The following is a 54,330-nucleotide window of genomic DNA, read 5'->3' as shown; positions in this document are numbered from 1 at the left end:
TGTTAGGCTCGTGGTTTCGCCCCGCTTTGAAGGTGCACCCTTCTGAGTAGGGCGTTCATTTGTTATCGCGATGTATCCCCCAAGCATTCCCCAGTACCGACGAGGAGCACCTGTGACCCAGACCAGCGACAACGTCACCTGGCTGACTCAGGAGGCGTACGACCAGCTCAAGGCCGAGCTGGAGTACCTGTCTGGTCCCGCTCGCACCGAGATCGCCGGCAAGATCGCGGCGGCCCGCGAGGAGGGTGACCTGCGAGAGAACGGCGGGTACCACGCGGCCAAGGAGGAGCAGGGCAAGCAGGAGCTCCGTGTGCGCCAGCTCACCCAGCTGCTGGAGAGCGCGAAGGTCGGCGAGGCCCCGGCGGCCACCGGCGTCGTCGCGCCCGGCATGGTCGTGACCATCGCCTTCGACGGCGACCCGGACGACACCCTGGAGTTCCTCCTCGCCTCCCGCGAGTACGCCAGCTCGGACATCGAGACGTACTCGCCGCAGTCCCCGCTGGGCTCCGGCGTCAACGGCAAGAAGATCGGCGAGGACGCCCAGTACGAGCTGCCGAACGGCAAGAAGGCCATGGTGCGCATCCTGGAGGCCAAGCCGTACACCGGCTGAGGCCGACCGTAGGCCCGTACGCGGCCTAGGCGTACGAAAGGGCCCTCTCTTCCCCGGCCGGGGAAGAGAGGGCCCTTTCGCTGTCCGCCTCGCCGCGTCCGGCCGGCCTCGCCGCGTCCCCTCGCCGCCCGCCCTCAGACCGTCGCCGACCGGAACTTCCGCACCGACAGCGTCCGGAACAGCGCGATGATGAGCACCGACCAGATCAGCGACGCCCACACCGGGTGCTGCATCGGCCAGGCGTCCGGCACCGGATAGCCCTCCGGCAGGTTGCCGAAGAGCTGCCGCGCCGCCTGCACCGTGGCGCTGAAGGGGTTCCACTCGGCGATGACGCGCAGCACGGTGGGCATATTGTCGGCGGGCACGAAGGCGTTGGAGATGAAGGTGAGCGGGAAGAGCCAGATCAGCCCGCCCGAGGTGGCCGCCTCCGGGGTGCGCACCGTCAGCCCGATCAGCGCGCCGATCCAGGAGAAGGCGTAGCCGAGCAGGAGCAGCAGCGCGAAGCCCGCCACGGCCTTGGGGATGCCCTCGTACGTCCGCCAGCCGACGATCACCGCGACGATCGCCAGCACCACCAGCGTGAGCGCGGTCTGGACGAGGTCGGCGAGGGTGCGGCCGGTGAGGACGGCCCCACGGGCCATGGGCAGGGACCGGAAGCGGTCGATGAGCCCCTTGTGCATGTCGTCGGCGATGCCCGCTCCGGCGCCCGCCGTGGCGAAGGTGACGGTCTGGGCGAAGATGCCCGCCATCAGGAACCGGCGGTAGGTGTCCGGGTCCGTGCTGCCGCCGACGGCGATGGAGCCGCCGAAGACGTAGCTGAACAGCACCACGAACATGATCGGCTGGATCAGCCCGAAGATGACCACTTCGGGGATGCGCGCCATGCGGATCAGATTGCGCTTGGCGACGACCAGGGAGTCGCGCACGGAGCGGCCGATGCCGCCGTGCACCCGCAGGGCCGCCTCCCTGGAGGCGGCGCTTCCGACGACGCTCATGGCCTGACCTCCTGCTGCGCTCCGGCGGAACCGGGGGGCCCGGCCGCTCCGGCGGCCCCGCCGTCGCCGTTGCCGGCCTCGCCGCTGCCCGCCTCGCCGGTCTCCGCGGTGTCCGTCTCCGCGGCGTGGCCGGTGAGCGAGATGAAGACGTCGTCCAGCGTCGGGCGGCGCAGGGCGATGTCGTCTATGTCGATCCCGCGGGCGTCGAGCTCTCTGATGACCTCGGCGAGCAGCTTCGCGCCGCCGGAGACCGGCACGGTGACCTTGCGGGTGTGCTTCTCGACCGAGGACGCGCCCTTGCCGAAGCCGCGCAGGACCTCGTCGGCGGTGGCGATGTGCCCGGGGCTGCGCACGACGACTTCGACGCGCTCGCCGCCGGTACGGGCCTTGAGCTGGTCGGAAGTGCCGCGTGCGATGACCTTGCCGTGGTCGACCACGCAGATGTCGTGCGCGAGGTGGTCGGCCTCCTCCAGGTACTGGGTGGTGAGCAGGAGGGTGGTGCCGCCGGCCACGAGTTCCTGGATGACCTCCCACAGGCCCTGCCGGTTGCGCGGGTCCAGGCCGGTGGTGGGCTCGTCCATGAACATCACGGGCGGGCTGACGACGAGGGCCGCGGCGAGGTCGAGGCGGCGGCGCATGCCTCCCGAGTAGGTCTTGGCGATGCGGTCCGCGGCCTCCGCGAGGTCGAAGCGCTCCAGCAGCTCCCCCGCGCGCACCTTCGCGTCGCGGGCGCTCATCTGGTAGAGCTGGCCGACCATGCGCAAGTTCTCACGGCCCGTCAGATATTCGTCGACGGCGGCGAACTGGCCGGACAGCCCGATGGCGCGGCGGACCGCGTCGGGCTTCTTCAGGACGTCGATGCCGGCCACGAAGGCCGAACCGCGGTCGGGCTTGAGCAGAGTGGTCAGGACGCGTACGGCGGTGGTCTTGCCGGCGCCGTTGGGGCCGAGCAGCCCCAGAACGGTTCCTTCCGGCACATCGAGATCGACCCCGTCCAGAGCCCTGACGTCGCCGAAGGTCTTCACCAGGCCTTCGGCATAGATGGCGCCTGGCATGGAAGTACTCCCCGCTTGGTGACGTACTGCCCGATTTTACGTTCGGTGCAGCCGTTGCGCCCTGTGAATGCCGTACCCCGCTTGTCGTAGGCGGCCTCCCGGAGCGACGTTCAGCATTTGCGGCCTTCGCGGCGGCCGGGCGGCGTTCGCGGCGGTGGGGCTGCCTTCGCGGCGATCAGGCCGTCACCCGGTACCCCGCCGCCCGCAGGGCTTCCCGCACCGCGGCGCAGTGCCCCGGCCCCTTGGTCTCCAGGTGCAGCTCCACCTCCGCCTCGGTCAGGCCGAGCCGCGGGTCGGTACGGACGTGGCCGACGTCCAGGATGTTCGCGTCGGCCGCGGAGAGCACCTCCAGGAGGGCCGCGAGCGCCCCGGGCCGGTCGGTCAGCCGCAGGCGCAGGCTCAGGTAGCGGCCGGCCGCCGCCATGCCGTGCCGCAGGACGCGCTGCAGCAGCAGCGGGTCGACGTTGCCGCCCGACAACACGGCGACGAGCGGTCCCTCGAACGAGTCGGGTTCCGCGAGCAGGGCCGCCACCGGCGCCGCCCCGGCCGGCTCCACGACCATCTTGGCCCGCTCCAGGCAGAGCAGCAGCGCTCCGGCGAGCGCGTCCTCGGAGACCGTCCGTACCTCGTCGACCAGCTCCCGGACCAGGGCGAAGGGCACCGCGCCGGGGCGGCCCACCAGGATGCCGTCGGCCATCGTCACGGGCTCCGTGACCGTCACGGGGCGCCCGGCGGCCAGCGACGGCGGGTACGCGGCGGCGCCGGCCGCCTGCACGCCCACGATCCGCGCGTCCGGCCGCAGCGCCTTGACCGCCACCGCGATGCCCGCCGCGAGCCCGCCGCCGCCCATGGCCACCACGATCGTGCGCACCTCCGGGCACTGCTCCAGGATCTCCAGGCCCACCGTGCCCTGACCTGCGACGACGTCCGGGTGGTCGAAGGGGTGGACGAGGACGGCACCGGTCCGGCGCGCGTACTGCCGGGCAGCGCTCAGCGCCTCGTCCAGGCCCTGCCCGTGCAGCCGCACACCGGCGCCGTACGAGCGGGTCGCGGCGATCTTCGGCAGGGGCGCGCTCACCGGCATGAACACCGTGGCGCGCACCCCCAGGAGCGCGGCCGCCAGGGCCACGCCCTGCGCATGGTTGCCCGCGCTGGCGGCCACGACCCCCGCCGCGCGCTCCTCCCGCGGCAGCCCCGCGATCCGGGTGTACGCGCCGCGGACCTTGAAGGAGCCGGTCCGCTGGAGGTTCTCGCACTTGAGGTGGACGGGCGCGCCGATCAGGCCGGAGAGGTGGCGGCTGCCCTCCAGGGGCGTGGTGCGGACGACCCCCGAGAGGATCCGCCGGGCGCCGAGGACGTCGTCGAGGGTGACCGCGCGAGGGGCCTCCGCCGGTGGACGGACTCCGTCCGGCACATCCGGTACGTCCCTGTCCGCCGCATCCGTTCCGTCCGCTGCGCGTGCGGCCATAAGGCCAGTCTTGCAGCTCGTTTGCGTAACGACCGTCGCAACGGACGCATATCGCCCGGACGATTCCGGATCGCATGGCAGTGCATATCGATGCATACCGAGCGGATTGATCGGTACCGGTGGAGCGGATTGCCCGGCACCGGCCCAGGCACCCTCCGGGCCGCGTACTCTGTCCCCCAATCTTCCCTGCCCGACGCACGAAGTGAGCCCCAGGCCATGCCCACCCCTTCGGACATGACGACCGACCTCGCCCCAGGTGTCCTCGACGCGCTCCAGCACCAGGTGGCCGTCTTCGCACGCCGCGCCGAACAGACGCGGCTCGGCGGCGTGGGCCAGGTCCGCAACTCAATGGACCGCGCCGCTTATCTGCTGCTCAACCGCCTCGACCAGGAAGGTCCGATGGGCGTGAAGGCGCTCGCCGCCGGCATGGGCATCGACTCCTCGACCGTCACCCGCCAGGTGGCGCCGCTGGTCGACACCGGCCTGGTCAAGCGCACCTCGCACCCCGAGGACGGCCGTGCCGTCGTCCTCCAGCTCTCCCCGCGCGGCAAGGCCCGCCTGGAGGAGGTCCGGGCCTCGCGGCGCGCCCTGATGGCGCTGGTGACGGACGGCTGGAGCGAGGACGAGCGGGACGCGTTCTGCACGCTGCTCACCCGCTTCAACTCAGCCCTCTCCGAGGTCCACAACGCACTGCCGCCGGTGACGCCGACGGCCTGACCGTCGGGGACGACCGGAGAAACAGCTGCGCCGGGCGGGCCGGAAGATCCGGCCCGCCCGGCGCAGAACAGCGGTTGCGGGGCCGGGGACTAGCCCAGCGCCTGCTTGATGTCGGCGAGCAGGTCGTCGACGGACTCGATGCCCACCGACAGGCGCACCAGGTCCGCGGGGACCTCCAGCTGCGAGCCGGCGGTCGACGCGTGCGTCATCAGGCCCGGGTGCTCGATCAGCGACTCCACGCCGCCGAGGGACTCGCCGAGGGTGAACACCTCGGTGCGGTTGCAGATCTCCACGGCCGCTTCCTGGCCGCCCTCGACACGGAAGGACACCATGCCGCCGAAGGCCTTCATCTGCTTGGCGGCGACCTCGTGCAGCGGGTGCTCGGGCAGGCCCGGGTAGTAGACCTGGGTGACCTTGGGGTGGGAGACGAGCAGCTCGGCCACGCGCTCGGCGTTGGCGCTGTGCCGGTCCATGCGCACGGCCAGGGTCTTGATGCCGCGCAGCGTCAGCCAGGAGTCGAAGGGGCCGGCGACGGCGCCCATCGCGTTCTGGTGGTAGGCGAGCTCCTCGGCCAGGGCCGCGTCGGCGGTGACCAGCGCACCGCCGACGACGTCGGAGTGACCGCCCATGTACTTGGTGGTGGAGTGCACGACGACGTCCGCGCCGAGCGCCAGCGGCTGCTGCAGGTAGGGGCTGGCGAAGGTGTTGTCGATGACCAGGCGGACGCCGGCCGAGTGCGCGACCTCGGCGAGGGCGGCGATGTCGCTGATGCCCAGCAGCGGGTTCGACGGGGTCTCGACCCAGATGACCTTGGTCGTGGGCCGCAGGGCGGCGCGCACGGCGGCCGGGTCGGAGGTGTCGGCTACCGACCACTCCACGCCCCAGCGGCTGATCACCTTGGCGAAGAGGCGGAACGTACCGCCGTAGGCGTCGTTCGGGATGACGACGTGGTCACCGGGCGCCAGGAGCGTACGCAGCAGGGTGTCCTCGGCGGCCAGGCCCGAGGCGAAAGCGAGGCCGCGGACACCGCCCTCCAGCGCCGCCAGGTTCTCCTCCAGAGCGGTACGGGTGGGATTGGCGCTGCGGCTGTACTCGTAACCGCCGCGCAGGCCGCCGACGCCGTCCTGCTTGTACGTGGACACCTGGTAGATCGGCGGCACGACAGCCCCGGTCAGCGGGTCCGGCTCCTGCCCGGCGTGAATGGCGAGGGTCTCGAATGCATGCTGATCGCTCATTTTCCCGAGCCTAGTACTCCGCACACCCGAACACCCGTGTTCACTTGTAACCGGAGCATGAACGATCCGCGGACCCCGCGCGTTGTTCCTCACACAGCCCTACTCGTAGCACTACGCTGCCCCACCCACGTTCAGGACCGATCATGGAGTTTCTGCTCATCCTGCTGGCCGTCCTCGCGATCTGCGCCGTCCTCGCCGGGCCGGCGCTGCGCCGCAGGCGGGCGCGCGCGGGCCTGACCACCGCCCCCGGCGCGACGGCCGCGGCGTACGGCTTCCTGCCGCCCGAGCAGCTGGACGTCCGCCTGCCCGGACCCGACCCCGAGCTGCTGTCCGCCGTCGAGGAGGCCCGCCGCACCCAGGACTGGAAGCCGGCCGCCGAGCTGCTCTCGCGCACCCACGACCCCGAGCAGCGCTGGCAGCGGGTGCAGACCCTGGCGGGCGCGGCGGTCCGCGAGCTCGCCGAGACGCCCGGCACGGGCGGGGTGTGGCTGCGGCACTGGCGGGTGGTGGCCCCCGAGGATGCGGGCGGCGCGGCCGTCCAGGCCGAATTCCTCGTCCAGCAGGCGCTGCGCGACCCCTCCTCCGAGGACTACCGCATGATCCTGGAGGAGGCCCGCACGGTCTGCGCGGAAGCCGCCCGGCTGGCGCCGGAGGATGTGGTGCCGCTGATCGTCGAGCTGGGCGTGGCGCGGGGCATGGGGGCCGGCGAGGCCGAGTTCCAGTCGGCGTGGGAGCGGGTCGTCTCCCGCGCCCCCCAGCACATGGGGGCGCACCTGGCCGCCCTGCGCTACTGGAGCGCGAAGTGGCACGGCTCCCGCGAGAAGGCCGACGCCTTCGCGCAGCGCGCCGCCGCGGGCGCGCCCCAGGGCAGCCTGCTGCCGGCCCTGCCGCTTTTCGCCGTCCACGACCACCTCCCGGACGTCAACCTGGTCCAGGGCCTCTACCGCAGCGAGGTGGTCACCCGCGCGATCCAGGCGGCGCAGTTCGCGGTGGTCCACGCCCCCTCCGACCACCCCGTGCTGCCGCACGTGCGGCACCTGCTGGTGTGGTTCCTGGTCAACGCCGAGCGGTATCCGGAGGCGCTGGAGCAGCTGCGCCGCGTCGACGGTCACATCGGCGCGGTCCCGTGGTCGTACGAGGCGGATCCGGTCGCGGCGTACGTGGCGTACCGGGCGCTGGCGGTGGCGGGCGGGGAATCGCCGGACGCGGCGAACCGTTGGCCCTGAGACCGGATCCTCCCACCGACGCCCGGAGGCGCGCGACCATGCTCTTCCCCACCCGAGAACCCCGCCTCCCCACCCCGGAGGAGGCCCTGAAGGGCCGCCCGGAGCCGGAATTCCCCCTCCAGGAACGCCACACGGTCCTGGGTACGCCCCTGGGCGGCCCCTACCCTGCGGGCCTGGAGGTGGCGGACTTCGCCCTGGGCTGCTTCTGGGGCGCGGAGCGCAAGTTCTGGCAGACGGAAGGCGTCTGGACCACCCTCGTCGGCTACCAGGGCGGCCACACTCCGCACCCCGCCTACGAAGAGGTCTGCAGCGGCCTGACCGGCCACACCGAGGTCGTGCGCGTGGTCTTCGACCCGTCGAAGGTCTCGTACGGCACGCTCCTGAAACTCTTCTGGGAATCCCACAACCCCACCCAGGGCTTCCGCCAGGGCAACGACCGCGGCACCCAGTACCGCTCGGCGATCTACACCCACTCCCCCGCCCAGCAAACAACGGCGGAACGCTCCCGCGACGCGTACCAACAGGTCCTGCACACCTCGGGCTACGGCAACATCACCACGGAAATCCTCCCGGCGGGCCCGTTCTGGTACGCGGAGCCGTACCACCAGCAGTACTTGGACAAGAACCCGTCGGGCTACTGCGGCATCGGCGGCACGGGCGTGAGCTGCCCGATCGGCGTGGCAGAAGCCGAGGGCCGGTGACTGAGCCGCTGCCGCCGGCTGCGTTGGCAACACTGGAGGCGCTGCTGGCGGGCCCGGACCCGGTCATCAGCGCCCTCCGGGCCCAGATCCCGTACACCCGGGTGGCGAGTGGGTGTGACTGCGGATGCGCGACGCTCGACCTGACGGTGGACCGGACGGCGGTCGCTCCGGTCCCCGCGGCGACCACCCCGGCGGCAGAGGCCTGGTACGAAGTGCCGGAGAACGCAGGTGTCATGGTCTTCGCACGGGACGGCTACCTCTCCCTCCTGGAGATCTACACGTCCGCCGACCCCATCGGCACATGGCCGGAGCCCCGCTTCCGGAAGCGCTGAACTCACGGCAGCACGCCCGCACGCCAACCCCCCGAACCTGTCAGGGTATTGCGGCATCGGCGGCACGGACGTCAAGCTGAGCGACCCGTTCGAAACGAACCGGGGCGGCTCGTGCCCGACGGGGCTGCCCTCAACTCCCTCTAAGGGCTCGCCCTCCGCCCATGCCCCGATGTTGCGGCCGGCTCAGCCAAGCAATGTTGTCTCAGTGTCAGTGACATGGCCTAGCGTAAGGACCCACCACAACAGCGGCCATGGGGGGGACAGCATGCGTGATGCCGCATATTTGGCAGCAGCTGAGGATCACGTGCGTGTCGTACGGGAAGCCCGGGACATAGTGAGAGAGATCCTCGCTGAGAACCCAGAAGCCAGCGGCGAGGACGTCCTGGGCCGGCTCGATCAACTCGTCATCGATGTGTCGGAGAGAGCTGAACGTGTCACGGCTCAACTGGTGACGGAGACCGAGTGTCGGCACTGTGGCCACTCGATCATGCGAGTAGGCGACTCCGCTTGGCGGCACAATGCTGCGCCACCCATGTCACGAGGCTGCCGAGCGGCGAGCTTCGACCGGGACGGCACTTGGGACGATGCCATCAACCGTGCCTGGAAGGCAACACCGCCGAAGGGATGGCACTGACACCCATGCTCTCGCTGGGGGCGCCCCGCCAGTGCCACTGAAGCCACGAAGGCTGCCCCGCCCGGGAGGGGCAGACAGCCTCCGACCCGCGTGCAACAACCGGCAGAAAACCGGACCACCTCTAAGCCTGGAAGCAAGAGAGGTGGTCCGGCAGGGGAACGATCACGAACTCCGGTGCCGATGATATCGGGGATATCGACGCATGCCTGTGCGATGACGTCGGCAACCAGTGGTCAAGTCAGTTCCTCTAAAGGGAGTTTGAGCCGGATGGGATCCGATGTTGAGGAGTTCGACCCGGACGACGTGCTCCGGGTGCGCGGCGTGGACTACATCGCCGGTTGGCGCGAGGCGACGGACGCAGCGGCGGCGCGCTAACAGCGGCCTTGACTGCGGCCGGGGTGAGCCTGGAGGGCGCGAAGGCCACGGCGCGGGCGGCGCCGGACGGGTCAGGGGGGGTCCGGCTGATGTGGTCGGTGGAGACCGTACGGGCGGTGGTGGAGCTCGTCCGCGGTGATGGGCCGGACCCGCTGGCAGCCTGAGCCTCAGCCACCGGCCGCGGGCAGCCGGACGCTCGGCCACGACGGCGCCGAGGTGAGCGGAGCGCCCACGACGGGCCCGGCCACATTGCGGCAGCTGCCCGCTCCCCCTTAGCCACCGCCGGGCGGCGCGGTCTCCTCACGCTCCCGCGTCCGCGACGGCGGGAGTACGGCGCCCGGCCTCCCACCGGCCGCACACCGCGACTACCGGAGCCGCGCCCCCCACCTGTCCCCCCGCTGCCAGCCTCCTTGACGCGCGCAACGACGAGACCGACGGACGGCAGAGCACCCGCCATGTGTACCACTGCGCGCGGCCGCCCGGCGCGCCTCGGCACGCCCTTGAGTAAGAGGGTGTCTCACGTGGCAAGTTTCGCGAGCTTCTTGTAGCAGGTCAGGGCGGCGGCCATGACCAGGCCTCGACTCTGCCTGTCGTTGCGGACCACGTACGGGATCTCGAGACCACGAGCAGCCCATGGCAGGCTCATGCCGCATGATCGATGAATTCGCGAAAGACAACCTGCACGGGAGACTGCGGCGGCACCGCAAGGCGCTGCTCTGGAAACTCGACGGCTTGTCCGAATACGACGCCCGCCGACTTGCCAGCACACCACGGCGTTCACAGCGCCGTCCTCAACGTCCCGCATAAGGTCCTGCCACGCAGGCCGGGCGCTCCGGAGCACGCGCTGACGTCGTTGTCCGGGTAGACGTCGATCGCGTCCCACCCCTTACGGGCGCACAAGGCCCGGCAGCCCTCCTCCTGGCGCGCAATGCCCAACCCGGCGCCGTCCCGGTCCTGACTGATCCGAACGTAGATCGCAGCTCGTGTCGTCATGGGTCACATAGCTACACCCCCGTAGGCACGGGCGTGAGCTGCCCGATCGGCGTGGCAGAGGCCGATGACCAGTAGGTGACCTGCAGGCCCGTGTAGGCCAGGGCCGGGGTGCAGAGGCTCGGTTTCTGCAATGGCGGGCCCGTGGGCCACGAAATACGGGTGCGTGACGGCCTGTGTTGGTGTCAGGCTGCGGCCGGTGAACCGTGAACAGATCTCCAGGCTCGCTCATGCCGGCCATCCGATAGCCGCCCCGCTCGACGACACCTCGGTGCAGCAGTTGCTGGCGCATGCCCTGCCCCGCGGCGACGAGCGCGTACTCGACCTCGGTTGCGGCGGTGGGGAATGGCTCCTGCGTGCCCTGGCCGCCCATCCCCGGCTGCACGCCGAAGGTGTGGACATTTCCGAGGACGCCCTGGCACACGCCCACAGGAGCGCGCAGGACCTCGGGGTCCGGGAACGCCTGGTCCTCCACCGCGGGAATGCCGCGGAGTTCGCCGCCCCGCACGCGTACGACCTGGTGCTCAGCGTCGGGGCCGCGCACGCTTTCGGTGGCCTGCTGCCCACGCTCGCGGCGGCGCGGAAGCACCTGGCTCCGGGCGGGTGCGTGGTGGTCGGTGACGGGTTCTGGGAGCACGAGCCGTCGCCCGAGGCCGTCGAGATGCTCGGGGACTTCGCCGGGCTGGCGGACACCGTGGACCGTGTCGTCGCCGACGGCTGGACGCCCGTTCACGGGCATGTCAGCACACGCCGGGAGCTGGACGACTACGAATGGGCCTGGACGGGGTCACTGGCCTCCTGGGCCCTGGACAACCCCGGCCATCCGGACAGCGCCCAGGCCCTCCGCACAGCCACCACCCACCGCTCCGAGTGGCTGCGCACCTACCGGGACGGCTGGGGATTCGTGTGCCTGGTTCTCCGCCGCAGCCAGGAGGAGGACTGAGGCAGATACACCAGCCACCGACCCCACCAGGCCGGATGACATCGTTACTCCGTGTTTCTCCTCGTTCTGCTGCTCCTTTTCGCCGTCCCAGTGGCCGGCCTCCTGCTCCTCGTGAAAGTCGTCCGTGTTGCGGTGACCCGGCAACTGTTCCGGACGCAGGGCGCAGCGGCTTGTTCCTGTCCCCCTGGCCCGACTGGTGTCCGGTGGTGAAGTTCACCGACGAACCCGATCCCTCAGCCGTGGCTCCGCATCCTCGATCCGATCGTCATGGCGAGTCTCGCCGGTGCGGCGGGATGCACGTCGATGGCTGTGCGGCGGAGGCGGAGGCGGGACAAGGGAAGCACCGAGCCCGAGAGGTCGGCGGCCGGGAGCTCGGCCGTGACAGTGGCGCGCACCCCCCGGTAGGCAGGGCGGGGCGTTCCGTACCCGGTTCGGTGTGGGTCAGTAGAAGAACAGGGAGAGGTCTTCCAGCGAGCCCGGGCCGGTGAAGAAGGACTCGGCGGCTGCCAGCTCCCGTTCGAGGTGCGGGTGACGTGCGCTGATCTCCTGTTCCAGGGTCCGGCCCCGGCTTACGGTGCGGGCCGTGGTCAGGAGGAGTTCTTGCCACCGTTCGCCCTGTTCGGCGAGTGCGTAGATGCCGGACAGGAGGGCGGCCATGCCGGCGGGGCGGGTGAGGGCGGACGGGTCCTGGCCCGTCACCGGGGAGAGTTCCCAGCCGCCGGCCCGCGCGGCGAGGCGGACGGCGCCGGCCCAGTTGCAGATACGGCCGATGCGGACGTACAGGGAGTCGCCGGTGTGGGGCGGGAGGGCGCCGCCGTGCAGGGGGTTGGTGGCTGCCACGAGGTCGGCGAGGATGCCGCGCTCCGTGTCGTCCGGCTTCCAGTCGCCCTCCTGCTGCGCCTCGATCGCGAAGTCCAGCCAGTCCTCGGCGGCGGCCAGGCGGGACGCGAAGTCAAGGTCACAGGACGTGTGCATGCCGGTCATTGTGGCCCGGCCGGGCGGGGCCTGCGCGCACCGTCCCCTGTGCGGTGCGCGCAGAGCTCATGATCCGGCCGTCCATATCCCTCAGCTTCGCCGCCAGGTGCGACGGGTCGTAGCCCGGAGCGACGCCGTCGACGAAGACGATCACGCCTTCCACGTGCTCGGTGCGCAGGGGGATCAGGGCCTGGTAGGCGGGTGACGCGTCATGGACCTCAGTCCGTCACTCCCAGGTCCCGCCTCATCAGCCGCCGCATCTCCGACAGCCGCGGTTCCGCCTCCTTGAGTTCGGCGAGGGCACGCTCCGGGGTCTCGCCCTCACGGGGGTGGCCGCGGTCGATCCGCTTGGCCATCGCGTCCGCTGCCGCGAGGACGCTGTTGACCTTGCGCGACGCGGTCAGGACCGCCTCCGGGACGATCATCTGGGCCTCGGCGTACCGGTCGCGGTGGTCGAGGCGGGCCTCTTCCAGTTGGGTGCGTTCCTGGTCGGTGTAGACGCTGTCGCGCAAGCGGTGCAGGGCGTCCTTGAGGAGGGTGTGGAACTGCCGTGAGGCGCGGTTCATGGCGGTGTACGCAGCCCGGCGTTCCTCGAAGCGACGTGCTTCCGCCTCGGCTGCGGCCTCGGCCTTCCGTTGCCGGGCCGTCAGCCGCTGGGACAGCAAGGGTGCGAAGAGGGTGCCGAGGACACCGACGACGGCGGTGACCATCGAGGCTACGACGGCGCTCACACACCGACCCTAGCCCCGCGGCTCCGTGGGTCAACGCCCCCGCCGAGCCACGAAGCGGAAGCTACCCTTCCCCACCGTCACCGTGCACTCCGCGAAGCCCGCCATCCGCAGCCGTGCCTCCAGGGTCTCCGGCGGGACCGGCACGCACGTGTCGCCGAGGTGGATCAGGCGGAAGCCCCGGTTGCTCAGGGCGTCGCAGCCGGTGAAGACGCCGCCCGGGCGGAGGACCCGGTGGGCTTCGGCGAAGAGGCGGTCCTGCTCGGTGATGGACGGTACGTGGTGGAGCATCGTGAAGCAGGCGACCGAGTCGAACCGGGCCTCCGGGAAGGGGATGTCGGCGCCGTCTCCGTACACGACGTCCACCCGCTCCCCGAAGAGCAGCCGCAGCCGCGCCGCGTACTCCGCATCCGCCTCGACCACGCTCAGCTTCTCGACCTCGCGCACCAGTACGCGCGTCGTGGCCCCGTATCCCGGCCCGATCTCCAGGCAGTCCGTGCCCAGCGGGACGTCTTCCAGTGCCCAGGGCAGGAGTTCGTCCCGGATCGCGCGGGCCCAGCGGTCGGAGGAGCAGAGGCGGCGGTGGATGAGGTTCATCGGCATGGTTCGAGGCTAGGAAGGAGGGGACTTGTCGTATACGGGCCAGGAGGTCATCTCATGTCGTCAGACGGACATCGGGCGGCGGAGCTCAACCGCCGACCCCGGCCCCGGCCCCACCTCGTCAATCCTCCCGGCGCCGCCGTCGCCGTCGGCAGCTTCCCCCTCGACGGCAGCCAGTGGTTCGGCCGCCACCAGCACCCCGCGCACCAGCTGGCGTGGGCGCCTCACGGCGTCCTGGCCGTGCGCGCCTGCGGCCGTACGTGGGTGCTGCCGTCGACCGTCGCCCTCTGGATACCCGCGGGCATCCCGCACTCCACCGGCGCGACGTCGTCCGCGCTCCTGCGCAGCCTCTACTTCTGGGCGGACCGCTGCCCGCTGATCTGGGACGAGCCCCAAGTCATCCCCGTCTCCGGCCTCTTGCGCGAACTGATCGGCTACCTGGCGCAGGACCCGGAGGTCCTCGGCCCGGAGGCCCGCCACCGCGCGGAGGACGTCGTCCTCGACCTCCTGCACCCGGTGTCCGTCACGACCGTGCGCGCCCCGATGCCCACCGATCCCCGCGCCCGCCGCATCGCGGAAGCCCTGCGGGCGGACCCTTCCGACGGCCGGTCGCTGGCGCAGTGGGGCGAGGTCGTGGGCGCGAGCGCGCGGACCCTGGCGCGGGCCTTCGTCTCCGGTACGGGCATGCCCTACGGGCAGTGGCGCACGCAGCTGCGCCTGCAGGCGGCGATGCCGATGCTGGCGGCGGGGTCGACGGTCTCGGCCGTGGCGCGGCGCGTCGGCTACGGGTCGCCGAGCGCCTTCGTGGCGGCGTTCCGGCGGGGGGTGGGGGTGCCTCCGGGTGCCTATTTCGCCCCTGCCGAGCACCGCGGATGACCGCCCGGAAGCAGCATCTTCACCCCAGCCCCCTCACCCCAGCCCCCTCACCCCAGCTCCGCCGCGTCCGCCGCCTCCGCCCCCCGCGCCCAGCCGTCCGCGTCGCGCCCCTTCAGCCGGTGCGAGGTGGTCTGGGGGAAGAGCCGTTCGGCGGTCTCGCCGACCGCCAGGTCACGCGCGGCGAGCACCGGCAGCACCTCGGGCCGCGCTTCCTGCGCCACGGCCTCGGCCGTCGCGTCGCGCACCGCCGCCGCGAGCCGCTCGCCGATGCGGGACGCGTAGGCGATCAGGAACGACTCGCGGAAGTCGCGGGTGCGGCGCGAGCGCCCGCCCGCGTGGTGGGCGTCGGCCGCGCGGTGCATCGCGGTGGTGGCCTGGACCAGCAGGGAGGTGTACATGAGCTCCACCAGCTCCAGGTCGGCATCGAAGCCGACGACGGTGGAGAAGCAGTGGTCGGCGGACCACACGGCCTGGCAGTGGTTGGCGCCGGCCACCGCGTCCAGCAGCAGCGCCTTCGCGGACTCGTACGGGCCCTCGACGCCGATCCGGCAGGCGCCGGGCCCGTCGGCGGCGGCCCCGTCGGCGTGGGCGGCCAGCAGCGCCTCGTCCATGGAGTGCCGCGCCATGAGCTCCTGGGCCTTGGCGGAGAGCGCCTCGGCCTCCTCGGGGAAGTCGGTGGACTCGGCCTTGGCCAGCAGCGCGCGGATGCGGCCCAGGACGCGCGGTTCGACGTGCACGCCGGGCCGGGTGTACGCGGCGCCGGGCATCGGCCCGACCGGCCCGGTACGCGGCAGGCCGGCGGCGAGCCGCAGCGCGCCGAGCGCGCACGCGACGGTCTCGAAGCGGCTGAGGCGCTCGCGCTGTGCGAAGCCCTCCAGGAAGGCCGCGTCGTCGTCCCACCACACCCGCGCCTGGAGCTCGCGCAGCTGCACAGTCCAGCGGGCGCCGAGGGTGTCGGGTGCGTAGCGGCGCGCCTCGGCGGCCAGCGCGGCCACGGCGAAGCGCACTTCGACGGGGGTGAGCTCGCGCCGGGCGAGCCGGATCACGTCGGCGGGCTGCCAGCCGCGCTCCCAGCAGCCGCGTATGGTCGCCGACGCCGTGCGCACGACGGCGCGGCTGAGGGCCTCCCAGCCGGCAGGGGCGGCGCTGAGGGCGGACGCGGCGGCGTAGACGGCGTCGTCGAGGGTGCCGGGGCCGTGTGTGCGCAGGGAGGCCAGGGCCGCCTCGACGGACTCCAAGAGGGCGGTGTCCTCCAGCCGCTCCTGCTGCCGCGCTTGCTGCTGCTTCCTGCGTTCGGCCACGGAACTCTCTTCCTTGCATGACGCACGACGTACGGCCCATTGTCCAGCCCATTGTCCGTGACATTGTCCGTGACAGCTGTGTCGCCCAGGGTTACCGCCCAGGTCAGCGCGCGGAGGCTACCATTCCGCAGGCTGTCCCGGGGAGTCCTCCGCGCCATCTTCCGCACCGGCCTCCGCACCATCCCGCAGCGTCTGCAGCACCGCGTCCGGCACCCGCGCCTGGAAGATCCCTACGGAACGCTCCGGCCGGTAGCCCAGCATCTTGTTGACGGCGCGCATCGGACCGTTGTCGTCGGCGACGTGCGTGGCGATCTCCCGTACGGGCGGCTCCTGCTCGCGCAGCAGCTGCAGCATGCGCAACTTGACGGCTCGGCCGAGGCCCAGGCCCCGGTGGGCGGGCGCCACGGCGGTCTCGTACTGCTGCGCGCGGACATCGCCGGGCGAGCGCAGGCCGACCTCCGTGAGGGCCGCGTGCGTACCGTCGGGCGCCGCCACGGCGACGGTGAACAGGGCGCCCCCGCGCTCCCCGTACGCGCTCTGGGCGGCGGTGATGCTCTCCGCGTCCCAGCGCATGGGCTCCTGGTCGAGCTCGCCCATCGGGGCGTCGGCCATGGCGTTCCTGACGCCGGCGAACGCCGCGGCGTATGCGGTGGGTACGGCGCCCGTCCACTCCACGAAGCGGTAACCGTCGGGCAGCTCCGGCCCGACGGCGTCACCGGCTACGTCACCAGCGACCGCGTCAGCGATCCTCTGCACGTACACAACGAGCTGCAACCCGCACGCGAACCCACGATTCCTCGCGAACTGCTCGCCCTCACCCCCGATTTCGACCTCCACGCTCACCGACTGCCGCTGCTCCCGCTCCAGGACGGCCTGTATCTCCTGCCACAGCAGCGTGCCGATGCCGCGCCGCCGCTGGTCGGGCCGGACGGCGAGCCGCCCGATCCAGGCGGTGGTGCGGTTCGGCGCGTCCTCGAAGAGCCGCAGGAGGGCGACGCCCGCGTAACCGGGACCGCCACCGCCGGGCAGCGGGACCACCAGCCGGACGATCCTGCTGCGCGACGCGGGGATCCGCAGCTGGCCGGCCGTCTCCACCCGCCCGGGCCCCGGCACCCCGGCAGGCATGTCGTGGGTGTGCGCGGCGGTGACGACGGCGTGCCAGGCGTCGATCTCTTCCTCGGAGGGGGCGGCACCCAGGCGCTCGACACCCACGCGCTCGACATTCGAGCGCTCGACGCCCGATCGCAGAAGTTCGCTCATCCAGCGCACGCTACGTTTCGCGCCCGGGGTTGTCGTGCGGTTTTTGCCGCGGCAACGCAAACGCCGGGCGGGCTGGTTTCCCAGCCCGCCCGGCGTCCGGCGGTCGAAGAGCCCTCAGGCGCGGAACCCGGGGTCAGGAACCGGTCGCGCTCCCCGCGACCCACGCGTTCCAGTCCATGTTCCAGCCGTTGAGGCCGTTTTCCGGAGCGATGGTCTTGTCGGGCGAGTTCTTCACCTCGACGATGTCACCGATCTGGGAGTTGCTGAAGAACCAGGAACCCGAGGTGTTGGGGTCGTCGGCACCCTGCTTGTCCTGCAGGCCGATGCAGCCGTGGCTGGTGTTGGCCGTGCCGAAGATGCCGCTGCCCCAGTAGTTGCCGTGGATGAAGGTGCCGGAGGTGGACAGGCGCATGGCGTGCGGCACGTCCTTGATGTCGTACTCGCCCTTGCCGTCGCCCTTGGTGAAGCCGACGGTGGAGCCGTCCATCCGGGTCTCCTTGAACTTCTCGGAGATCACCATCTTGCCGTTGTACGTGGGGTTCTCGGGGCTGCCGGCCGAGATCGGGATGGTCTTGATGGTCTTGCCGTCCCGGACGACCGTCATCTGGTGGGTCTTGGTGTCCACCGTGGCGACCTGTGCGTGACCGACCTTGAAGGAGATGGTCTTCTTCTGGACGCCCTTGACGCCCGGGGCGCCCTCGACGCCGTCCAGGTCGAGCTTCAGGGTGACCTGGGAGTTGGCCTTCCAGTAGTCCTGGGGGCGGAAGTCGATGCGCTGGTCGCCGAACCAGTGGCCGACGACCTTCTGGCCGCTGCTCGAGTTCACCTCGATGTGCGACTGGACGGCCTTGCGGTCCTTGATCGGCTTGTCGAAGTTGATCGAGACGGGCATGCCGACGCCGACGGTCGAGCCGTCCTCCGGCGTGAAGGAGCCGATGAAGCTGTTGGTCGGCGAGACCGTGGTGAACGAGGAGTTCTCCGTGGCCTTGCGCTTGTCGGAGTCGACCGCCTCGACCACGATCTTGTACTTGGTCGAGCGCTCGAGCTGCGCCTTGGGCTGCCAGGACGTCTTGTCCGGCGATATCGTGCCCTCGACCGGGGTGCCCTTGTCCGTCGTCATCTTGACGCTGGTGAGCGTACCGTCACTGACGGTGACCTTGGCGTTGTCCGCCGCGATGCCCGCGTTGGCGGAGCCGTCCTTCTGCGCGATCTTGATCTGCGCCTTGGAGGCTTCCTTCGCGGCCGCGGCGTCGACCTTGTTCTGCTCCTTGCCGCTGCTGCTGGAGCTGCTCTTGCCGCCGTCGTCGTCGCCACCGCCGCAGGCGGCGAGGGTCAGTACACCGCCGAGCACAGCGGCCGCGGCCGTGAGAGCCTTGCGGCGCTTGCCGTACGTCATCACACGCTTCTCCATTGCTCCTGCGGCCCCTATCCCCGAGCCGAACCGTGGGGCAGCACGATTCCCGGCTACTACTTCAAGGAACGCCTGCACCGGTTCGTCCGTTCCACACCCTTGGAGAATGTGGGGAAGGCCACGCCTGCAGAGCCCCTCGGAGGGGCGCCATGATAGCGGGGGTCCTGATAGGGACGGGGGCGGTTGCGGGGCGCGGGGCGGCAGTGACCGCCGGAAACCCATGACTTCCTCAGGGCCGTTCGTATCACTACCATCGGGTCACTGACATCGAGTCAGCCCGGGAGCGGCGGACGTGCCGTGCCTTTCAAATTCCGCCGCGCCGAGGGGGATTCCTCCGTGACCGCACGCCGACCGCTGCTGACCGCCGTCGCCGCAGGGTCGCTCCTGTGTGCGGTGTGGTTCATGCCGACCGCGAACGCGACGGCCGAGCGGACGGACCGGCCCGCCCCGGAAGCCCGCCTCGCGACACCCCCCGTGCAGGGCTCTGAGCAGCATCTTTCCCTTGCCGACTCGGGTAGCGTCGACACCACTCCCTACGTATTCGGGGGAGTTGCCCTCGTGGCGGCGGGCGGAGCGCTGGTGACGGTCGCCGTGCGCAGGACGCGCACGGCGGACCGCTGACCAACCTTTACCTTCTTTACCTTCTCGCTTTACCTTCTCAGCCTCAACGCGGCTACGCGAGCGGACCCGTTACGGGTTCAACCGCTTCCACGAGCTTCCCGGCCCGTACGAACTCCTCGGCCCGGGCCAGGTCCGGGGCGAGGAAGCGGTCCCCGCCGGGGCCCTCGACGCCCGCGGCGCGCACGGCCTTGAGCACCGCCTGCGTGGCGGGCGACGGCGTCAGGCCTTCGCGCAGCTCGACGGCCCGGGTCGCGGCGACCAGCTCGACGGCGATGACGCGCGCGAGGGCGTCCAGGGCCGTGCGCAGCTTGCGCGCCGCCGACCAGCCCATGGAGACGTGGTCCTCCTGCATCGCGGAGGACGGGATGGAGTCCACCGAAGCGGGGACGGCCAGCCGCTTCATCTCGCTGACGAGGGCGGCCTGCGTGTACTGCGCGATCATCAGGCCGGAGTCGACGCCCGCGTCGCCCGCCAGGAAGGGCGGCAGGCCGTGCGAGCGGTTCTTGTCGAGCAGCCGGTCGGTGCGGCGCTCGGCGATGGAGGCGAGGTCGGCGGCGGCGATGGCGAGGAAGTCCAGGACATACGCGACCGGGGCGCCGTGGAAGTTGCCGTTGGACTCCACGCGGCCGTCGGGCAGTACGACGGGGTTGTCGACGGCGGAGGCGAGCTCGCGGTCGGCGACCAGGCGGGCGTGCGCGAGGGTGTCGCGGCCGGCGCCGGCGACCTGCGGGGCGCAGCGGATGGAGTAGGCGTCCTGGACGCGCGGCGCGTCGTCCTGGTGGTGCCCGGTGAGCCCGGAGCCGGCGAGGACGCGCAGCATGTTGTCGGCGCTGGCCCCCTGGCCGGGGTGCGGGCGGATGGCGTGCAGCTCGGGCGCGAGGACCTTCTCGGTGCCGAGCAGGGCCTCGAGCGACAGGGCGGCGGTGACGTCGGCCGAGGTCAGCAGCCTGGCGAGGTCCGCGCAGGCCATGACCAGCATGCCGAGCATGCCGTCGGTGCCGTTGAGGAGGGCGAGGCCCTCCTTCTCGCGCAGCTCCACGGGCTCGATGCCGTGCTCGGCGAGCAGCTGCCCGGCCGGCTTGACGGTGCCGTCGGGGCCCTCGGCGTCGCCCTCCCCCATGAGCGTGAGCGCGCAGTGGGAGAGCGGCGCGAGGTCGCCGGAGCAGCCGAGGGAGCCGTACTCGTGCACGACGGGGGTGATGCCGGCGTTGAGGATCGCGGCCATGGTCTCGACCACGAGCGGGCGCACGCCGGTGCGGCCCGAGGCGAGGGTCTTCATGCGCAGGAACATCAGCGCGCGGACGACCTCGCGCTCGACGCGCGGCCCCATGCCGGCGGCGTGCGAGCGCACGATGTTGCGCTGCAGCTGGGCGCGCAGCTCGGGGCTGATGTGGCGGACGGCGAGGGCTCCGAAGCCGGTGGAGACGCCGTAGACGGGGTCGGGCTTGGCGGCGAGGTCGTCGATGACGCGGCGCGACTCGGCGACGGCGGCCAGTGCTTCTTCCGATACGACGACGCGCGCGGCGCCCCGTGCCACGGCGATCACGTCTTCCGCGGTCGTCCCGGCCGTCCCCACCACCACAGTGTGCATATCCATATTCAGGCACCCTAGAGACTGAATCGCCGCCTGTACATAGCCGATGAGTGGCCTGTCAGGTACAACGCGTAGGGACTCGTTCCGCATACCGGACCGGGGCCGCGAACCGCCTCCGTCACGGCCGCCGCCCCCGGAAGCGCCGCCGCTCGGCCACCGGCGCGGCCGGCGGGTGATCCGCGAGCCGGACCACGGGATCGGCCGGTCCCCCGGCCCGCCCGGCGACGACCGGCTCGGCCGCGCGCGCCGCCTTCGCCCGGTACTGCGCGGCGTCCGCGAGACGGAAGAGCCGGCGGGCCGTGCCCACCGCCCCGATCGCATCGCCGGTGGAGGCGACGCCGCACGCGACGCCCTCCCCCAGCTCCAACCCATCGGCTCTGCGGCACAGTTCGCCCGCGACGCGCACCACCTCGTCCGCCGTCGGCCCCACCGTCAGCAGACAGAACTCGTCGCCGCCCAGGCGCGCCGCCAGCGCCCCGGGCAGCATGGCCCCGCACAGCGAGAGCACCGAGCCGAACCGCTCCAGCAGACGGTCGCCGACCGCGTGCCCCAGGGTGTCGTTGACGCGCTTGAGGCCGTTGAGATCGCACACCACCAGGCTGACGACGACACCGTCCGCAAGGTGGCGCTCCACCGCCTCGTCCAGGCGCGCATCCACCGCGCGCCGGTTGGCGAGCCCGGTCAGCGGGTCGGTGAAGGCGAGGCGGCGGACCTCCTCCAGGCGCTCGGTCTGGGCGATCCCCGCCGCCGCGACGGAGGCCAGGACGGTCGCGAAGTCGGCGTCCGCGCGGCCGAAGGCGGGTGCGCCGGGCGGCCGGGCCACGTACAGCTCGCCCCACGCCCGCCCGTGCAGCACGACGGGAGCGACCACGCAGCAGCCCCGGCCCCGGCGGCGCAGCGCCGCCACCCGCTCGTGCCGGTAGGCGCCGGGGCCGCCCGCACCGCCCTGCTCCGCGGCACCGTCCATGTTCTCGACCCAGGCGCGGGGCTCGGCACCGCCGCCGACCCACTCCTCGTGGAGGAACTCCACGATCTCGGGGAAGTCGTGCACCGGGTACGACTCGTCCTCCGGGAAGCGCTCCTCGCCCGCGGTCAGCTCCCCCGCATTGACCAGGACGCGCAGCCGCCCGCGCTCGCGCTCCCACACGGAGACCGCGGCGAAGCTGCCCTCCAGGGCGGACATCACCCGCTCCGCGGCGGCGGACACGGTCTCCAGCGCAGTGCGCGCGGCCGCCATCGACTGCGCGAGCTCCACCACGGCGCGCAGCCGACCGTCGCACTCCCCGCCTGCTGCCACCCGAGCCTCACATTCCGTTGCTGAGCGCAGATTCTGCACTCCAGCCTAAGAATGTCGGCCGCATTCCGCCGCATGACGGCCGTAGCGCCCTCCTGTCACCTCTTCCCCGCAGGTGACGGCGGCGAACGACGTGCTCAGCGCCCCGGCCACTCGGGTTTGCGCTTCTCGTTGAAGGCCGCCACGCCCTCGGCCCGGTCACCGGAGAAGGCCACGGACCTCCACGCCGCGTCCTCGACCTCCAGCCCGGCCCGCAGATCCAGGCCGTGCCCCAGCCGCAGCGCCCGCTTGGCGGCCCGCAGTCCGACGGGGGAGTTGGCGGCGATACGAGCCGCCAGCGCAAGCGCCTCCACACGATCCTGCCCCTCGGGAACAAGCTGATCAACCAGCCCCAAGTCCCGCGCTTCCCCGGCCTCCACACGCCGCGCACTGAAAATAAGCTCGGCGGCACGGGCGGCCCCCACCCGCCGGGGCAGAAGCTGCGTCCCGCCACCCCCGGGGATGACACCCACCGAAACCTCCGGAAGCCCCACCACAGCCGTCGCGTCAGCCACGATCACATCGCACGACAAGGCCAGCTCGAACCCACCACCGAGCGCGAACCCGTGCACCGCGGCGATGGTGGGCATCGGCAGCTCCAGCACACCCGTGTAGGCGGCACGAGCGTACGGCCGCTGCCGGCTCAAATCGGCATCCGTAAAGGAGTTCCGCTCCTTGAGATCGGCCCCCACACAAAAAGCACGCTCATGCGTAGAAGTAAGAATGACAACCCGCACGGACTCATCCTCGCCAAGAGCCCGAGCCGCCTCAGCAAGCCGAGCGGCCAGCTCACTGGACACGGCGTTCATGGCCTTGGGCCGATCCAAAACGAGCTCGGCCACGTAGCCGTGCCGCCGGACCGCGATCCACTCTCCGAAACGCTGCTCGCTCATGGTTCACCCTCCGAGATGGGGTTAACGCAGGTAAACATGCCGAACCCGATCATGCCGTGTACCCGCCCAGCAGGGCCATACCCGAAGACGAGGGCCCGCACCCGAAGACGGCGGGAGGTGACGGGGCCGCAGGGGTGGGGGTTCGGGGCGCTGACGTGTATTTGCGGGCCCGCTTCCGGGTGCGCTCACGGCCAGGGGCGCCGGCCCGTAAATATACGGCCCCGAACCCCCACCCCGGAGGCCCCGGCACCGGCACCGGCACCAGCTCCGGCCCCGCACCAGCCCCGCACCAGCCCCGCACCGGCCCCGCACGAAGGGCGCCGGTCAGCCACCCCTCCGCGACAGCAACCACGGCTCCACCATGCCCAGCCCCCGAACCGGCCGCTGCCACATCGGCTGCAGCGCAAAGCGGTACCCCGCAGCCGCCTCCTCGCCCTCCCCCACATCCGCCTCGGACTTCGGCGCGTCGCCGCTGCGCGTCAGCTCCTCCGCCAGCGCCTGGTCGACGAGCACCGCGTCCTTCGGCGCTATCGACGTCAGCCGCGACGCCAGGTTCACCGTCGTACCGAAGACGTCGCCCATCCGCGTCGTCACCGTGCCGAACGCGATGCCGACCCGCAGCTCGGGCATGGTCTCGTCGTGGGTCATGGTCTCGATGAGCCGCAGCCCGATCTCGGCAGCGGTCCCGGCGTCATCCGCCGAGTACAGCACCTCGTCACCCAGCGTCTTGATCAGACGCCCCCCGTGCGCAGCCACCAGATCGGCCGCAGTGGTCTCGAAGGCCTCGACGAGCTCCCCGAGCTCTTCCTCCTCCAGACGCCGCGTCAACCGCGTGAACCCGACGAGGTCGGCGAAGCCCACGGCCAGCCGCCGGTCGACCATCTCCGCGTCGTCCTGGGCCTGCACGACCCGCCCCGTGGCGGCGGCCAGCTGCCGCCGCCACACGTAGATAAGGAACTCTTCCAGCTCCGGCAGCAGCAGCTCGACGAGCGGGTAGGTGATCTCCGTCCGCGTCATGCCGGGTTCCTGGGGCTCCGTCAGGCCCTCCAGGAAGGAGTCGATCTGCCAGTCGGCGAGGCGCGCCGTGGTCTGCCCGGTGGACCGGGCGACCTGCACGGCCATCGGCTCGCTGAGCAGCCCGGCCTCCACGAGACCGGCCAGCCGGCGCAGCGCGAGCACGTCGGCCTCGGTCAGGGCCTTGGCCTGCCCGATGTCGGCGAAGCCCATGGCCCGCCAGAAGCGGGAGGCGAGGTCCATGGAGACGCCGGCGGCGCGGGCGGCCTGGAAGGGGGTGTAGCGGCGCTCGGCGCCGAGGATCAGCGCTTCGAGGCGGAGCGCGATGGGGTCTCCGCCCTCGTCGCCCGGCTCGTCGCCGTACTCCTCGTCGACACCAGGCATAACACCGCCACCGTCACGCGCACCGCCACCGTCACGCGCAGCGCCACCGTCGCGCGCAGCAGCACCGTCCTCGCCCGTAGCCCTCACGGCACGGGAGGTTCCCCCACCGTCGGCGGTCACCGCCCGCCCCCTGTCCGATCCGTGCGCACTGCCCTGCCGATCACTGCTCGCTTAGGTTCTGGGCACAACGATACGACAGGTGTGCCGTAGCTCACTCTTCCGACGGGGCGGGCCGTACGTGAATGATGTCGCCGGCGCCCACGGGCTGCTGCACTCCGTCGCCGGTGGCGAGCACCAGCCGCCCGTCCCCGTCGACGGCCACGGCCTCTCCGACCAGCTCACGGCCGCCGGGAAGTTCGGCCCGCACGTGGCGCCCGATCGTGGCGCACCCGGCCGCGTACGCCTCCTGCAGCCGGCTCTGCGCCGGATCGCCCGCCGCGTCGCGCCACCGGCCGTACCACTCCTCCAGCGAACGGAGTACGGCGCGCAGCAGCGGATCGCGGTCCAGTACCTGCGCTCCGGCCAGCGCCAGCGAGCCCGCCGTGGGTACGGGCAGCTCGTCGGCCCGCAGGGACACGTTCAGGCCGATGCCGACGACGACGGCGTCCCCGGTCCGCTCGGCGAGGATCCCGCCGGCCTTGCGCTCGTGCCCGTCGACCGTCACGAGCAGGTCGTTGGGCCACTTCAGCGCCGTGTCGACGCCGGCCGCCCGGGACAGCGCGGCCGCGGTGGCGACCCCGGCGAGCAGCGGCAGCCAGCCCCACCGCTCCACGGGCACGTCCGGGCCGGGCCGCAGCAGGACGGAGAAGAAGAGGCCGGACCGCGGCGGCGCCGTCCACGTGCGGTCGAGCCGCCCGCGCCCGGCGGACTGCTCCTCCGCGACGAGCACCGCTCCTTCGGGCCCGCCGGCGGCCACGAGGTCGGTGTTCGTCGAGCCCGTCCGCGCCACCACGTCCACCGAGGTCCACAGCGCGCCGGGCCGCAGCAGCCCGCGCCGCAGGGCGGTGACGTTGAGCGGCGGCCGGTCGAGATCGGACCAGCGGCCGCCGGAGGGGGAAGGCGTCTCAGGAGGCGTCATAAGAGCCACCATAGGAGGGAAGTGGAGGCATACCGGTGTGGCCAACGACGCACTGCCGCAGCGCACCCGCGCGGATACGCTACGGACCGGTAGCACCGGTTAGCCCACTCAGCCTCACAGCGACACAGCCAGCCTCAGTTCATCCTCAGCCAGCCCACCTCTGGACGAGCAGGAGCCGCATCCCGATGTCCGAGCCGGAATACGACATCCACACCACCGCGGGCAAGCTCGCGGATCTGCAACGCCGGATCGAGGAGGCCACGCACGCCGGCTCCGAGCGCGCCGTGGAGAAGCAGCACGCGAAGGGCAAGCTGACCGCCCGCGAGCGCATCGAACTCCTCCTGGACGAGGGGTCCTTCGTCGAGCTGGACGAGTTCGCCCGGCACCGCTCGACGAACTTCGGCATCGAGAAGAACCGCCCGTACGGGGACGGCGTCGTCACCGGCTACGGCACCGTCGACGGCCGCACCGTCTGCGTCTACTCCCAGGACTTCACGGTCTTCGGCGGCTCGCTCGGCGAGGTCTACGGCGAGAAGATCGGCAAGGCCATGGACTTCGCGCTGAAGACCGGCTGTCCGATCATCGGCATCAACGACGGCGGCGGGGCCCGCATCCAGGAGGGCGTCGTCGCCCTCGGCCTCTTCGGCGAGATCTTCCGCCGCAACGTGCACGCCTCCGGTGTCGTCCCGCAGATCTCCCTGATCGTCGGCCCCTGCGCGGGCGGCGCGGTCTACTCCCCCGCGATCACCGACTTCACGGTGATGGTCGACCAGACCTCGCACATGTTCATCACCGGCCCCGACGTCATCAAGACCGTCACCGGCGAGGACGTCGGCTTCGAGGAGCTCGGCGGCGCCCGCACGCACAACAGCACCTCGGGCGTGGCGCACCACATGGCCGGGGACGAGAAGGACGCCATCGAGTACGTCAAGGCGCTCCTGTCCTACCTCCCCTCGAACAACCTCTCCGAGCCGCCGGCCTTCCCCGAGGAGGCCGACCTGGAGATCTCGCCCACCGACAGCGAGCTCGACACCCTCATCCCGGACTCGGCCAACCAGCCGTACGACATGCACACGGCCATCGAGCACGTGCTGGACGACGGCGAGTTCCTGGAGACCCAGGCCCTGTTCGCGCCGAACATCATCACCGGCTTCGGGCGCGTGGAGGGCCGGCCGGTCGGCATAGTCGCCAATCAGCCCCTTCAGTTCGCCGGCTGCCTCGACATCAACGCCAGCGAGAAGGCCGCCCGCTTCGTCCGCACGTGCGACGCCTTCAACGTGCCGGTGCTGACCTTCGTGGACGTGCCCGGCTTCCTGCCCGGCACCGACCAGGAGTACAACGGCATCATCCGGCGCGGCGCCAAGCTGATCTACGCGTACGCGGAGGCGACCGTCCCGCTGATCACGGTGATCACCCGCAAGGCGTTCGGCGGCGCGTACGACGTCATGGGCTCCAAGCACCTCGGCGCCGACCTCAACCTCGCCTGGCCCACCGCCCAGATCGCCGTCATGGGCGCCCAGGGCGCGGTCAACATCCTCCACCGCCGCACGATCGCCGCGGCGGAGACGCCGGAGGAGCAGGAGGAGCTGCGGGCGAAGCTCATCGCGGACTACGAGGACGCGCTCCTCAACCCGTACGCGGCCGCCGAGCGCGGCTACGTCGACGCGGTGATCATGCCGAACGAGACGCGCCGGCACATCGTGCGGGGCCTGCGGGCGCTGCGGGACAAGCGCGAGGCGCTGCCGCCGAAGAAGCACGGCAACATCCCCCTCTAGATCCGTCCAGGAGGTCGTCGGTGATCAAGGTAGTCAGGGGCAACCCGACCCCCGAGGAGCTCGCCGCCGCCCTGGCGGTGGTCCAGGCCCGCGCGGCGGCGGGCAGCGCCGCCGCGCCCGAGGCGGGCGAGGCCCGCCCGGAGTGGTCGGCTCCGGCGCGGCGCCTGGCGACGGCACGCATGCCGCAGGCGGGCCCGAGGGCGTGGCGTACGACGTACTGGCCTGCATAACGAGTACGGAGGCGGCGGGCCGCAGTCGCGGCCCGCTCCCCGTACGCGCACACTCGGTTTTATGGGCGGAAAGGAAATCCTCTCCCGCACCCCGGACGCCCCCCTGCGGCACACCGCCGCTCACACCGGCCCGGAGACGGCCCCCGCCCGCGCCCTCCCCCGCTCACCCGGCGCTCCCCTGGACCACGCGACGCGCCGGACCATGTCCGCCCGCTTCTCGTACGACTTCAGCCGCGTCCGCACGCACAGCGACGACCGGGCGGCGGATCTGGCCGCGGGCCTGCATGCCAGGGCGTACACGGTGGGGCACGACGTGGTCTTCGGACGCGACATGTACGCACCGCACACCGCGGCCGGGCAGGCGCTGCTCGCCCACGAGCTCGGGCACGTCGTAGAGCAGTCGGCCGCCGGAGTGCTCGCGGTCCAGCGCGACGACGTGGCGGCCCCTGCGCCGACGGTGGCGAAGCCCGCCGATCCCGAGGCCGCGCTGGGGCAGCGGCTGGTCAAAGAGTTCCCGAACGGGGTGGCGCTGGCGTTCTACCAGCCGATGCCGAGCGCGAGGGACAGGGAGGAAGCCGGTAACGCCGCTGGGACGTGGGCCAAGCGGGAGAAGGCACTGGGCGTCACAGGCAAGAAGGTCACCGCCTCGGACGTCGCGTTCGGCGAGGCGATGTCCGACAAGGACCACCCTCTGAAAGAGACGGTGCAAGCGATCGGCACCCTCTTGAAGGCCGCCGTCGCAAAGACCCCACCGGACCCGGCCGCGCCGCCCGGGGGCAGCCCGGCCGCGGTGCGCGTCCTTGCGCTGTTCGCGCACGGCGATCCCAGCTTCTGCGGCGTCGGCGGCGTCACTCCCAAGAATGCCGCGTCGGTCATCCAAGGGATCGCTCCCGCGCTCGCAGCAAACATCACCATCGTCTTCTTCACCTGCAATTCAGGCCGTGTCTGGGAGGAGAAGGAAGACTGGGAGAAACAGAGTATGCGACCGGGCGGGAAGGGCTCCCTGGCGTCCGTGACCCGCGACGCGCTCATCGCCGAAGGCAAAGTCGGCTCGGTGTGGGGGCACTCGATGGGCGGGCACGTCGCCGGCGTCAACCCTGCGCTACGGGAATTCACCACGGCCGCCGGTAAGGGCAGCGAGGGTGCATCCTTCGTCATGCGGTACGTCTTCACCGAGGCGGACAAGAGCAACACAACGAAGGAGTTGCTCGACGCAGTCTCCGCCCGGGGATACCAGCTCACCTCCGCTGCAGCCGTCACTGCCGGCGCCGTGGCGGAGAGCACGATGTACTACGGCTACGCCGAGGCGAGCTGGAAGCGGACCTTCGAGGGCAGCATGCTCGCCGAGGCTGCGCCCACGCACCCCGTCGAGGTGGCCAAACTGATCAAGGACTACTGGACGACGACGTACTGGCCCGCCAACAAGGGCAAAGCGACCGACCTCCTCGTCAACAAGTGGCTGGTCCCCTCGGGCCAGGCCACGAAGCGCAAGCCGTAGCACCCCCGCCCCGCCGATTGAGTACGCGTACTCAGGCGCTCCGCACCCCCCGGCGGGACCATGGTGGCGATGCTGTGGTCGGACCCTTCGAACGAACCCCCCGAGGAGCTGCGCGAGGCGCAGGCGATGCTCCGCCGGGCCGGTCTCGTGCTCGCGATCGGCATGGTGATCGCCTTCGTCATCCTGGGCGTGGGCTGAGCCACAGGAAACCCACAGTTACAGGCCCTCCGCAACCAAATCCTCCCCTCCCGCATCATGGCTAGTGAAATGCCGCGAACCGGGGAGTGCGTCACACCATGAACAAGCCCGTGCGCCACATATCCGTCTTTGTCGGAGTGCTGATCCTGGCGCTGCTGGTCCAGGCGAACTGGATCCAGTTCGTCCGCAGCGACGAGCTGGCCAATCACAAGGACAACAAGCGGGTGAAGATCGCCAGCTTCGCCCAGCCCCGCGGCAACATCATCGTCGGCGGCCAGCCCATCACCGGCTCCAGCGAGACCACGGGCGACTACAAGTACAAGCGCACGTTCAAGGACGGCGAGATGTACGCCCCGGTCACCGGCTACTCCTCGCAGCTGTACGGCAACAGCCAGCTCGAATTCGTCAACAACAAGCTGCTCAGCGGCACCGACGACAAGCTGTTCCTGCAGCGCACCACCGACATGCTCAGCGGCAAGAAGCCCCGCGGCGGCGACGTGGTGACGACCATCGACCCCAAGGCGCAGAAGGCCGCCTTCGAGGGCCTGGGCAAGTACAAGGGTGCCGTCGTCGCCCTCGACCCCCGCACCGGCAAGATCCTCGCCCTGGCCTCCACCCCCTCCTACGACCCCTCGGTCTTCGCGGGGAACACGCTGAAGGACCAGGAGGAGTACAAGAAGCTGGAGGCCGACAAGGACAAGCCGCTGGTCAACCGGGCGATCAAGGAGCGCTACCCCCCGGGCTCCACCTTCAAGATCCTCACCGCCGCGGCCGCCCTCGAACACGGCATCGTCAGCGACATCGACGCCAAGGGCAGCGCCCCGGTCCCGTACCCGCTCCCCCTCAGCACCACCAAGGTCCGTAACGACGTCCAGACCGAGGAGTGCGTCAACGGCTCCCTCAAGGCCGGCCTCCAGTGGTCCTGCAACAACGTCTTCCTCGACCTGGCGGACAAGCTGGGCAAGGACAAGATGCGGGAGACCGCCGAGAAGTTCGGCTTCAACAACAAGAACATCTTCATCCCCAACGGCACCGTCGAGAGCATCTACCCCAAGAACCTCGACCGCCCGCAGACCGCCCTCACCGGCATGGGCCAGGGCAGCCTCGACAGCACCCCGCTGCAGATCGCGATGATGACCGCCGCCCTCGCCAACGACGGCAAGCTCATGAAGCCCTACCTCGTCGAGGAGCTGCGCGACCCGGCCCTCAACACGCTGGAGAAGCACAAGCCCGAGGTCATGTCGCAGGCCGTCTCCGCCGGCACGGCGAAGAAGGTCCAGCAGATGATGGAGAACACCGCCCAGAACGGCACCGGCAAGAAGGCCCTCATCGACGGCGTCACCGTCGGCGCCAAGACCGGCACCGCCCAGCACGGCGTCAACAACGAGAAGCTCCCGTACGCCTGGTTCGTCTCCTACGCCAAGCAGGCCGACGGCTCCCCCGTCGCCGTCGCCGTCTTCATCGACCCCGAGGGCTCCGGCATCGACCGCGACGAGATCTCCGGCGGCGGCCTCGCCGGCCCGATCGCCAAGAAGGTCATGCAGGCCGTGATCAAGAAGTAGCGCCCGGGTACGGGGACCGCGGTTGTCTACGATGGCGGGCATGACCCCTCAGCGCCGCCTCGTCCTCGCCTCCCAGTCCCCCGCCCGCCTCGGCCTGCTCAAGGCCGCCGGGCTGAAGCCCGAGGTGATCGTCAGCGGCGTCGACGAGGACGCGCTCACCGCCCCGACCCCCGCCGAGCTGGCGCGCGTCCTGGCCGAGGCCAAGGCGGACGCGGTCGCCGCCCGGCCGGAAGCGGCCGGGGCGCTGGTCGTCGGCTGCGACTCCGTCCTGGAACTGGACGGGCAGGCCCTGGGCAAGCCCGAGGACGCCGAGGACGCCACGGCCCGCTGGAAGTCGATGCGCGGCCGGTCCGGGATCCTCCGGACCGGCCACTGCATCGTCGACACGGCCACGGGCCGCCGGGTGTCGGCGACCGCTTCCACGACCGTGCGCTTCGGCGAGCCCTCGGACGCCGAGATCGCCGCCTACGTCGCGACCCGCGAGCCGCTGTACGTCGCGGGCGCCTTCACCCTCGACGGCCGCTCCGCCCCCTTCATCGAGGGCATCGACGGCGACCACGGCAACGTCATCGGCCTCTCCCTCCCCCTGCTCCGCAAGCTCCTCGCCGAGCTGGGGATGTCGATCACCGAGCTCTGGTCCGACGACGCGATCGCCTAGAGCGGCAGCATCCCGGTGACCGGCGCCAGGAGCCCGAGGACCGGGTCGAGGGCCTGGCCGGCCTGACCCACCTTGTTCAGCTGGTTGAGCTGATCGAGCTTGCCGAGCTGATTCGTGGCCCCGGGGTAGACGCTGGTCGCCGGCGGCTCGGGAGCGGGCGCCGGCGGCGCCACGACGTCTCCTGCGTTCGAAGTGGGCGGTTGCGGCATGGGAGCGGCCGTGGCTGCGGTGGCGGTCAGGGCGAAAGCGGCGCCGGTGAGAGCGGCGGCGGCAACGATGCGCTTCATCATGACCGCCCCAACGAGGTTATGGCGCCTCGGTCACCATTCCTTCCGCCACTCGGGGGGCGCACCCCAGAAATGCACGGGCCGTACTCAGCAGAAGAAGCGTGTGCACGAGCCGTGCGTCGGGAGTGGGCGCGCAGTACCAGGAGAGGGGCCATGTGCCCCCGTAGAGCGCGGGAATGGGCACGTAATCGACTGCGCCGGCTTCCCCGGTAAGGCGCTCGGCGCCTTTCGGCCAGGCGCGGCGGGCGGTACTTCCGGGTTCGACGAGGAAGTACATCGCCCTGCGGTCGTTCGCTTCCGCGATGATCGGACCGGGCCGGCCGCGGGTGAGCATGGCCAAGGCATTGGCCAGACGCCGGCCGTCGTTGCCGTGGACGCGGACGGCGTCGAAGTGGACGCCTGCCTTGCGGAGTTGGTGACCGGTGGCGGGCAGCCAGTCGATTTCGGCCAGCCGAGCTTGCTGATTCATGTGACGAGCATCACCGATGGTCGCTAGGTTTTCCATCACGGAGCGTGGACTGTTGTTAACAGTGCGCCGCAGTCGAACGTTCCTTGACCACAGTTGAGTCCAGTGGAAGGCGGGGGCCGGGGAATGGCGAGCCAGGAGAACAAGGACCGGGCGTCAACGGCGGCACAACTCACGTCCGACATCGTGCGGTTGCTGCGCAAGCTCGCGGGCATGACGCAGGAGGAGCTGGCGAAGCAGATCGGCTACACCGGGTCGGCGGTCAGCGCCTTGGAAACGGGCGCGCAGCCCGCGAACGAGAAGATGCTGGACCGCCTGGAGGGAGCCATCGGCTGCGGGATGGGCATCTTCACGGCGGCGAAGAAGTATGTGCGGTTGGACAAGTACCCGACCTACTTCAAAGACTTCGCCCGTCTGGAGCAAGCAGCACTGACGCTCTGCACGTACGAAACGCTCCTGGTCGACGGCCTCTTCCAGACCCAAGAGTACGCACGTGCACTCATCGGTGGCGGCTACCCACCTCTACCGGACTATCTGGTCGAGGAATTGGTCGAAGCACGAATGGCACGCAAGGCAATTTTCGACCGCGAGCCGACAGCGCTGATCGAGATGGTCCTGGAGGAGTCCGTAGTGCGCCGTCCGTTCGGCAGCTGGGACATCCTCCGCGGACAGCTGAGGCACCTCATTGAGGTCTCGGAACGCCCCAACGTGAGCATCCAAGTGCTACCCATGGACCGCGGTCTGCGAGGTCGGAATGCTGGTGCTCGTGGGCCGATGAAGCTAGTGCAGACTCCGGAGCATCGCATGATGGTCTACTTGGAAGTACAGGACACGAGCAATCTGATCAGCGAACCAGCTGACGTGACACGGCACTTCCACCGCTACACGAAGATCCGCGAGCAGTCCCTCGGTCGCGACGATTCAATGGCCCTCATCGAGCGAGTGATGGGAGAGCTGTGAACGCGCCTTTGAAGTGGCACAAGTCTACTTACAGCAGTGACAGCGGTGGCAACTGCCTCGAAATGGCCTTCGACTGGCACAAGTCCAGCTACAGCGACTCCAGCGGTGGCAACTGCGTCGAGGCCATCAGTTGGCGTAAGTCGATGTATAGCAGTGATGCAGGCGGCGACTGCGTCGAAGTCGCCGCCGACTGGCACAGGTCCAGTTACAGCGACCCCGGCGGCGGCAACTGCGCCGAGGTCGCCAGACGCCCGGACCGGGCCCCGGTCCACATACAGGAGGTCCACATACGGGACTCCAAGAACCCCACGGGAGGTGCCCTCACGTTCAACCAACCCACCTGGTCAAGTTTCCTCGGACATGTCAAAGCGCATATTCCGGTGTAGGCCGGAAGCCATCCGGCCACGACTCCACGCCCCCGAGGAGCGCAGTCATGCCGAGGATCCTGATCACCACCGGTGACGCCGCCGAGGACCTGGAGGTCCTCTACCCCTACCAGCGCCTGCTGGAGGAGGGCTACGAGGTGGACATCGCCGCTCCCACCGTGAAGCAGCTCCAGTTCGTCGTGCACGACTTCGTCGCGAGCTTCGACACGTACACGGAGAAGCTCGGCCACAGCTGGCCCGCGGACGTCGCGCTGGCGAACGTGAACCCGTCGGACTACGCCGCGGTCGTCATCCCCGGCGGCCGCGCGCCGGAGTTCCTGCGGCTGGATCCCGACTTCCAGCGGATCATCAGGTCGTTCTTCGCGCAGGACAAGCCCATCGCGCACATCTGCCACGCCGTGATCGCCCTGACGCCGCTGGGCGTCCTCAAGGGCCGCCGTACGGCCGCGTGGCCGGCCTGCCGCCCGGACGTGCAGCTCGCGGGCGGGACGTTCGTGGACGCGGAGGCCGTCGTCGACGGGAACATGGTCTCCGCGCGGGCGTGGAACGACCAGCCCGCGTGGATGAGGGCGTTCGTGGAGCTGCTCCGCGAAAAGGCGCCGGTCAAGAGCTGACGGCGCCTGTGCGAGGCTGGGAGGTCCGCCGCCGACCGCCCAGCCTCGAAGGGAACCCGAACCCCCCATGTCCCAGTCCGTGGACCGCGCCCTCGACGTACTGGACGCCGTCGCCGCGGCAAGCGCCCCCGTCCCGGCGAAGGCGCTGGCCAGAAACCTCCGCTGCGGGCTCTCCACGGTGTACGAGATCCTCGGCACGCTCACCGCCCGCGGGCATCTGGTCCGCACCGCGGGCGGCTACACCCTCGGGTACCGCACGCCCGCCCTTCACCAAGCGTTCCTTCGCCAGATGCAGCTGGACGACGCCGTGCACACCCTCCTGCTCGCGGCCCGGCGGGAAGCGGGCGCGGACACGTACTTCAGCACGTACCGCGACGGGGACATCGCCGTGCTCGCCGGGAACGCCGCCGACCCGTCGACGGGCGGCTTCAGCGTGGGCCGGGATCTCGACGGGCACGCGACCGCCCACGGCAAGGTGCTGCTCTCGGCGCTGCCCCGGGCCGCCCGCATGCGCTACCTCACCGGGACGGGAATGCGGGCGATCACGCCGCGGACGATCACGTCGCCGGACCGGCTGGACGCGGAGCTGCGGCGCGTGCGGCGGGAGGGGGTCGCCGTGGAGGTCGAGGAGTGCGCGCCGGGAGTGGCCTGCGTGGCGGTACCCGTACCGGTGCTGCCAGGCATACCGGGCGCGCCGGGCGCGCAGAACAGCACCCGCGGCACGGCCGCCGTATCCGCCGCCCTCCCCCTGGAGGACTTCCACCGCCGCAGGCGGCAGCTGACGGACACGCTGCGCCACGTGGCGGCGGAAGCGGCGAAGTTGGCCGCGCGTCAGCGCGAGGTGACGGCGGCCTCCGCGGGCTGACCCCAGCGCTCCGGGTCGTACGCCATCAGGGTCCAGACGATCAGGGCGAGGACGGCCATGACGACCGCGAACGCGGTCCAGCCGACGAGGCCGACGCAGAAGGCGCCCAGGAGGCCGTGCACGACGCCGCAGGTGATCAGCAGAATCCTTCCCGCTGCCCGGGGCGGGCGGTCGCGCAGGGCGGTGCGGAGGGCGACGACGGCGCACAGGAGCAGGTAGAGGGCGAAGAGCGCGCCGGCGATCCAGGCGGCGAGGGCCATGAGGCCGGGGTCGCTGCCCGCCAGGGACATGTGCTGACGGCGGACGACGACGCCGAGGATCCAGTTGATCAGGGCGATGCCCAGGCCCTCCACGGCGAGGGCGAGCGCGGCGAGGCCGGCGACAGGTCTGCGGAACCGGGTCATTCCCACCCCTTCGCCACCTCTTCGTCACCCCTCGCCGCCCCGGCGGGCGATTGCCGCAAGCAATTGCCACGAGTTACCGCGGGTACCCACGTCTGAAAGGACGCTACTCACGGGTAGAACCATGAGCAAGGGGTCGACGCGGACCCGCGCCCGGCCGAACGGCCCCCGGGCCGGTTCCCGCACACGCAAACTTTGGGCCACCCGTTCGTAGGGACTCGACAAAGAAAGCTCTTTCCTACCCGGCGGCACCCGTCGAGAGCTCCGCCACATGCAAAGGTCGGCAGAGACCCTCGCACCCGGCGTACCGTGGGAGAACTGGGGACTTTGGCGCGCACACGGCCTCCGGTTCACGCTCCGTGTGGGCAAGCTCACCTCGGGAGTCGGCTCGGCACAGAGTGTCGCCAGTACCTAAACTCACCTTGTTTCAAGGAGGGAGCCATCGTGCGCAAGGTGCTCATCGCCAACCGTGGCGAAATCGCTGTCCGCGTAGCTCGCGCGTGCCGGGATGCCGGGATTGCCAGTGTGGCGGTCTACGCGGATCCGGACCGGGATGCGCTGCATGTCCGCGCCGCTGATGAGGCGTATGCGCTGGGCGGTGACACCCCGGCGACGAGCTACCTTGATGTGGCCAAGGTGCTTGCCGCGGCGGCCGAGTCGGGGGCGGATGCCGTTCATCCCGGGTACGGCTTCCTTTCCGAGAACGCCGAGTTCGCGCAGGCGGTGCTGGATGCGGGTCTGACGTGGATCGGTCCGCCGCCGCAGGCGATCCGGGACCTGGGTGACAAGGTGGCGGCCCGTCATATCGCTCAGCGTGCGGGTGCGCCGCTGGTGGCCGGTACCCCGGACCCGGTCTCGGGTGCGGAGGAGGTCGTGGCGTTCGCCCGTGAGCACGGTCTGCCGATCGCGATCAAGGCGGCCTTCGGTGGTGGCGGGCGCGGTCTGAAGGTCGCCCGCACCCTGGAAGAGGTCCCCGAGCTCTACGACTCCGCCGTCCGCGAGGCGGTCGCCGCCTTCGGGCGCGGGGAGTGCTTCGTCGAGCGCTACCTCGACCGGCCCCGCCACGTCGAGACCCAGTGCCTGGCGGACAAGCACGGCAACGTCGTGGTCGTCTCCACGCGTGACTGCTCGCTGCAGCGCCGCCACCAAAAGCTCGTCGAGGAGGCCCCGGCGCCGTTCTTGTCGGCGGAGCAGAACGCCGAGCTCTACCGCGCCTCGAAGGCGATCTTGCGCGAGGCCGGCTACGAGGGCGCGGGCACGTGCGAGTTCCTCGTCGGCCAGGACGGCACGATCTCCTTCCTGGAGGTCAACACCCGCCTGCAGGTCGAGCACCCGGTCACCGAAGAGGTCACCGGCATCGACCTGGTCCGCGAGATGTTCCGCATCGCCGACGGCGAAGAGCTCGGCTACGACGACCCGCCGCTGCGCGGTCACTCCTTCGAGTTCCGGATCAATGGTGAGGACCCGGGCCGTAACTTCCTGCCCGCTCCGGGCACGGTCACCCGCTTCGACGCCCCGACCGGTCCGGGTGTGCGCCTGGATGCGGGGGTGGAGGCGGGCAGTGTCATCGGCCCGGCGTGGGACTCGCTGCTGGCGAAGCTGATCGTCACCGGTGCCACGCGTGAGCAGGCGCTGCAGCGGGCGGCGCGTGCGCTGAGTGAGTTCAAGGTCGAGGGCATGGCCACGGCCATTCCCTTCCACCGGGCCGTGGTGGCCGATCCCGCTTTCACCGCCGATCCCTTCCGGGTCCACACGCGGTGGATCGAGACGGAGTTCGTCAACACCATCGAGCCGTTCGCGGGTGCCGCGGCCGAGGAAGAGGGCGAGGAGGCCGGCCGCGAGACCGTCGTCGTCGAGGTCGGCGGCAAGCGCCTGGAAGTCTCCCTGCCGTCCTCGCTGGGGATGACACTGGCGCGCACCGCGGCCGCGGGCGGGGCGAAGCCGAAGCGGCGTGCTGCGAAGAAGGCCGGCTCGGCCGCGTCCGGTGACGCGCTGACCTCGCCGATGCAGGGCACGATCGTGAAGGTCGCGGTCGAGGAGGGGCAGGAAGTCGCCGCGGGCGAACTGATCGTCGTCCTCGAAGCGATGAAGATGGAGCAGCCCCTGAACGCGCACCGCGCGGGCACGGTCAAGGGCATCACCGCCGAGGTCGGTGCCTCCGTCTCCTCCGGCGCCGTCATCTGCGAGATCAAGGACTGACGCAACAGTCGCTGAACATGCCTGTGGCCCCCGCCGAGCGCTCGGCGGGGGCCACAGGCATGTTCAGCGGCTTCAGATGGTGCGACCGACATTCATGACGTACACCGTGTCGTCCTCCACCTGGTAGAGCACTCGCCAGCATCCGACAGAGAGCCGGTAGTAGCCGGACCCTCCGAGGGCGGAGGCCGCTTCGGGCTTCGGCTCATCGCCCAAGGTCCTGCTCGCCATGACGCACGCCTTCGCGCCCGCGGGGTCGAGTAGACGTAAACGACGGAGCTCGACCAGCGCCCGCTCCTCCCACACCACGGTCCAGGACACTCAGCAAGCCTTCCGATCCGCAGCCTCATCCGCCTCGATGACGGCCAGCACCTCGTCCTGGGGGATCCACCGGGATTCGGGGTCTTCCCGGATGGACTGCGCCAGCGCCAGATCCGCTTCGTCCCGGAACCGCTGCAGTTCCTCCAGCTCCTCTATGGGCATCAGCACCGCTGCCGGTTTGCCGTACTCGCTGATCAGGATGTGCTCGCGGCCGTGCCGCACACGGCCCACGAGCTGCCCGAGCTGGTTGCGGGCCTCGACGAGGGAGTAGGTGTCCATGCACAGGACGGTACGCACCCGCAGGTGCGTACAACAATCCCCCGTTCGGATGACGTACCCCGCCCGGAAAGGCCGATGGCATCCTTGGCAGGCGGGGAGAGAGAGGGAGGACTCGGCAGCCATGGCCACGGAGAGCACACAAGCGTCACCACGACCCATGCGGGCCGACGCCCGGCGCAACTACGAGCGGCTGCTCACGGAGGCCCGGACCGCATTCACCGAGCACGGCACGGAAGCCTCCCTGGAGGACATCGCCCGCCGGGCCGGGGTCGGCATCGGCACGCTCTACCGCCACTTCCCCAACCGCACGGCGCTGATGAGCGCCGTCTTCCAGGGCGAGGTCGACGGGCTCCTCGCCCGCTCCCGCGAGCTCCTGGCCTCCCCCGAGCCGTGCCGGGCCCTGCTGGACTGGCTACGGGCCTGCGTGGCGCACGCCAGCACGTACCGGGGACTCTCGCGCGCCCTGCTGGCGGCCCAGGCGGACGAGGCGTCCGCGATGTCGCGCTGCAGCCTTCCCCTGCGGGAGGCGGGGAGCGTGCTGCTCGCGCGGGCGCAGGCGGCGGGGGCGGTCCGTGCCGGCGTCGACATCGTCGACGTCATGCAACTGACGAACGCGATCTCGCTCGCCGCGGAACAGTCCCCGGACGACCCCCGGCTCCCGGACCGCCTTTTGTCGCTGACGCTCCAGGGCTTGGCCGCGACGCCGTGCCCGGAGGGGCCCTGACCCCTGACCCCTGACGTCCGTCTCGGCACCGCCGGACAACACCGCCGTGGTGCCTCGCCGCCACGGCGGAAGCAGGCGGACAGCCCCAGCTGAATGACTCCGCCGCAACGGCGACCCGCCCCCACGGCGCAGACCGGCGGCGCCCGGCCCACCCAAGGCCTGCCCGGCACCGCCGGACCACACCGTCGGGTTGCTCGCCGCTGCGGCGGAAATGAGGGCAGCCTCGCCGCGGCGGACCGAAGAGTTACCTCCGCCTGGGCGCCAGGTCCGCCACCCGCGCCGTATTCGTCGGAGGCTCAGCGCCCAGCGACCCCGCGCTGCGGAGTTGCGGAGCCGACGGGCCGCCCCCTGGCGAGCCCTGCTGGCCCGGGGGCAGGTGGTGGCCTCCGTGCGTGCGGCGCTGGCCCGGCAAGGGTGGGACGTCGCGGCGGCGCTGCTGCGGCGGCACCTGCTCGCCGCCGCCCGACACCGCTCCCGCCGGGCCGGGGCCCGGCCCCTGGCCCGACCCCGCGCCGGGCCCGGCGACCGAGATGTGCACGCCCTGGTCGGCGAGGGCCTGCAGCTCCGTCGCCGCGCGGTCGTCGTGCGACGGCGGCTCGTCCGTCACGAGCCGCGTGATCACATCCGTGGGCACGGTCTGGAACATCGTGTCCGTACCGAGCTTCGTGTGATCCGCGAGCACGACCACCTCCGCCGCCGCCTGCACCAGCGCCCGGTCCACGCTCGCGGAGAGCATGTTGGACGTGGACAGGCCCCGCTCGGCGGTCAGCCCGCTCCCCGACAGGAACGCCCGCGTCACGCGCAGCCCGTGCAGGGACTGCTCCGCACCGCTGCCCACCAGGGCGTAGTTGGATCCTCTGAGCGTGCCGCCCGTCATGACGACCTCGACCCGGTTGGCGTGGGCCAGGGCCTGGGCGACGAGCAGGGAGTTGGTGACGACGGTCAGTCCCGGTACGCGCGCGAGCCGGCGGGCCAGCTCCTGCGTGGTCGTACCGGCGCCGACGACGACGGCTTCGCCTTCCTCGACGAAGCTCGCCGCGAGATCGGCGATGGCCGTCTTCTCGGCGGTCGCTAGATGGGATTTCTGCGGGAAGCCGGACTCTCTGGTGAAACCTCCCGGCAGCACCGCACCGCCGTGCCGGCGGTCGAGCAGTCCTTCTGCCTCCAGTGCGCGCACGTCCCGCCGTACGGTCACTTCGGAGGTCTGGACGACGCGGGCGAGCTCACGGAGCGAAACCGCCCCGTTGGCCCGCACCATTTCGAGGATCAATTGACGACGTTCTGCAGCGAACACGAAACCGACAGTAACGCCAACGACCATCCGTTTTCAGCAGGTTGCAGCAATTAACGGAAGTTGTCCGCTGCGGAACGCTCAAAGTGGTATAGGAGGCCCGGGTTCAAGGCCAAAGCCTCCACGACCACTCAGCGCAACAATCCAACCCCTAAGCCTCGCGCTGCGTCTTGCGCGAGTGGAGCTGCCGGGCGACCTCCGCCAGCGAACCGGACAGCGACGGGTACACGGTGAACGCATTGGCGATCTGCTCGACCGTCAGGCTGTTGTCGACCGCGAGGGAGATCGGGTGGATGAGCTCGCTCGCCCGCGGGGCGACCACGACGCCGCCCACCACGATGCCCGTGCCGGGCCGGCAGAACAGCTTCACGAAGCCGTCCCGGATGCCCTGCATCTTCGCCCGCGGGTTCCGCAGCAGCGGCAGCTTGACCATGCGGGCGTCGATCTTCCCGCTGTCCACGTCGGCCTGCGTGTAGCCGACGGTCGCGATCTCGGGGTCGGTGAAGACGTTCGCCGAGACCGACTTCAGGTTGAGCGGCGCGACCGCGTCACCCAGGAAGTGGTACATGGCGATACGTCCCTGCATCGCCGCGACCGACGCGAGCGCGAGCACGCCCGTGCAGTCACCGGCGGCGTAGACGCCCGGCGCGCTGGTGCGCGAGACCCGGTCGGTGTGGATGTGCCCGGACTCCTTGAGCCGGACCCCGGCCTCCTCCAGCCCTATCCCGGCCGTGTTCGGAATGGAGCCGACCGCCATCAGGCAGTGCGTACCGGTGATGACGCGGCCGTCCGCGAGCGTGACCTCGACCCGGTCGCCCACCCGCTTCGCGGACTGCGCCCGCGACCGCGCCATGACGTTCATGCCGCGGCGACGGAAGACGTCCTCCAGAACGGCGGCCGCATCCGGGTCCTCACCCGGCAGCACGCGGTCCCGCGACGACACCAGCGTCACCTTGGACCCCAGTGCCTGGTACGCACCGGCGAACTCGGCACCGGTCACACCCGAGCCCACCACGATGAGCTCCTCGGGGAGCTCGTCCAGGTCGTACACCTGGGTCCAGTTCAGGATGCGCTCGCCGTCCGGCTGCGCGTCGGGGATCTCGCGCGGGTGCGCACCCGTGGTGACCAGCACCGCATCCGCGACGAGCGTCTCCTCGGTCCCGTCCGCGGCCGTCACGATCACGCGGCGCGAGCCGTCCGGCGCCTGGTTCGGCTCCAGCCGCCCCCGGCCGCGCAGCACGCGTGCACCCGCCCGGGTGACGGACGCCGTGATGTCGTGCGACTGCGCGAGCGCCAGCCGCTTCACCCGGCGGTTGACCTTGCCCAGGTCCACACCGACGACCCGGGCCGCCTGCTCGATGTGCGGCGTGTCGTCGGCGACGATGATCCCGAGCTCCTCGTACGAGGAGTCGAAGGTCGTCATCACCTCGGCCGTCGCAATGAGCGTCTTCGAGGGAACACAGTCGGTGAGCACCGACGCCCCGCCCAGACCGTCGCAATCGACGACGGTCACCTCCGCACCGAGCTGCGCGGCGACGAGCGCCGCCTCATAGCCGCCGGGTCCGCCACCGATGATCACGATCCGAGTCACGTACTCCATTGTCCCGCACCCGTCGAAGGGACTTCTCCCGGGGCCTCCCCAGCGGATCCGTACCCGTATGCATACGGCAATCCGTGCGAGAACCGGCAGGAGGTTCCGGACGAACCTCCCTTCGAGACTGCCATCCCAAATGCCGCCGCGCCTCACTCCCGTACCCTCGAAACCATGTCGCTCTACGCCGCGTACGCCGGCAACCTCGACGCGCGGCTGATGTCCCGCCGCGCACCCCACTCGCCGCTGCGCGGCACGGGCTGGCTCGCCGACTGGCGGCTGACTTTCGGCGGCGAGCAGCTGGGCTGGGAGGGCGCGCTCGCGACCGTGGTCGAGGCACCCCGCTCCCAGGTCTTCGTCGCCCTCTACGACATCGCCCCGATGGACGAGGACTCGATGGACCGTTGGGAGGGTGTCGGCCTCGACATCTACCGCCGGATGCGCGTCAGGGTGCACACTCTGGACGGCGAGGAGCCCGCGTGGATCTACGTCCTGAACGGTTACGAGGGCGGCCTGCCCTCCGCCCGCTACCTCGGCGAGATCGCCGACGCGGCGGAATCGGCGGGCGCCCCCCACGACTACGTCATGGAGCTGCGCAAGCGCCCCTGCTGACACCGGGGCCGGGTTGTGACGACTACGTCTCGTCACAACCCACAAAGCAACAATCGGAACACCGTGAGCAGTGACATCTACGCGCGTAGGCGATAAGCGGCTACCCTCGTCCGCGTGAACGCATCAGTTACTCCCGACATCCAGGCCGACCCGTACGCCGCGGCGGACGCCGCCGCCGCCCGTCTGCGCGAGCTGACCGGCGCCGAGACCCACGACGTCGCCCTGGTCATGGGCAGCGGCTGGCTCCCCGCGACCGAGGCGCTCGGCGCTCCCGAGGCCGAGTTCCCGGTCACCGAGCTCCCCGGCTTCACCGCGGCCGCCGTGGCGGGCCACGCCGGCACGGTCCGCTCGTACAAGATCAACGACAAGCGCGCCCTGGTCTTCCTCGGCCGCACGCACTACTACGAGGGCCGCGGCGTCGCCGCCGTCGTCCACGGCGTGCGCACCTCCGTCGCCGCCGGCTGCAAGACCGTCGTCCTCACCAACGGCTGCGGCGGCCTCCGCGAGGGCATGCGCCCCGGCCAGCCCGTGCTGATCAGCGACCACATCAACATGACGGCGACCTCGCCGATCGTCGGCGCCAACTTCGTCGACCTCACCGACCTGTACTCCCGCCGTCTGCGCGCGCTGTGCAAGGAGGTGGACGAGACCCTCGAGGAGGGCGTCTACGTCCAGCTCCCCGGCCCGCACTACGAGACGCCGGCCGAGATCCGCATGGTCCGCACCCTCGGTGGCGACCTCGTCGGCATGTCCACCACGCTCGAGGCGATCGCGGCCCGCGAGGCCGGTGCCGAGGTTCTCGGCATCTCCCTCGTCACGAACCTCGCCGCGGGCATGACGGGCGAGCCCCTCAACCACGAAGAGGTCCTCCAGGCCGGTCGCGACTCCGCGTCCCGCATGGGCCAGCTCCTGGCCCAGGTCCTCCCGAAGCTCTGACCCTTGCCGGGCCCACGGCGCCGTTTCCCCTCGCGGGGTGCGGCGCCGTTCCCCTTGCCGGGGGTGCCACGGCCGGTGCGGCGCCGCGCCGGCCCCCCGCGCGCCTTCGGCGCGCGACACGCCCACCCGCCCACCCGTTACCGGAAGCACAAGGGTTCGCTACCGGAAACGGGCGGCCCGAGCCGGCCCGCAGCCGCGCACGTGCGGGAGGGGGCGGGGTGGGCCGGGGCTGGCAAGGGGCGTAAAGCGTGATTTGTGGGCCCTGCTTCCGGGCACCCAAAGCTCAGGCCAGAGGGGCCCGTAAATCATGCAGCCCCGGAAGCCCCGGCCCACCCCGCCCCCGACCCACGGACGACCGGCCCGCGAAAACCGGCCGCACCACCCAGACCCCTACCCACCCAGCCACCCCTCCGGAGGAGACACCGTGGAGCGAGAGCGAGACGCCCTCATCGCCCAGGCCAAGTCCTGGCTCGCCGAGGACCCCGACCCCGACACCCGCGAAGAGCTCGCCCGGCTCATCGACGCCGGGGACACCGCCGAGATCGCCGCCCGCTTCGCCGGCACCCTCCAGTTCGGCACCGCCGGCCTCCGCGGTGAGCTCGGCGCCGGCCCCATGCGCATGAACCGCTCCGTCGTCATCCGCGCCGCCGCCGGCCTCGCCGCGTACCTCAAGAAGCAGGGCCACACCGGCGGGACGGTCGTCATCGGCTACGACGCCCGTTACAAGAGCGCGGACTTCGCCCTCGACACGGCGGCCGTCATGGTGGGCGCCGGCCTGAAGGCCGCCCTCCTGCCCAAGCCCCTCCCCACCCCCGTCCTCGCCTTCGCGATCCGCCACCTCGGCGCCGTCGCCGGCATCGAGGTCACGGCCAGCCACAACCCGCCGCGCGACAACGGCTACAAGGTCTACCTGGGCGACGGCTCCCAGATCGTGCCGCCCGCCGACGCCGAGATCGCCGCGGAGATCGCCGCCGTCCGGAGCCTGGACGACGTCCCCCGCCCCTCCGCCGGCTGGGAGACCCTGCGCTACGAGAACATCGTCGGCGCCTACCTGGAGCGCACGGACGCCGTCCTGACCGGCGGCTCCGCCCGCGACGTGCGCGTCGTCTACACGCCCATGCACGGCGTCGGCCGCGACGTCCTGACCGCCGCCTTCGAGCGCGCCGGCTTCCCCGCTCCGACGGTCGTCCCCGCCCAGGCCGAGCCGGACCCGGACTTCCCGACCGTGGTGTTCCCCAACCCGGAGGAGCCGGGCGCCATGGACCTGGCGTTCGCCACCGCCCGCGAGGCCCGCCCGGACATCATCATCGCCAACGACCCGGACGCGGACCGCTGCGCCGTCGCCGTGCCCGACGCGGACAGCGTCGAGGGCTGGCGCATGCTGCGCGGTGACGAGGTCGGCGCGCTGCTCGCCACGCACCTGGTGCACAAGAGCGCCCGCGGCACGTTCACCACGACGATCGTCTCGTCCTCCCTCCTCTCCCGCATCGCCGCCGCGAGCACCGGCACGCCGTACACGGAGACGCTGACCGGCTTCAAGTGGCTGGCCCGCGTCGACGGCCTGCGCTACGCCTACGAGGAGGCTCTCGGCTACTGCGTCGACCCCGAGGGCGTCCGCGACAAGGACGGCATCACGGCGGCCCTGCTGGTCGCCGAGCTGGCCGCGGAGCTCAAGGAGTCCGGCCGGACCCTCACCGACCTCCTGGACGACCTGGCGGTCGAGCACGGCCTGCACGCCACGGACCAGCTGTCGGTGCGCGTCCAGGACCTGTCGCTGATCGCGGACGCCATGCGCCGCCTGCGCGAGCAGCCGCCGGCGGTGCTCGCCGGCCTGCACGTGACGTCCGCCGAGGACCTGGCGAAGGGCGCGGAGTCCCTGCCCCCGACGGACGGCCTGCGCTACCACCTCGCCGGTGACGAGTCGGGGGCCGTCTCCGCCGCCCGGGTGATCGTCCGGCCGAGCGGTACGGAGCCGAAGATCAAGTGCTACCTGGAGGTCGTGATCCCGGTCGCCGACGCGACCGCCCTCGCGGGGGCGCGCGCCAAGGCGAGCGCGGTCCTGGCCGAGATCAAGGCCGACCTGTCGAAGGCCGCGGGCATCTGAGCCCGTTGAACCCGTTGAACCCGTGAAAAAAGGGGGGCCCGGGGCACAGCCCCGGGCCCCCCTTTTCCTGAGGAAACGGCCGTCAGCCGACAACCAACAACACCACGAACAACACCAACCCCACCCCCGCCGGCACCAGCACCTCATACGCCCACCGCACCACAACGCCCCCCTGCGCGTCGTCCCGCGAAGCGCCCCGCTCGGCGAGCTCCTGCAGCTCCGCGACGGTCTGGTCGGCGGGAGCCGCCTCCGCCCCGCCCCGCGCCGCACGCTTGCGCTTCCTCAGTGACACCGGCACGGACCACAGCTGGTAAGTGGAGCCCCCCGCCAGTACTTCACTGGAGTAACCGGCGCGCACCGCGTCCACCGCACCCCACGGCAGCGTGATCGTGCGGAACGGATTGCGCACCAGCAGCCGCGAGGCCCCGGCGAAGACGGCCGGCCGCAGCGTGAAGGCGATGATCAGCGGCACGACGCACAACAGCCCGGCCAGCGCGAGCCAGGGCGTACGGCCCTCTCCGCGGACGGCGGCGTCGCCGCCCAGCCAGCCGGCGAGGGCGAGCATCAGCACGCCGCCGGCGATGCCGGCGGGCGAGCGGTAGCGCCTGTCGGCGTATTCCTGTTCGGGGCTAGGGCTCGTCATGGGCAGATTGTGCCTGACGCCTTACGCGGGGGCGGCCGGAGAGCGAGCCGAAAACCACCCCGCACCAGTGGGGGTGTACACGCGCTACGCGCGTAGATATGCTCATCTGGTGACCATGCCCACCACAGTTCCCGCACACGGCAACGACGCCGCGGGGCGGCTGAAGGAGCTGGCGGACGCCACCGCCTCCGACAGTGCGCTGCGCCGCTTCCTGCACGGACTCCCGGGGGTCGACGCGGTCGGGCTGGAGGCCCGCGCCGCCTCGCTCGGCACCCGCTCGATCAAGACCTCGGCGAAGGCGTACGCCATCGACCTGGCGATCTCGATGATCGACCTCACGACGCTCGAGGGTGCCGACACCCCGGGCAAGGTCCGGGCCCTGGCCGCCAAGGCCGTCAACCCCGACCCCACCGACCGCACGACGCCGCGCACCGCCGCCGTCTGCGTCTACCCCGACATGGTGGCGACGGCCAAGGCCGTCCTCACCGGCACGGACGTGAAGGTCGCCTCCGTCGCCACCTCGTTCCCGGCCGGCCGTGCCGCGCTGCCGGTCAAGCTCGCGGACACCCGCGATGCGATCGAGGCCGGTGCCGACGAGATCGACATGGTCATCGACCGTGGCGCCTTCCTCGCCGGCCGCTACATGGACGTCCTGGAAGAGATCCGCGCCGTCAAGGCCGAGTGCGGCGACAAGGCCCGCCTGAAGGTGATCTTCGAGACGGGCGAGCTGTCGACGTACGACAACATCCGCCGCGCGTCCTGGATCGGCATGCTCGCGGGCGCCGACTTCATCAAGACCTCGACCGGCAAGGTCGCGGTCAACGCCACCCCGGCGAACACCCTGCTGATGCTGGAGGCCGTGCGGGACTTCCGCGCGCTGACCGGCGTCCAGGTCGGCGTGAAGCCGGCCGGCGGCATCCGCACCACCAAGGACGCGATCAAGTTCCTGGTCCTGGTCAACGAGACCGTGGGCGAGGAGTGGCTGGACAACACCTGGTTCCGCTTCGGCGCCTCCAGCCTCCTGAACGACCTGCTGATGCAGCGGCAGAAGCTGAGCACCGGGCGTTACTCCGGTCCCGACTACGTGACGGTGGACTGACCGACATGGCATTTGAATACGCTCCCGCACCCGAGTCGCGCGCGGTCGTCGACATCGCCCCGTCCTACGGCCTGTTCATCGACGGCGAGTTCACCGAGGCGTCCGGCGGCAAGGTCTTCAAGACGATCAGCCCCTCCACCGAGGAGGTGCTCTCCGAGGTCGCCCAGGGCTCCGCGGAGGACGTGGACCGCGCGGTGAAGGCCGCCCGCAAGGCCTTCGAGAAGTGGTCGGCGCTGCCCGGCGCCGAGCGCGCGAAGTACCTGTTCCGCATCGCCCGGATCATCCAGGAGCGCAGCCGCGAGCTGGCCGTCCTGGAGACCCTGGACAACGGCAAGCCGATCAAGGAGACCCGCGACGCGGACCTCCCGCTGGTCGCCGCGCACTTCTTCTACTACGCCGGCTGGGCCGACAAGCTCGACCACGCGGGCTACGGCGCGAACCCCCGCCCGCTGGGCGTCGCGGGCCAGGTCATCCCGTGGAACTTCCCGCTGCTGATGCTGGCGTGGAAGATCGCCCCGGCGCTCGCCACGGGCAACACGGTCGTCCTGAAGCCGGCCGAGACCACCCCGCTGTCGGCGCTGTTCTTCGCGGACATCTGCCGCCAGGCGGGCCTGCCCAAGGGCGTCGTCAACATCGTCACCGGTGACGGCACCACGGGCGCCGCGCTCGTCGCGCACGAGGGCGTCGACAAGGTCGCGTTCACCGGCTCCACGGCCGTCGGCAAGGCCATCGCCCGCACGGTCGCGGGCACGGACAAGAAGCTCACGCTGGAGCTGGGCGGCAAGGGCGCCAACATCGTCTTCGACGACGCGCCCATCGACCAGGCCGTCGAGGGCATCGTGGGCGGCATCTTCTTCAACCAGGGCCAGGTCTGCTGCGCGGGCTCGCGCCTGCTGGTCCAGGAGTCGATCCACGACGAGCTGCTGGACTCCCTCAAGCGCCGTCTGTCCACGCTGCGCCTCGGCGACCCGCTGGACAAGAACACCGACATCGGTGCGATCAACTCCGCCGAGCAGCTGGCCCGGATCACCGAGCTGGCCGACAGCGGCGAGGCCGAGGGCGCCGAGCGCTGGGCCCCGTCGTGCGAGCTGCCGGAGAACGGCTTCTGGTTCCGCCCGACGCTGTTCACGGGCGTCACCCAGGCCCACCGGATCGCCCGCGAGGAGATCTTCGGCCCGGTCCTGTCGGTGCTGACGTTCCGCACCCCGGGCGAGGCGGTCGCCAAGGCGAACAACTCGCAGTACGGCCTTTCCGCCGGTATCTGGACGGAGAAGGGCTCGCGCATGCTGGCCGTCGCGAGCAAGCTGCGCGCGGGTGTCATCTGGGCCAACACGTTCAACAAGTTCGACCCGACCTCGCCGTTCGGCGGCTTCAAGGAGTCGGGATTCGGCCGCGAGGGCGGCCGCCACGGCCTGGAGGCGTACCTCGCCCCGTCGAACCCGAAGGGTGAGCGCTGATGAGCACTGTTGATCGGCTCAGTGTCTTCAAGACCTACAAGCTGTTCGTCGGGGGCAAGTTCCCCCGGTCCGAGAGCGGGCGGGTGTACGAGGTGACCGACTCCAAGGGCAACTGGCTGGCCAACGCCCCGCTGTCCTCGCGCAAGGACGCCCGTGACGCGGTCGTCGCGGCCCGCAAGGCCGCCGGCGGCTGGTCCGGCGCGACCGCGTACAACCGCGGCCAGGTCCTCTACCGCGTCGCCGAGATGCTGGAGGGCCGCCGCGAGCAGTTCGCGGCGGAGGTCGCCGAGGCCGAGGGCCTGTCCAAGGCGAAGGCCGCGGCCCAGGTGGACGCCGCCATCGACCGCTGGGTCTGGTACGCGGGCTGGACCGACAAGATCGGCCAGATCACCGGTGCGACGAACCCGGTCGCGGGCCCGTTCTTCAACGTCTCCTCCACCGAGCCGACCGGCGTCGTCGCCGTGCTCGCGCCGCAGGAGTCGTCGTTCCTCGGCCTGGTGTCGGTGATCGCCCCGGCGATCGCCACGGGCAACACCGTGGTCGTGGTGGCCTCGGAGAAGGCCCCGCTGCCCGCTCTGTCGCTCGGCGAGGTGCTGGCCACATCCGACGTCCCGGGCGGCGTCGTGAACGTCCTGTCGGGCCGTACGGCCGAGATCGCGCCGTCGCTGGCCGCGCACCAGGACGTCAACGCGATCGACCTCGCGGGCGCGGACGCCGGCCTCGCCAAGGAGCTGGAGATCGCCGCGGCGGACAACCTCAAGCGCGTGCTGCGTCCACAGGCTGTGGACTGGGCCGCGGCCCCGGGCACGGACCGGATGACGGCCTTCCTGGAGACGCGGACGGTCTGGCACCCGACGGGTTCGCTGGGCGCGGGCGGCTCGTCGTACTGAGCCGGAGCAGCCCGGGCTGACATGCCGGAGGCCGGAGCGGGTCACCACCCGCTCCGGCCTCCGGTGCGTCCGGTGCGTCCGGTGCGTCCGGGCTCAGTGCGCCTTGGGAGCCGCCGCCGGCCGCCCGGTCGGCAGCAGCGACGTCAGGTTCCCCGCCACCGGCAGGTCCGTCAGACTGCCGCCCTTGGAGATCGGCTGCGTCGCGGGCTTGGTGGTGACCGGCTGCATGTTCCCCACCTTCGTGCCCACCGTGTTGTCGAACGGGTCGACGGGCGTGCCGGCGAAGGGGTTGGTCCGCAGGGTCTTGACCGTGTCGAAGACCCCCTCCGCGCCCGCCCCCAGGCCCGTGTTCGCCCCCTCGATGGCGGCGGGGATGTTGGTCTCGCCGAACTGGGCGCGGGCCATGCCGGTGCTCGCGCCGCTGTCCACGCCGGAGTCGGCGGAGGCGGAGGCCGCACCGCCCGCGGCGAGGGCCGCGCCCGCCGATACGGTCAGCCCTACGCGCAGCAGCATCCGGCGCCGGAGCGCCCTCGACTCCTTGCTGGCGGAGCGTGCGTGTCGAGCGTGCGAAGCCATGGCCACCTGCCGGGTCGTGAGGTGCGGACGAACGGACGACAACGCACAGTATGCGAGCGGTGACGCTGCGCGCACCATGCAACCCATGGGGATCCCCCATCCGGCCCAATGCCTCACACTGGTGTCCCGTGACTCCCCACTTGACCCCCGCGCGCGTCATCCTGCTGACCGGCCCCTCCGGCTCCGGAAAGTCGTCCCTCGCGGCCCGCACCGGACTGCCCGTCCTGAACCTGGACGACTTCTACAAGGAAGGCACGGACCCGACGCTGCCGCTGCTCGCGGACGGCTCGGGCGCCGACTGGGACTCCCCGCTCTCGTGGGACGCGGACGCCGCCGTCGCCGCGATCGACACCCTGTGCCGGACGTCGCGGGCGGACGTGCCTCTCTACGACATCTCCAGCAGTTCGATCACCGGGGCGAGCGTTCTGGACATCGGGCGCACCCCGCTGTTCATAGCCGAGGGCATCTTCGCGGCCGACATCATCGACCGCTGCCGTGACCTGGGCGTGCTGGCGGACGCCCTGTGCCTGCGCGGCCGCCCCTCCACCACCTTCCGCCGCCGCCTGGTGCGTGACCTGCGCGAGGCCCGCAAGCCGGTGCCGTACCTGGTCCGCCGCGGCCTGCGGCTGATGCGCGCCGAGCGCGGCATCGTGGCCCGCCAGACGGCGCTGGGTGCGTACGCGTGCGGCGGGGAGACGGCGATGGGCCGGATCGCGGCGGCGGCAGCGGGCCACCGCGAGACCATCAAGATCTAGCGGCACGCAGGTGCACTCCGGGGCGCGCAGTGGGTCCCGGACGCGCAGAAGCGGGTCGGGACAGGCCCCCCGGCTGTCCGACCCGCTTCCGCTCCCCCACGGCCCTGTCCGCGCTCCCCCGAGCGCCCCCCGTTCAGGGCCCCTTGTCGTCCGTTTGTCGTCCGTGTCGTGCTGCGTCCCCGCTCCGGCCTCCGCCTCGGCCCTCAGGCGACCAGTTCGCCGAAGGACTCCAGCTGGTCCCGGCCGGAGCCGATGACCTCGTCGTCGCGCAGGCGGCGCAGCGAGCGCCAGATGCTGCTCTTGACCGTGCCGACGCTGATGTCCAGGATCTCCGCGATCTCCGGGTCGGTGCGGCCCTCGTAGTAGCGCAGGACGAGCATCGTGCGCTGCAGCTCGGGCAGCCGGGCGAGGGCCTGCCAGAGGACGGCGCGCAGCTCGGTGCCGCGCATCGCGTCGCCCTCGCCGGGCATCTCCGGCAGTTCCTCGGTCGGGTACTCGTTGAGCTTGCGCCGGCGCCAGGCGCTGATGTGCAGGTTCGTCATGGTGCGGCGCAGGTAGCCGCCGACGGCCGCCTTGTCGGTGATCCGGTCCCAGGCGCGGTAGGTGGAGAACAGCGCGCTCTGCAGCAGGTCCTCCGCCTCGTGCCGGTCGCCGGTCAGGTGGTAGGCGGTCGCGTACAGGGAGGCCCGGCGCTCCTGGACGTAGGCGGTGAACTCCGCCTCGGCCCTGGACGCCCCCTTGCTCTCCCCCGATGCCCCCGGAGCCGCCCCCGCAGCTCCCTTGGGCTCCCCGTACGTGACCGCGTCGATCGCCACCATGTAGGGCGGCCGCACACGTCCGGTGCCGCGGGCGCACCCCCGCCCGCCCACGGCACCGGACTTCTCCTGGCCCCGTCCGGCGTCGTGCAGGCGCGTGCGAATGACTGCGCTGGTAGTGGTGCTGTGCAGTGTGTTCATCTCGCGCCCCCCGTCGGTGGAGCCGGCCTCGGTCCGATTTCCGTACCGGGCTCCGCTGCCCGATGACCAAAAGCCTGCCGGGCCAGTTTCATCGCGTTGTCCGCCGACTGTCACAGCCCTGCAACAGGCGGCGGGGCCGGGCGCGGAGGGCGGCGGTCGAAGCACCTGCCCCGCGTAGGCCAGAATGACCACCGTGCCTTCCCTGTTGCTGATCGAGGACGACGACGCCATCCGGACCGCTCTCGAGTTCTCCCTGTCCCGTCAGGGCCACCGTGTGGTGACCGCGGCGACGGGCGAGGACGGCCTGAAACTGCTGCGCGAGCAACGGCCGGATCTGATCGTGCTGGACGTGATGCTGCCCGGTATCGACGGTTTCGAGGTGTGCCGGCGGATCCGCCGCACCGACCAGCTGCCGATCATCCTGCTCACCGCGCGCAGCGACGACATCGACGTCGTGGTGGGGCTGGAGTCCGGCGCCGACGACTACGTGGTCAAGCCCGTGCAGGGCCGGGTGCTCGACGCCCGGATCCGTGCGGTGCTGCGCCGCGGCGAGCGCGAGACCAACGACTCGGCCGCGTTCGGCTCGCTGGTCATCGACCGGTCCGCGATGACGGTCACCAAGAACGGCGAGGAGCTCCAGCTCACGCCGACCGAGCTGCGGCTGCTGCTGGAGCTCAGCCGCCGGCCCGGCCAGGCCCTCTCCCGGCAGCAGCTGCTGCGGCTGGTCTGGGAACACGACTACCTCGGCGACTCCCGGCTGGTCGACGCCTGTGTGCAGCGGCTGCGGGCCAAGGTCGAGGACGTGCCGTCGTCCCCGACCCTGATCCGCACCGTGCGCGGCGTCGGCTACCGGCTGGACGCTCCGCAGTGACCGGACGCGTACGACGCTGGACGGCCGCCCGTAACGTGATGAAGCTGAGCCTGCGCCGGATAAGCCTGCGGCTGCGGCTGATGCTCGTCTTCGCCCTGGTCGCCCTGGCCGCAGCCGTCTCCGCGTCGGCCATCGCCTACTGGCTCAACCGCGACGCGGTGCTCACCCGCACCCAGGACGCGGCCCTCGACGACTTCCGCAAGTCCCTGCAGGACAACACCGGCACGCTGCCGCTCGGGCCGACCTGCCAGGAGCTGCAGGCGGCGGCCGAGCGGATGGCGGCCACGTCGCAGAAGTACGAGGTGCTGCTGATCGACACCGGCGAGGGCGGCCGGGCCTGCGCCGCGCCCTCCGACCGCGATCTGTTCTCGCTCAAGGTCGTGCCGAAGTCGCTGCAGGCGGCCGTCAACCGCGAGCGGCACGTCGACGACTCCAACCGCTACGCGTACCACCTGTACTGGCAGCGGATCACGCTGGACGGCAAGCCGTACCTGGTGGGCGGCGCGAAGGTGATCGGCGGCGGCCCGACGGGCTACCTGCTGAAGTCCCTGGAGAACGAGCGCGCCGACCTCAATTCGCTGGCCTGGTCGCTGGGCATCGCCACGGCCCTGGCGCTGATCGGCTCCGCGCTGCTCGCGCAGGCCGCCGCCTCGACCGTGCTGCGGCCCGTGCAGCGGCTCGGCGACGCGGCCCGCCGGCTCGGCGAGGGCAAGCTCGACACCCGGCTGCACGTGTCGGGCACGGACGAGCTGGCCGATCTGTCGCGCACCTTCAACAAGACCGCGGAGTCGCTGGAGAAGCGCGTCGAGGAGCTCAGCACCCGGGAGGCGGCGAGCCGCCGCTTCGTCGCGGACATGTCGCACGAGCTGCGGACCCCGCTCACGGCCATCACGGCCGTGACCGAGGTGCTGGAGGACGAGGCGGACAACCTCGATCCGATGATCGCCCCGGCGGTGCAGCTCGTGGTGAGCGAGACCCGCAGGCTGAACGACCTGGTGGAGAACCTGATGGAGGTCACCCGCTTCGACGCGGGCACGGCCCGGCTCGTGCTGGACGACGTGGACGTCGCCGACCAGGTCACCGCCTGCATCGACGCCCGCGCCTGGCTGGACGCCGTCGAGCTGGACGCCGAGCGCGGCATCGTGGCCCGGCTCGACCCGCGCCGCCTGGACGTCATCCTGGCCAACCTCATCGGCAACGCACTCAAGCACGGCGGCTCGCCGGTACGCGTCTCGGTGCGCACCGAGGACGACGCGCTGCGCATCGACGTGCGCGACCACGGCCCCGGCATCCCCGAAGAGGTGCTGCCGCACGTCTTCGACCGCTTCTACAAGGCGAGCGCGTCCCGTCCGCGGTCGGAGGGCAGCGGCCTCGGCCTGTCCATCGCCCTGGAGAACGCCCACATCCACGGCGGCGAGATCACCGCGGCCAACTCCCCCGAGGGCGGCGCCGTCTTCACCCTGACCCTGCCGCGGGACACCTCGGGCCTGGAGGAGCAGCCGGCCGGGGACCGGGACGGCGGGAACGGGGAGGGCGGCCGGTGAGAAGGACCCTGCGCAGCACCGCCCTAGCCCTGGCCCTGCTGGGTTCGGCCACGGCGTGCGGCATCCGCGGCACCGCCGTGCCGGTGGACGCGGGCGGTGCGCCCTCCCGTGCGTCGTGCGTCGTGCGGCCCGAGCACGCCATCCCCTCGGGCGCCGCGACCGTGACCGTCCAGCTGGAGTGCACCTCGCAGCTGGTGCCCGTCACGCGCGCGGTCGCCGGGACCTCCGAGGACAGC

The 54,330-nt window shown here is 71.2% G+C and carries 58 protein-coding genes and 1 pseudogene (1 of these 59 cut by a window edge); 31 read left to right on the top strand and 28 right to left on the bottom strand.

All coding sequences use genetic code 11. From position 1 onward, the window contains the following. Positions 1–112 precede the first annotated feature (112 nt). Entirely contained in the window at positions 113–610 is a 498-nt protein-coding gene (gene greA / locus FGW37_RS20525; protein WP_179082389.1) for a transcription elongation factor GreA, read from the top strand. A 134-nt stretch (positions 611–744) separates the two neighbouring features. Here the strand turns inward: greA and FGW37_RS20520 are convergent, their stop codons facing one another. From FGW37_RS20520 to ilvA, 3 genes are all read right to left on the bottom strand, one after another. After that, a complete protein-coding gene (locus FGW37_RS20520) occupies positions 745–1,605 on the bottom strand; it encodes an ABC transporter permease (RefSeq protein ID WP_179082388.1) in 861 nt (286 codons plus the stop codon). Further along, positions 1,602–2,660: an ATP-binding cassette domain-containing protein gene (locus tag FGW37_RS20515; protein WP_179082387.1), complete on the bottom strand. Its 1,059-nt coding sequence runs from the start codon at positions 2,658–2,660 to the stop codon at positions 1,602–1,604. Before FGW37_RS20515 ends, FGW37_RS20520 begins: the two co-directional genes overlap by 4 nt. A gap of 175 nt (positions 2,661–2,835) precedes the next feature. After that, positions 2,836–4,128 (bottom strand): threonine ammonia-lyase, encoded by a 1,293-nt coding sequence (ilvA, locus tag FGW37_RS20510; protein WP_179082386.1) that lies wholly within the window; start codon positions 4,126–4,128, stop codon positions 2,836–2,838. Positions 4,129–4,344: 216 nt separating this feature from the next. Here ilvA and FGW37_RS20505 point away from each other — a divergent pair, with 216 nt between their 5' ends. Then, a complete protein-coding gene (locus FGW37_RS20505) occupies positions 4,345–4,845 on the top strand; it encodes a MarR family winged helix-turn-helix transcriptional regulator (RefSeq protein ID WP_179082385.1) in 501 nt (166 codons plus the stop codon). Between the two features lie 89 nt (positions 4,846–4,934). Here the strand turns inward: FGW37_RS20505 and FGW37_RS20500 are convergent, their stop codons facing one another. Beyond that, positions 4,935–6,080, bottom strand: a complete 1,146-nt coding sequence (locus FGW37_RS20500; protein WP_179082384.1) for a cystathionine gamma-synthase — start codon at positions 6,078–6,080, stop codon at positions 4,935–4,937. A gap of 143 nt (positions 6,081–6,223) precedes the next feature. Between FGW37_RS20500 and FGW37_RS20495 the strand changes: the two genes are divergently transcribed. From FGW37_RS20495 to FGW37_RS20485, 3 genes are read left to right on the top strand one after another with little or no spacing between them, the layout of a single operon-like run. After that, the gene (locus tag FGW37_RS20495; protein ID WP_179082383.1) at positions 6,224–7,306 is read left to right on the top strand and encodes a hypothetical protein; all 1,083 of its coding nucleotides are present in this window, start codon (positions 6,224–6,226) and stop codon (positions 7,304–7,306) included. A gap of 38 nt (positions 7,307–7,344) precedes the next feature. Continuing rightward, positions 7,345–8,007, top strand: coding sequence for a peptide-methionine (S)-S-oxide reductase MsrA (msrA, locus tag FGW37_RS20490; protein ID WP_179082382.1), 663 nt, complete (start codon positions 7,345–7,347; stop codon positions 8,005–8,007). Continuing rightward, complete coding sequence (locus FGW37_RS20485; RefSeq protein WP_179082381.1) at positions 8,004–8,339, top strand: hypothetical protein; 336 nt, start codon at positions 8,004–8,006, stop codon at positions 8,337–8,339. The genes msrA and FGW37_RS20485 overlap by 4 nt, the downstream gene beginning before the upstream one ends. A 1,526-nt stretch (positions 8,340–9,865) precedes the next feature. Here FGW37_RS20485 and FGW37_RS33900 read toward each other — a convergent pair. Then, entirely contained in the window at positions 9,866–9,994 is a 129-nt protein-coding gene (locus FGW37_RS33900) for a hypothetical protein (RefSeq protein WP_281394863.1), read from the bottom strand. A gap of 5 nt (positions 9,995–9,999) precedes the next feature. On the opposite strand from FGW37_RS33900, the pseudogene FGW37_RS20480 reads away from it, so the two are divergent. Continuing rightward, positions 10,000–10,104 (top strand): annotated as a pseudogene (locus tag FGW37_RS20480) (type I restriction endonuclease subunit M); the annotation flags it as partial. Positions 10,105–10,125: 21 nt separating this feature from the next. Here FGW37_RS20480 and FGW37_RS20475 read toward each other — a convergent pair. Next, positions 10,126–10,341 (bottom strand): recombinase family protein, encoded by a 216-nt coding sequence (locus FGW37_RS20475; RefSeq protein ID WP_246430472.1) that lies wholly within the window; start codon positions 10,339–10,341, stop codon positions 10,126–10,128. Between the two features lie 196 nt (positions 10,342–10,537). Here FGW37_RS20475 and FGW37_RS20470 point away from each other — a divergent pair, with 196 nt between their 5' ends. Further along, positions 10,538–11,281, top strand: a complete 744-nt coding sequence (locus tag FGW37_RS20470; RefSeq protein ID WP_179082380.1) for an SAM-dependent methyltransferase — start codon at positions 10,538–10,540, stop codon at positions 11,279–11,281. Positions 11,282–11,722: 441 nt separating this feature from the next. On the opposite strand, the gene FGW37_RS20465 is transcribed toward FGW37_RS20470, so the two are convergent. From FGW37_RS20465 to FGW37_RS20450, 4 genes are all read right to left on the bottom strand, one after another. After that, entirely contained in the window at positions 11,723–12,256 is a 534-nt protein-coding gene (locus tag FGW37_RS20465; protein ID WP_179082379.1) for a hypothetical protein, read from the bottom strand. Continuing rightward, a complete protein-coding gene (locus FGW37_RS20460) occupies positions 12,240–12,410 on the bottom strand; it encodes a hypothetical protein (RefSeq protein WP_179082378.1) in 171 nt (56 codons plus the stop codon). Before FGW37_RS20460 ends, FGW37_RS20465 begins: the two co-directional genes overlap by 17 nt. 64 nt (positions 12,411–12,474) lie before the next feature. Continuing rightward, a complete protein-coding gene (locus FGW37_RS20455; RefSeq protein WP_179082377.1) occupies positions 12,475–12,987 on the bottom strand; it encodes a hypothetical protein in 513 nt (170 codons plus the stop codon). A 30-nt stretch (positions 12,988–13,017) separates the two neighbouring features. Continuing rightward, the gene (locus FGW37_RS20450) at positions 13,018–13,587 is read right to left on the bottom strand and encodes a class I SAM-dependent methyltransferase (RefSeq protein ID WP_246430471.1); all 570 of its coding nucleotides are present in this window, start codon (positions 13,585–13,587) and stop codon (positions 13,018–13,020) included. Positions 13,588–13,641: 54 nt separating this feature from the next. Between FGW37_RS20450 and FGW37_RS20445 the strand changes: the two genes are divergently transcribed. Further along, positions 13,642–14,460: an AraC family transcriptional regulator gene (locus FGW37_RS20445; protein ID WP_179082376.1), complete on the top strand. Its 819-nt coding sequence runs from the start codon at positions 13,642–13,644 to the stop codon at positions 14,458–14,460. Between the two features lie 47 nt (positions 14,461–14,507). On the opposite strand, the gene FGW37_RS20440 is transcribed toward FGW37_RS20445, so the two are convergent. The 3 genes from FGW37_RS20440 to FGW37_RS20430 form a co-directional block, all read right to left on the bottom strand. Continuing rightward, positions 14,508–15,698 (bottom strand): DUF2786 domain-containing protein, encoded by a 1,191-nt coding sequence (locus tag FGW37_RS20440; RefSeq protein WP_179084811.1) that lies wholly within the window; start codon positions 15,696–15,698, stop codon positions 14,508–14,510. 180 nt (positions 15,699–15,878) lie between these two features. Further along, positions 15,879–17,021 carry a GNAT family N-acetyltransferase gene (locus FGW37_RS20435; RefSeq protein WP_179082375.1) on the bottom strand — a complete coding sequence of 381 codons (1,143 nt, stop codon included), beginning with the start codon at positions 17,019–17,021 and terminating at the stop codon, positions 15,879–15,881. A 133-nt stretch (positions 17,022–17,154) separates the two neighbouring features. Beyond that, a complete protein-coding gene (locus FGW37_RS20430; protein WP_246430470.1) occupies positions 17,155–18,432 on the bottom strand; it encodes a L,D-transpeptidase in 1,278 nt (425 codons plus the stop codon). Between the two features lie 336 nt (positions 18,433–18,768). On the opposite strand from FGW37_RS20430, the gene FGW37_RS20425 reads away from it, so the two are divergent. Continuing rightward, complete coding sequence (locus FGW37_RS20425) at positions 18,769–19,053, top strand: hypothetical protein (RefSeq protein WP_179082374.1); 285 nt, start codon at positions 18,769–18,771, stop codon at positions 19,051–19,053. 52 nt (positions 19,054–19,105) lie between these two features. Here FGW37_RS20425 and hutH read toward each other — a convergent pair whose 3' ends face one another. From hutH to FGW37_RS20400, 5 genes are all read right to left on the bottom strand, one after another. Then, positions 19,106–20,644, bottom strand: a complete 1,539-nt coding sequence (hutH, locus tag FGW37_RS20420) for a histidine ammonia-lyase (protein ID WP_179084809.1) — start codon at positions 20,642–20,644, stop codon at positions 19,106–19,108. A 121-nt stretch (positions 20,645–20,765) separates the two neighbouring features. Further along, the gene (locus FGW37_RS20415; protein ID WP_179084808.1) at positions 20,766–21,884 is read right to left on the bottom strand and encodes a GGDEF domain-containing protein; all 1,119 of its coding nucleotides are present in this window, start codon (positions 21,882–21,884) and stop codon (positions 20,766–20,768) included. A gap of 194 nt (positions 21,885–22,078) precedes the next feature. Further along, entirely contained in the window at positions 22,079–22,873 is a 795-nt protein-coding gene (locus tag FGW37_RS20410) for an enoyl-CoA hydratase/isomerase family protein (RefSeq protein ID WP_179082373.1), read from the bottom strand. 324 nt (positions 22,874–23,197) lie between these two features. Further along, positions 23,198–24,391 (bottom strand): adenylate/guanylate cyclase domain-containing protein, encoded by a 1,194-nt coding sequence (locus FGW37_RS20405; RefSeq protein ID WP_179082372.1) that lies wholly within the window; start codon positions 24,389–24,391, stop codon positions 23,198–23,200. Positions 24,392–24,482: 91 nt separating this feature from the next. Continuing rightward, positions 24,483–25,349 (bottom strand): biotin--[acetyl-CoA-carboxylase] ligase, encoded by an 867-nt coding sequence (locus FGW37_RS20400; RefSeq protein ID WP_179082371.1) that lies wholly within the window; start codon positions 25,347–25,349, stop codon positions 24,483–24,485. Between the two features lie 185 nt (positions 25,350–25,534). On the opposite strand from FGW37_RS20400, the gene FGW37_RS20395 reads away from it, so the two are divergent. From FGW37_RS20395 to FGW37_RS20375, 6 genes are all read left to right on the top strand, one after another. After that, positions 25,535–27,124, top strand: a complete 1,590-nt coding sequence (locus FGW37_RS20395) for an acyl-CoA carboxylase subunit beta (protein ID WP_179082370.1) — start codon at positions 25,535–25,537, stop codon at positions 27,122–27,124. 20 nt (positions 27,125–27,144) lie between these two features. After that, positions 27,145–27,354 (top strand): acyl-CoA carboxylase epsilon subunit, encoded by a 210-nt coding sequence (locus tag FGW37_RS20390; protein WP_179082369.1) that lies wholly within the window; start codon positions 27,145–27,147, stop codon positions 27,352–27,354. A gap of 61 nt (positions 27,355–27,415) precedes the next feature. After that, positions 27,416–28,852 (top strand): eCIS core domain-containing protein, encoded by a 1,437-nt coding sequence (locus tag FGW37_RS20385; protein WP_179082368.1) that lies wholly within the window; start codon positions 27,416–27,418, stop codon positions 28,850–28,852. A 69-nt stretch (positions 28,853–28,921) separates the two neighbouring features. Continuing rightward, positions 28,922–29,050 (top strand): morphogenic membrane protein MmpB, encoded by a 129-nt coding sequence (gene mmpB, locus FGW37_RS33895; RefSeq protein WP_275477384.1) that lies wholly within the window; start codon positions 28,922–28,924, stop codon positions 29,048–29,050. A 98-nt stretch (positions 29,051–29,148) separates the two neighbouring features. Further along, complete coding sequence (locus FGW37_RS20380) at positions 29,149–30,612, top strand: peptidoglycan D,D-transpeptidase FtsI family protein (protein ID WP_179082367.1); 1,464 nt, start codon at positions 29,149–29,151, stop codon at positions 30,610–30,612. Positions 30,613–30,643: 31 nt separating this feature from the next. Continuing rightward, on the top strand, positions 30,644–31,270 hold the full coding sequence (locus FGW37_RS20375; protein ID WP_179082366.1) for a Maf family protein: 627 nt from the start codon (positions 30,644–30,646) through the stop codon (positions 31,268–31,270). On the opposite strand, the gene FGW37_RS20370 is transcribed toward FGW37_RS20375, so the two are convergent. Both FGW37_RS20370 and FGW37_RS20365 read right to left on the bottom strand, forming a co-directional pair. Further along, a complete protein-coding gene (locus tag FGW37_RS20370) occupies positions 31,267–31,560 on the bottom strand; it encodes a hypothetical protein (RefSeq protein ID WP_179082365.1) in 294 nt (97 codons plus the stop codon). The genes FGW37_RS20375 and FGW37_RS20370 overlap by 4 nt on opposite strands. Before the next feature lie 16 nt (positions 31,561–31,576). After that, positions 31,577–32,026, bottom strand: a complete 450-nt coding sequence (locus FGW37_RS20365; protein WP_179082364.1) for a hypothetical protein — start codon at positions 32,024–32,026, stop codon at positions 31,577–31,579. A gap of 123 nt (positions 32,027–32,149) precedes the next feature. On the opposite strand from FGW37_RS20365, the gene FGW37_RS20360 reads away from it, so the two are divergent. The 4 genes from FGW37_RS20360 to FGW37_RS20345 all read left to right on the top strand — a co-directional run bounded on the left by FGW37_RS20360 (position 32,150) and on the right by FGW37_RS20345 (position 34,848). Then, positions 32,150–32,983 carry a helix-turn-helix domain-containing protein gene (locus tag FGW37_RS20360; RefSeq protein ID WP_179082363.1) on the top strand — a complete coding sequence of 278 codons (834 nt, stop codon included), beginning with the start codon at positions 32,150–32,152 and terminating at the stop codon, positions 32,981–32,983. Beyond that, positions 32,980–33,369, top strand: coding sequence for a DUF397 domain-containing protein (locus tag FGW37_RS20355; RefSeq protein WP_179082362.1), 390 nt, complete (start codon positions 32,980–32,982; stop codon positions 33,367–33,369). Before FGW37_RS20360 ends, FGW37_RS20355 begins: the two co-directional genes overlap by 4 nt. A gap of 47 nt (positions 33,370–33,416) precedes the next feature. Next, complete coding sequence (locus FGW37_RS20350) at positions 33,417–33,983, top strand: DJ-1/PfpI family protein (protein ID WP_179082361.1); 567 nt, start codon at positions 33,417–33,419, stop codon at positions 33,981–33,983. A 67-nt stretch (positions 33,984–34,050) separates the two neighbouring features. Next, a complete protein-coding gene (locus FGW37_RS20345; protein WP_179082360.1) occupies positions 34,051–34,848 on the top strand; it encodes an IclR family transcriptional regulator in 798 nt (265 codons plus the stop codon). Here FGW37_RS20345 and FGW37_RS20340 read toward each other — a convergent pair. Continuing rightward, on the bottom strand, positions 34,815–35,252 hold the full coding sequence (locus tag FGW37_RS20340; RefSeq protein WP_179082359.1) for a hypothetical protein: 438 nt from the start codon (positions 35,250–35,252) through the stop codon (positions 34,815–34,817). The genes FGW37_RS20345 and FGW37_RS20340 overlap by 34 nt on opposite strands. A 441-nt stretch (positions 35,253–35,693) precedes the next feature. Between FGW37_RS20340 and FGW37_RS20335 the strand changes: the two genes are divergently transcribed. Further along, positions 35,694–37,448, top strand: a complete 1,755-nt coding sequence (locus FGW37_RS20335) for an acetyl/propionyl/methylcrotonyl-CoA carboxylase subunit alpha (protein WP_179082358.1) — start codon at positions 35,694–35,696, stop codon at positions 37,446–37,448. Positions 37,449–37,520: 72 nt separating this feature from the next. Here the strand turns inward: FGW37_RS20335 and FGW37_RS20330 are convergent, their stop codons facing one another. Next, positions 37,521–37,766 carry a type II toxin-antitoxin system RelE family toxin gene (locus tag FGW37_RS20330; protein WP_179082357.1) on the bottom strand — a complete coding sequence of 82 codons (246 nt, stop codon included), beginning with the start codon at positions 37,764–37,766 and terminating at the stop codon, positions 37,521–37,523. Further along, a complete protein-coding gene (locus FGW37_RS20325; RefSeq protein WP_179082356.1) occupies positions 37,767–38,045 on the bottom strand; it encodes a type II toxin-antitoxin system Phd/YefM family antitoxin in 279 nt (92 codons plus the stop codon). Between the two features lie 121 nt (positions 38,046–38,166). Here FGW37_RS20325 and FGW37_RS20320 point away from each other — a divergent pair, with 121 nt between their 5' ends. Next, the gene (locus FGW37_RS20320; protein ID WP_246430468.1) at positions 38,167–38,769 is read left to right on the top strand and encodes a TetR/AcrR family transcriptional regulator; all 603 of its coding nucleotides are present in this window, start codon (positions 38,167–38,169) and stop codon (positions 38,767–38,769) included. A gap of 244 nt (positions 38,770–39,013) precedes the next feature. Here the strand turns inward: FGW37_RS20320 and FGW37_RS20315 are convergent, their stop codons facing one another. Both FGW37_RS20315 and FGW37_RS20310 read right to left on the bottom strand, forming a co-directional pair. Next, a complete protein-coding gene (locus tag FGW37_RS20315; protein ID WP_246430824.1) occupies positions 39,014–40,027 on the bottom strand; it encodes a DeoR/GlpR family DNA-binding transcription regulator in 1,014 nt (337 codons plus the stop codon). A 184-nt stretch (positions 40,028–40,211) separates the two neighbouring features. Further along, positions 40,212–41,660 (bottom strand): NAD(P)H-quinone dehydrogenase, encoded by a 1,449-nt coding sequence (locus FGW37_RS20310; protein ID WP_179082354.1) that lies wholly within the window; start codon positions 41,658–41,660, stop codon positions 40,212–40,214. 165 nt (positions 41,661–41,825) lie between these two features. On the opposite strand from FGW37_RS20310, the gene FGW37_RS20305 reads away from it, so the two are divergent. From FGW37_RS20305 to FGW37_RS20295, 3 genes are all read left to right on the top strand, one after another. Beyond that, positions 41,826–42,263, top strand: a complete 438-nt coding sequence (locus tag FGW37_RS20305; RefSeq protein ID WP_030369994.1) for a gamma-glutamylcyclotransferase family protein — start codon at positions 41,826–41,828, stop codon at positions 42,261–42,263. A gap of 114 nt (positions 42,264–42,377) precedes the next feature. Next, positions 42,378–43,199 carry a purine-nucleoside phosphorylase gene (locus FGW37_RS20300; protein WP_179082353.1) on the top strand — a complete coding sequence of 274 codons (822 nt, stop codon included), beginning with the start codon at positions 42,378–42,380 and terminating at the stop codon, positions 43,197–43,199. 424 nt (positions 43,200–43,623) lie between these two features. After that, complete coding sequence (locus FGW37_RS20295; RefSeq protein ID WP_246430467.1) at positions 43,624–45,303, top strand: phospho-sugar mutase; 1,680 nt, start codon at positions 43,624–43,626, stop codon at positions 45,301–45,303. 82 nt (positions 45,304–45,385) lie between these two features. On the opposite strand, the gene FGW37_RS20290 is transcribed toward FGW37_RS20295, so the two are convergent. Beyond that, the gene (locus tag FGW37_RS20290) at positions 45,386–45,946 is read right to left on the bottom strand and encodes a PH domain-containing protein (protein ID WP_179082351.1); all 561 of its coding nucleotides are present in this window, start codon (positions 45,944–45,946) and stop codon (positions 45,386–45,388) included. Positions 45,947–46,061: 115 nt separating this feature from the next. Here FGW37_RS20290 and deoC point away from each other — a divergent pair, with 115 nt between their 5' ends. The 3 genes from deoC to FGW37_RS20275 are packed head-to-tail and all read left to right on the top strand — an operon-like array spanning position 46,062 to position 49,392. Beyond that, complete coding sequence (gene deoC, locus FGW37_RS20285) at positions 46,062–47,045, top strand: deoxyribose-phosphate aldolase (protein WP_179084806.1); 984 nt, start codon at positions 46,062–46,064, stop codon at positions 47,043–47,045. A gap of 5 nt (positions 47,046–47,050) precedes the next feature. Then, the gene (locus FGW37_RS20280) at positions 47,051–48,502 is read left to right on the top strand and encodes an aldehyde dehydrogenase family protein (protein ID WP_179082350.1); all 1,452 of its coding nucleotides are present in this window, start codon (positions 47,051–47,053) and stop codon (positions 48,500–48,502) included. Further along, positions 48,502–49,392, top strand: a complete 891-nt coding sequence (locus FGW37_RS20275; RefSeq protein ID WP_179082349.1) for an aldehyde dehydrogenase family protein — start codon at positions 48,502–48,504, stop codon at positions 49,390–49,392. Before FGW37_RS20280 ends, FGW37_RS20275 begins: the two co-directional genes overlap by 1 nt. 93 nt (positions 49,393–49,485) lie before the next feature. Here the strand turns inward: FGW37_RS20275 and FGW37_RS20270 are convergent, their stop codons facing one another. Beyond that, entirely contained in the window at positions 49,486–49,968 is a 483-nt protein-coding gene (locus FGW37_RS20270; RefSeq protein WP_179082348.1) for a hypothetical protein, read from the bottom strand. Positions 49,969–50,018: 50 nt separating this feature from the next. On the opposite strand from FGW37_RS20270, the gene FGW37_RS20265 reads away from it, so the two are divergent. After that, positions 50,019–50,723 (top strand): ATP-binding protein, encoded by a 705-nt coding sequence (locus FGW37_RS20265; RefSeq protein ID WP_179082347.1) that lies wholly within the window; start codon positions 50,019–50,021, stop codon positions 50,721–50,723. Positions 50,724–50,926: 203 nt separating this feature from the next. Here FGW37_RS20265 and FGW37_RS20260 read toward each other — a convergent pair whose 3' ends face one another. Continuing rightward, positions 50,927–51,679: a SigE family RNA polymerase sigma factor gene (locus FGW37_RS20260; protein ID WP_179082346.1), complete on the bottom strand. Its 753-nt coding sequence runs from the start codon at positions 51,677–51,679 to the stop codon at positions 50,927–50,929. 193 nt (positions 51,680–51,872) lie between these two features. Between FGW37_RS20260 and afsQ1 the strand changes: the two genes are divergently transcribed. The 3 genes in view from afsQ1 to FGW37_RS20245 are tightly spaced (at most 38 nt apart) and all read left to right on the top strand, a layout consistent with a single transcriptional unit that may run on beyond the window. After that, entirely contained in the window at positions 51,873–52,550 is a 678-nt protein-coding gene (gene afsQ1 / locus FGW37_RS20255; protein WP_173864811.1) for a two-component system response regulator AfsQ1, read from the top strand. A gap of 38 nt (positions 52,551–52,588) precedes the next feature. Continuing rightward, entirely contained in the window at positions 52,589–54,094 is a 1,506-nt protein-coding gene (locus FGW37_RS20250; RefSeq protein ID WP_246430823.1) for a sensor histidine kinase, read from the top strand. Next, a protein-coding gene (locus FGW37_RS20245) for a hypothetical protein (protein ID WP_179082345.1) crosses the window boundary here: on the top strand, positions 54,091–54,330 show its 5' end (the start). Its footprint extends 342 nt past the window's final position; only the first 240 of its 582 coding nucleotides appear in the window; it begins with the start codon at positions 54,091–54,093; the stop codon falls past the right edge of the window. Before FGW37_RS20250 ends, FGW37_RS20245 begins: the two co-directional genes overlap by 4 nt.

Source organism: Streptomyces rectiverticillatus (assembly GCF_013394065.1).
Taxonomy (GTDB): Bacteria; Actinomycetota; Actinomycetes; order Streptomycetales; family Streptomycetaceae; genus Streptomyces; species Streptomyces rectiverticillatus.
This window is presented reverse-complemented; position numbering and strand designations above follow the sequence as displayed.

Coding starts and splice junctions, on each gene's coding strand:
- FGW37_RS20520 (WP_179082388.1), bottom strand. CDS start 1,605: ATGAGCGTCGTCGGAAGCGCCGCCTCCAGGGAGGCGGCCCTGCGGGTG.
- FGW37_RS20515 (WP_179082387.1), bottom strand. CDS start 2,660: ATGCCAGGCGCCATCTATGCCGAAGGCCTGGTGAAGACCTTCGGCGAC.
- ilvA (WP_179082386.1), bottom strand. CDS start 4,128: ATGGCCGCACGCGCAGCGGACGGAACGGATGCGGCGGACAGGGACGTA.
- FGW37_RS20505 (WP_179082385.1), top strand. CDS start 4,345: ATGCCCACCCCTTCGGACATGACGACCGACCTCGCCCCAGGTGTCCTC.
- FGW37_RS20500 (WP_179082384.1), bottom strand. CDS start 6,080: ATGAGCGATCAGCATGCATTCGAGACCCTCGCCATTCACGCCGGGCAG.
- FGW37_RS20495 (WP_179082383.1), top strand. CDS start 6,224: ATGGAGTTTCTGCTCATCCTGCTGGCCGTCCTCGCGATCTGCGCCGTC.
- msrA (WP_179082382.1), top strand. CDS start 7,345: ATGCTCTTCCCCACCCGAGAACCCCGCCTCCCCACCCCGGAGGAGGCC.
- FGW37_RS33900 (WP_281394863.1), bottom strand. CDS start 9,994: ATGAGCCTGCCATGGGCTGCTCGTGGTCTCGAGATCCCGTACGTGGTC.
- FGW37_RS20475 (WP_246430472.1), bottom strand. CDS start 10,341: ATGACGACACGAGCTGCGATCTACGTTCGGATCAGTCAGGACCGGGAC.
- FGW37_RS20465 (WP_179082379.1), bottom strand. CDS start 12,256: ATGCACACGTCCTGTGACCTTGACTTCGCGTCCCGCCTGGCCGCCGCC.
- FGW37_RS20450 (WP_246430471.1), bottom strand. CDS start 13,587: ATGCCGATGAACCTCATCCACCGCCGCCTCTGCTCCTCCGACCGCTGG.
- FGW37_RS20445 (WP_179082376.1), top strand. CDS start 13,642: ATGTCGTCAGACGGACATCGGGCGGCGGAGCTCAACCGCCGACCCCGG.
- FGW37_RS20435 (WP_179082375.1), bottom strand. CDS start 17,021: ATGAGCGAACTTCTGCGATCGGGCGTCGAGCGCTCGAATGTCGAGCGC.
- FGW37_RS20430 (WP_246430470.1), bottom strand. CDS start 18,432: ATGGAGAAGCGTGTGATGACGTACGGCAAGCGCCGCAAGGCTCTCACG.
- hutH (WP_179084809.1), bottom strand. CDS start 20,644: ATGCACACTGTGGTGGTGGGGACGGCCGGGACGACCGCGGAAGACGTG.
- FGW37_RS20415 (WP_179084808.1), bottom strand. CDS start 21,884: ATGGCGGCCGCGCGCACTGCGCTGGAGACCGTGTCCGCCGCCGCGGAG.
- FGW37_RS20410 (WP_179082373.1), bottom strand. CDS start 22,873: ATGAGCGAGCAGCGTTTCGGAGAGTGGATCGCGGTCCGGCGGCACGGC.
- FGW37_RS20400 (WP_179082371.1), bottom strand. CDS start 25,349: ATGACGCCTCCTGAGACGCCTTCCCCCTCCGGCGGCCGCTGGTCCGAT.
- FGW37_RS20395 (WP_179082370.1), top strand. CDS start 25,535: ATGTCCGAGCCGGAATACGACATCCACACCACCGCGGGCAAGCTCGCG.
- FGW37_RS20385 (WP_179082368.1), top strand. CDS start 27,416: ATGGGCGGAAAGGAAATCCTCTCCCGCACCCCGGACGCCCCCCTGCGG.
- mmpB (WP_275477384.1), top strand. CDS start 28,922: ATGCTGTGGTCGGACCCTTCGAACGAACCCCCCGAGGAGCTGCGCGAG.
- FGW37_RS20380 (WP_179082367.1), top strand. CDS start 29,149: ATGAACAAGCCCGTGCGCCACATATCCGTCTTTGTCGGAGTGCTGATC.
- FGW37_RS20375 (WP_179082366.1), top strand. CDS start 30,644: ATGGCGGGCATGACCCCTCAGCGCCGCCTCGTCCTCGCCTCCCAGTCC.
- FGW37_RS20370 (WP_179082365.1), bottom strand. CDS start 31,560: ATGATGAAGCGCATCGTTGCCGCCGCCGCTCTCACCGGCGCCGCTTTC.
- FGW37_RS20365 (WP_179082364.1), bottom strand. CDS start 32,026: ATGAATCAGCAAGCTCGGCTGGCCGAAATCGACTGGCTGCCCGCCACC.
- FGW37_RS20360 (WP_179082363.1), top strand. CDS start 32,150: ATGGCGAGCCAGGAGAACAAGGACCGGGCGTCAACGGCGGCACAACTC.
- FGW37_RS20350 (WP_179082361.1), top strand. CDS start 33,417: ATGCCGAGGATCCTGATCACCACCGGTGACGCCGCCGAGGACCTGGAG.
- FGW37_RS20345 (WP_179082360.1), top strand. CDS start 34,051: ATGTCCCAGTCCGTGGACCGCGCCCTCGACGTACTGGACGCCGTCGCC.
- FGW37_RS20340 (WP_179082359.1), bottom strand. CDS start 35,252: ATGACCCGGTTCCGCAGACCTGTCGCCGGCCTCGCCGCGCTCGCCCTC.
- FGW37_RS20325 (WP_179082356.1), bottom strand. CDS start 38,045: ATGGACACCTACTCCCTCGTCGAGGCCCGCAACCAGCTCGGGCAGCTC.
- FGW37_RS20320 (WP_246430468.1), top strand. CDS start 38,167: ATGGCCACGGAGAGCACACAAGCGTCACCACGACCCATGCGGGCCGAC.
- FGW37_RS20315 (WP_246430824.1), bottom strand. CDS start 40,027: ATGGTGCGGGCCAACGGGGCGGTTTCGCTCCGTGAGCTCGCCCGCGTC.
- FGW37_RS20310 (WP_179082354.1), bottom strand. CDS start 41,660: ATGGAGTACGTGACTCGGATCGTGATCATCGGTGGCGGACCCGGCGGC.
- FGW37_RS20305 (WP_030369994.1), top strand. CDS start 41,826: ATGTCGCTCTACGCCGCGTACGCCGGCAACCTCGACGCGCGGCTGATG.
- FGW37_RS20290 (WP_179082351.1), bottom strand. CDS start 45,946: ATGACGAGCCCTAGCCCCGAACAGGAATACGCCGACAGGCGCTACCGC.
- deoC (WP_179084806.1), top strand. CDS start 46,062: ATGCCCACCACAGTTCCCGCACACGGCAACGACGCCGCGGGGCGGCTG.
- FGW37_RS20280 (WP_179082350.1), top strand. CDS start 47,051: ATGGCATTTGAATACGCTCCCGCACCCGAGTCGCGCGCGGTCGTCGAC.
- FGW37_RS20275 (WP_179082349.1), top strand. CDS start 48,502: ATGAGCACTGTTGATCGGCTCAGTGTCTTCAAGACCTACAAGCTGTTC.
- FGW37_RS20270 (WP_179082348.1), bottom strand. CDS start 49,968: ATGGCTTCGCACGCTCGACACGCACGCTCCGCCAGCAAGGAGTCGAGG.
- FGW37_RS20265 (WP_179082347.1), top strand. CDS start 50,019: ATGCGAGCGGTGACGCTGCGCGCACCATGCAACCCATGGGGATCCCCC.
- FGW37_RS20260 (WP_179082346.1), bottom strand. CDS start 51,679: ATGAACACACTGCACAGCACCACTACCAGCGCAGTCATTCGCACGCGC.
- FGW37_RS20250 (WP_246430823.1), top strand. CDS start 52,589: ATGAAGCTGAGCCTGCGCCGGATAAGCCTGCGGCTGCGGCTGATGCTC.